The following is a 56,010-nucleotide window of genomic DNA, read 5'->3' as shown; positions in this document are numbered from 1 at the left end:
TACGACACATGGTAGTAAACCGCGGAACCGCCAGATCGCTTCTGCTCCTCGGCTGACGAAAGCTGGCGCAGGTAACCATAGTTGTCGTCGGTCCAGCCCAGCGTAACGTCGTCCGGTATCTTCATTCCGGCGCGATAAAGGTCCAACGATTCCTTATAAAGCCAGAACACCTGCGGAACTCGTTCCACCTGCGGATTCACTTGTGTGGCCAACATACGTCGCTGCGACGAAATCGATTCATCTACCAGGCGCGCTTTGTCCTGGTCCGTTCCTCTTGCCTCCAGACCGCTGTCGTGGAGACCGCGCATCCCGACCGTATAAAAGTTTTCGTACTTGCCGTTCTCAACCAGGCGTTGTCTCCAATAATTATCGATGGCTTGGCGATTCGTTTGGTAGTTCCACGGGCCATCACGCGCTTCATCCCACTCGCCAACGTTGTTGCGCAGCATCGCTTCAGAATGCGATGAGCCCATGACTATTCCCCACTCGTCTGCGAGCCGGGCGTTCTCAGGAATTGCGTTGAAAGGAAGTGTGCCAGGATGCATCGCGGGCCATAGACTATTGGCTCGCAATCGGAGCAGAAGCTCAAAGACGTGTTCATAGGTATGCGGGCCGATGTTACGCAACTCCGGATCCATTTTCTTCGCCGCCCAGGGCCGCAACCCCCAGTCTTCATCGTTGAGAAAAATACCGCGATAGCGGACTGATGGTTCACCCTGCCATGTCGTCCCGAAATTCAGGCACAAGGCCTCGGCGTGATGCACAGGGACATCTGCCCACCACTCCCAGGGCGACACCCCCATCTGTCGAGCAAGAGCAAAAAGTGCGAACGCAGCTCCCCGACGATCGCTGCCCGCGATAACCAGTGCATGATCTAACCGTGTCGTTGGGTGGTCAAGTGAAGCCGTGATCGAACTCTCCCATTTGCCGCGGATCCGAGAAAGGTCCAGCTTGCCGTCCTTCGCCAGCTCAGTGATCTGAGGCGATTTGTCGAATGTTCCAACGATGATGACGTCCCGAACCCCGTCCAAAGAGCTGACGAGCTTAGGGCGGACACCGGTCACTCTTTCGACATCGGCCGCAAACGCGTTAGCGGACAGGCGCAGTAGTTCTGGTTCGTCTGGAGCTACATAGATCGGGAGTGCTTTGCCGTCACTCGCGAGAAGCAGCCGGTGCTCGCTCGCCGTGCAGGTATTACTGATCTGGAGTTCCTGTGCGATCGATGGAGCGCCAAGCATGGTGATGAGCAACAGGACCCTTCCAGTTATTGAACGGACATTCAGAGTCACGGCCAAACCTCGAGCACATCTCTGTTCCGTGGCGCCGAACGAATTTCAAAATGCAGCGCAAGCGGCGCACTCGATGTTACCGCAATGTATGGTCCGCCGCCTGACTGCAAGAGGGTAGCCTTCGAGGAGAGAGAGTCTGCACAAATGTATCAAGCCTCTTGAGGGAGCCGTCGCTCCGGGCCACTATGAGATGCGCTGCGTGTCTTCCTTGCTAGTCGGCCGGCCATGGAGGGCCTTCGCGGTTACAGGTTTGAGACATACCGTTGGGGGCTGTTCTTTCATCGTTGGTTTTCCGTTGCAGACCTTGCGGGGAAGCTTGTGGTGGTGCGGCCAGGGCTTAGGCTGCCGTGGGCAGCTGAGGCCAAGGTCTGTAGTCTTCACCGCTGGACAGCACGGCCCAGCTGATGCGTGCCAGCTTGTTGGCCATGGCCACGATCAGGATGTTGCGATGGGCCCGGTGCTCCAACCTATCCATCCAAGACCCGATCGAAACCCGGTCACGCTTGATGCGCAACACGGCTGCCAGGGCGCCATGCACCAGCACCTTGCGGAGATAGCGGTTGCCGCGCTTGGTGACGCCCAGCAGCGGGGCGATACCGTAATCACCTGGAATGTCGCGGTTTAGCTCCAGGAACGGTCAATCTTAGGTTAGGAGCTGTGCGTCGTCTGGCCTATGAGGCGGCAGATTGTGGCCTTCTCAGTCCAGACGCTGCAGCTGGGGTCCGCTGTGTCAAAGGAGTGAAGAAGCTTGGAGTCCGTCTTGGTAACTGGCTGACGGCGGAGCAGTCTACGCCCGTCTGGAGTGCGCCGACCGGCAACACTCTCAGGGAGAAGCGGGACAGGGCTATGCTCGCCCTCCTGTTGGCCTGCGGCCTTAGGAGGCATGAGGCCGTAATGCTCACGCTCGAGCACTTACAGCAGCGGGAGGAGCACTGGGCGATCGTGGATCTGGTCGGAAAAGGTACCCACGTCCGGACGGTTTCTGTGCGGGACTGGGTCAGGATGCTCATTGAGGAGTGGCTGAGCGCCGCAGGCGTGATCCACGGTAGGATCTTCCGGAAAGTAAACAAGATGGACCGGGCATGGGGTCCGGGACTCACCGAGAAAGCGGTTTGGCACATCGTGAAAAGCGCAGCCAACCTGGCCGGTATCGCTATGCTAGCGCCCCATGACCTACGTCGCACATGATGCGCTCGGCTCTGCCACGCCGCTGGAGGCGAACTGGAACAGACCAGTTCCTCCTGGGCCATTTGTCCGTCTCAAACCACAGAACGGTATCTCGGCTGCAAGCAGCGCATCCGATTGGCTGTGAACGACCGAATCGGGATTGAACTGAGCGCAAGCGCTTGATCAAGGACGGTGAATATGGTGAGCAAAAGCCCCAACGCGATCCACACGTGTCGCATTGTCCGAGTTGCCGATACTCCCGCCCCGAAATGCTCCTCGACGAGTGTCTTGCCCTGTTCTCGCCAACTGAAGTCGGGATTAGTAAACACAAGGGCTATCTCAGGGTCGGTAGAGAGCACGATTGTTTACGCCCGTCACAACTGATAAATATTGTGTTGTTGAATTCGGAGGTCACCTGGTGACGGCTCTCAAAAATCTTTCCATTCACCTATTCGCCACGGTTTGTTTCTCGAGCCTTCTGTGCGCTCAGACAGCCGCACCAACGGTGAGAACCATGCAAGGAGGAGCCACCGGCAAGTGGATTCGCGGCGGGAAAGAAAAGGCCTTTCTTGGACTGCCTTATGCCAGGCCTCCGGTCGGCGATCTGCGCTGGAAGGCCCCGGAGCTTCCGGCAAGATGGGCCGGGGTTCGCGACGCGACAAAGTTCGGCCACCGGTGCGCGCAATGGCACGTCTGGGACGATTACATCTTTACTGACCCAGGCCCCTCTGAAGATTGTCTCTATCTGAACGTCTATGCTCCGGCATCGGCAAAGCAAGGCAACAGCCTGCCTGTCATGGTATGGATCCATGGGGGAGGATTTCTTGCAGGCGCCGGATCTGAACCGCGGTATACCAATCCGGCATTAGTGACAAAAGGAGTGATTGTCGTCACCCTGAACTACCGCTTGAATATCTTTGGCTTCCTCGCCAGTGAAGACCTCGCCAAAGAGCAGGGCGGACACGCCGGGAACTACGGCTTGATGGATCAAGTTGCAGCATTACGTTGGGTGAAATCCAACATTGCTGTTTTTGGCGGCGATCCGAATAACGTCACCATCTTCGGCGAAAGCGCAGGCTCGTTTGCTGTCAGCGCGCTGATGGTAGCTCCCTCTGCGCGAGGTCTCTTCAACAAAGTCATTGGCGAAAGCGGAGCCTTTTTCGGCGGCGCGATCCCGATGACTGCTCGGAACGAACGGGCGAAGCGCGACGAGGCATTCGTGGGCTCCCTGGGCACGCAAAGCCTGAAAGACCTGCGCGCGATGCCTGCCGAAAAGATTCTCGAAGCCCTGCAGAAGCAACGCGGCATTGGATTTTCACCGGTCGTAGACGGTGCATTCCTGCCGGAATCTCTACCTGAGGCATACGCGGCGGGCCTTCAGGCGCATGTGCCTTCCATCATCGGGTGGAACCGCGACGAACGTGCCGGCAGTCTTTCTAAAGACATGACGGCGGAGAAATGGAAGACCTACGCCAAAGAGCACTACGGCGCGAAGGCAGATGAATTCCTCGCCGCGTTTCCGACAGGCACGGACGAGCAGGCGATCCGTTCCGCGGACGACTTCACCACCGACGGATTCATCGCCCTCGGCGCCTGGAGGTGGGCGGAAGCACAGAGTAAGACAGGACAGGATCCTGTCTATCGCTTCCGCTTCGATCGTCCCGGTCCGGCAGAGCACCTGCACCCGACAGGCAAATACGCTTTCCACTCCACGGAGTTGGAGTACGTCTTCGGCACACTCGATGTCCGGCAGGGGGCAACATGGCAACCGGCGGATCGCAAGCTCAGCGACGAGGTCGTCACTTACTGGAGCAACTTCGCTCGCACGGGAGATCCTAACGGAAAGGGACTGCCCAGGTGGCCACGTTACGACAAAGAGAAAGCGGTCATTCACCTTGATGATCCGATTTCAGTAACGCCGGATACCGCTCGGGCGGAATTCGTATTCCTTGCCGATCAGCCACCGGCGACGCCTTAGCCCCATCGGGAAATCGGCGTGCTGCCGTACGATACACCGATTGTTGAAATCGAATAGCGATGCGAGATGGAACACACCGTAGCCGAGCAGAATCACTGGTTGCGAGGTGCGGGTTCTTAGGTGCCGCAGTTAGATTTATGCCGAATCGCCTTTGCACTCTTCGACTCCCAGATACTCAACGCCTTCGTTCGTTCGTATGCGCGGCAGCCGCGGCCTTATCAGTCACCATTGAGCCATCGAATTTCCAGTTCAGCCGGAATGTGAGACGCCAGACGATGAACTCGAACCGCGGCACCGAACAATGAGTGTTCCCCCTTCAGGCAATCGGACCCTTAGCCGTGATGACGGGCGAATTCGAGCGCCGCTCAGGGTCGCGTGCTTCCTGCCTGCATTCAATGCAGGCGAGACGACTCGTGGAATCGAACTGTGCCGCGCTCTGGTTGCTCAAAGCAGTGAACGACAACGCGAGGTCACCGTCAGGTTGGCCTACTCGAGCAGCAGCCATGACTACGCACCGCAGATTATCGCTTCCGGTCTCGAAGCTCATCGCCTCCCACTGCATCTTGATGAAGGGATCGTCTCCGGGATCATGGCTGCAGATCACAAGGCTGCGGAACTCGTCTCTAACCGCGGAACCGCGTGTCGCTTTGTCGGGGCTGTAATGGACGAGATCATCGCCTGGCGTCCCGATCTCGTCGTCTGCGGCTTTGTCCCACCCGTGGGGATAGCCGCCCAGATTCTCCAGGTTCCGTGGGTCGTCTACTTACCCTTTCCGGCATATGAGCCTTGGGTACGCCGGCATTTGCTCAAGGACTTGCCTGACGACTTCGACAACGCGCTCACTACTCGTGCGCCCTCACCAGTTCGAAGGGCGTTCACAAAGCTGTTATCGGCCGCGATGCTCAGCAAGGGGTTTTTCAAGCAGCCGACCTTTGCGGCTGCCGGCCGCGAACACGGTTGGCGTCTCGCTCGCCCTGATTTATTCGACATGCTGGCGGCGCCTTTGCAGTTGGTGACGGATCTACCCGCTTTCTATCGGGGCCAGGACGTCGGTCCGAATACCCGAATTACAGGACCGCTGTTCAGTCGACCGCCGGAAATAGACGTTGACCTGGCAATCCGGGAAATGTTCTCGCCCGGTCCGCACAATCGAATCTTCGTCAGCATGGGGAGCAGCGGCGAAAAGCCTTATCTCCTTGCTGCCGTTGAGGCGCTTGCGATCATGCGAGTCCGAGCGGTCGTCATCGTCGCACCACGAATCTGCTCGCTTTCAGAGGTGCGGCAGCATCTGACGGTTCCCCCGCACATTCTGCTTACAGATGCCTTTATCCCCGCGCATCAGGTAAACGCAATGGCAGATGCTGCCGTCATCCATGGCGGCCAAGGGACTGTGCAGACGGCGGTTGGCGCAGGTACGCCGATCGTCGGGGTAGGCATGCAGGTTGAGCAATGCACCAACTTGGACAATGTGGCCAACAGCGGTGCAGGTATTCGAATTCCAAAGCGCCAGTGGACTCCTGAGAAAATCTGTCAGGCCGTAAGCCGGGTTCTCGAGGTGCCCTCGTACCGGCAAGGCGCAGCCCGTCTCAAATCCGAGCACGATAGCCTCGACGGGCGTCACGAAGCTGCGCGGGCGATTTGGGATTTCGTAGACAGCAACGCGCTCTGACCATCGCGGTTCCAGCCAATGATTAGCAAAGAGTGCGCCGCTTGATTAGAACAACGACAGGTGCCCGCCAGATATTTCGAGTATTCGGGAGCGAGACAATTGACTATAGCCTCCCAATTGCAGTGCCCCTTGCAAGATGAATGTTCATTGCTGTAGAACTTCGCTCTACTAAACGTGCCAGCGCCTTAGCTTGCGAGCTGCGTGGCGCGGCTGAGCGACAAGGGGGACAATCCATGTCCACTCGCAAGACGCGGTATTTTCCTATCATCTATTTCGCCGTAATCCTCGCCTTTGCGTCTACCCTGACCGTCAGCGTACAGGCACAGAGCATCTCCACCGCAGAACTTAGCGGCACCGTGCGCGACCAGACCGGCGCTATGATTCCCAAGGCAGCCGTAACTGCGACGGATGAGTCCAAGGGCTTCTCCCGCTCCACCGTAAGCGACGATCAAGGCAACTACCAGCTTCTCCTTCTGCCCCCCGGCACCTACACCGTCACGACCACCGCTCCGGGCTTCAATATTTTTGTCAGCAAGAACGTCGTTCTCACCACGGGTGAGAAGGCCCAGCTGCCCCTTTCCCTCACAATTGGCAGTGCCCAGACCATCACCGTAACCTCCGGTGCCGACATCATCGAGACGCAACGCAGCTCGCAATCCACCACTGTCGATCAGGTGCGCATCAATAATCTGCCCATCAACGGCCGCAACTACATCAACTTCACGCTCACTAACTCCCAGATCGCTCGTGACGCAGCACCTTCCATCGGGGCCATCCCCACCTCGGGTCTGAACTTCGGAGGTGTCCGCGCCCGGTCAAACTCCGTCAATGTCGATGGGGCGGACGTCGGCGACTACATCTCCGGAGGAACCCGCTCGACCGTCTCGCAGGACGCGGTGCAGGAGTTCCAGATCATCACCAACGGTTTCGTCGCCGAGTACGGACGCGCCGCCGGTGGAGTTGTGAATATCGTCACGAAATCCGGAAGCAACACCACGCACGGCAGCGCGTTCGGCTTTCTCCGCAACAGGTATATCCAGGCCACAAACCCGTTCAGCACGGTCTACCAGCCTGCGTATACCCGCGTGCAAGCCGGTTTTACCCTAGGCGGACCCGTCAAGCGGGACAGGACCTTCTACTTCTTCGGAACCGAGATCACTCGCCGACAGGAGAGCGGCTTCTCCGTCATCGGCAGGAATAACTTCAACCTAACCAGCATCGATGTCAGCAGGTTTTACGGAGATCCCGCGGGCGCGCTGACCGTCCAGGGGACCGCCCAGCAGAAGTCCTTTCTCGCCGCGGCACCGCCCACCACTCCCGGCACCCAGCAATATGTCGCGATGGTTGGCTCCAGTTCTTCGCTCGCTCTTACGGGCCAGAATCCCGCATTCCTGCAGCCCACCATCGGCGCAAACAGATTCGTCACCTCGGGTCAGGTGACGCCGGCGTCCTTCACTCCGCTCAACAGCCTCATCGGCAACTTCCCGATCTCGGAGAAGACGGAGATCTATTCGCTGCGTCTGGACCACAAACTCACCAAGAACCAGCAACTCATGCTGCGCGGTAGTGCCAGCCCGAGCTTTATCAGCGGCATTCAGGAGAGCGCCGCGAACCAGAATCTAGGCGAAAATTCTTTCTCTCGTACGGCGACCCAGACCCTCCACGACTACTCCATCGTCGGTCAGCACACCGTCACTGTTGGCCCGAATAAGATGAATGAACTCCACATCCAGTTCGCCCGCCATCCAGTTCGGTTTGCCAACTCTCCCTCGGGGGGAGGCAGCGGCGTGGCTGTCAATATCCCCGGCTTCGCCTACTTCGGCAAGACCCCTTTCTCCGTGGTCGACCGGATCGAATACCAGACTCAGCTTCAGGACAACTTCACCTACACTCGCGGAGCCCACACCTTCAAGACCGGCATCGACCTCCGCTACATTCCCATCGATTTGAAACAGGGACAGCTCTACGGCGGTGGCGAGTACACCTTCGCCGGGCTCAACGCGACAGACATATCGCCCCAGTTGGCGGGCCTGCCCGGCTTCTCGCCGATCCAGACGTACGGCCTCGGCATCCCGCAGTCCTTCGTGCAGGGCATCGGTATTACCGAGTTCTATTACGACCTGAAGGTTCTCGGCGCCTTCCTGCAGGACAGCTGGCGCATGACTAACAGACTCACCCTGAACGCAGGCATCCGCTACGACATCGAGGCCTTCCCGACCAAGGGCGCGCTCAATGCCAACACCTACGCGGCCGAGCGAGCCTATGGCGTTCGCCAGGGTATTCGCCTGCAGGACACCAACTTTGCCCCGCGCATCGGTCTCGCGTACGGCCCTCGGGGAGACGGCAAGACAGTAATCCGCGCCAACTATGGCCTTTTCTACGATCGCGCCCCGGGAAATCTCGAGGCGCAATCCATGATCTTCAACTCCTATACGGTACCCTTGGTGATCGTAGCCGGCGGAGCGCCCTGCACCGCGGCCAGCACCATCAGTCCCTTGAATCTGAACGCTACCAACGCCTTTCAGGGCTCGCTCTCAAAGGCCAACTGCCTCCCCGTCGCAGGCCTGAATTACCTGCCAGGTCAGCAGCGGTTCGACCCTAACAACACTGCCTCCCTCTTCATCAATCAGAACTTCCTCTCCTCCGGCTTTCCGCTCGCCATCCTGCCGTCCGGCCTGCTTGCGGATCTCAACTACGTCACCCCGTATGTCCAGCAGATATCCTTCGGGATCGAGCAAGACCTCGGCCACGATCTCTCCCTGAACATCGTTTTTAACTCCACCGGAGGCCGCCATCTCAACCGGCCCATCAACGTCAACGCCGTCAATCCGTCGCTGCTCGTCACTAACTGGCGCAACGCCGTCGCCGCCGTCAACGCCGGAACGGCATCTGTCCTGCCCGGAACTCCACAGACCGCCGTAGCCAGCGGTACCTCGAATCCTCTCACCGTCGCCACCGCCAGCGGCACCATTCCCTGCGGAGCCGGTCCCCGCGGCCCCTATGTATCGCCGCCACTGCTCAATTTCTTCCGCAATTCGGGCCTGAACGCCTCGCTCGGGCCATTCCTCAGCAGCCAGGGTGCACGCCAGTGCGTCGCCCTCGCCAGCCAGATCGCTACCGCGGACGGCCTTGGCGTCGGGCTCGCCGTCCCGTTCGGTGACATGGCGCCCAATTTGACCAGCGGAACATCCAGCTACAACGGTCTCAGCGTGAACCTCAGGACGCGTTTCTCCTCCAAATACGAGTTCCTCGTTAGCTACACCTGGTCGCACGCGATCGACGATTCCACCGATGTCGTCTCCAACTCCGACGCTCCGCAGAACAACTTCAACCCCAACGCCGAGCGCAGCAACTCCACTTTCGATCAACGTAACCGCTTCGTCCTCTCCGGCGTCTACAACTCGGGTCATGTCGGGGGTACAGGCTTCGTCTCGACCGCCTTTTCCAGAGTCACGGTCGCCCCGATCTTCGAGATATCCTCCGGCCGCCCTTTCAATGTCCTCACCGGCACGGACACCAACTTCGACTTCGATCCGCTCACCGACCGCCCGAACGCCGTCCTGCCTGACAGCCTTCCCACCAGCTGCGGTACGAGTCCTGTGCTCTCGAAATACTCGCCTACCGGAGCCTTCAATTTACCGTGCTACATCGATGCGCCAGCCAATGCCGCCATTGACAGCAGCTCCTTCAATGGAACGCTCGGCCGCAACATCGCGACTAAGCCTTTTACCGTCTTTACCGATCTCCGCCTAGCTAGGGCTTTCACCTTCTCACACGAGCTATCGCTGCAATTCACGATGGATATCTTCAACATCATCAATAAAAACAATACGCTGGACGTAAATCTGCTCTACACCGCCGCCGGTCAGGAGACCGCCGCCTCTGACATGCGGCAGTTCCAATTCGGTGCAAGGCTATCCTTCTGATCGACGAGAATCGACTTTCACCTGGTTGTCTTGAGAGCAGTCTGGCGATTAGCCGGGCGAACTCGGAAACCAGCGCCGCTAACAGGGCTCCGCAATCTGCTTTGCATGTTCCACCTTTCGCTTAGACCCATGCGACTTGGTGCCAGCCCGGGCATTCTGTAAGAACAACTTCCGTCGCCAATGTCCGCATCGCCTTCAGGCCTAAAATGAACACGAGCACCTCATCTGCTGGACCAAATGACCGGAATTTTTCGTGATTGCAGGATCGAGCCCGAATTTCTCGTTGCCGTTTCACTGGTCAGATGAGTGATGTACGTTCGCTTATACCCTGTCAATCGGCGCTTCTTATCTCGGTTTACACGCTTAGATCGGCGATCCAGTGCCTGAATTCAATAGCGGGGAGTTGCGTGCCGGCCCTGTCCATTGAACCCCAAAACCCCGAAGGCGGACTGGCGTCCGGAGCATAGCTCCGCTCGGGAGGCGTGTCAATTGGTGACAACAGGGCAAAGCACTAATCCAGCCTGTCTCGATGAGTGCATTGGCGATTTCGCACCGATTGAGATACTCGACAGGCGGATCTGGGTGGAATTATCTTGTCCTCAAGCAGAAGTCTCACGTTGCGTTTCTGGCCGCGCGGCGATCTTTGACGCGCGCGATCAAGCCCGCGTTCAAAATCGTAAGTCCAGCCAGAAGATACAAGCCTGCGTGTTGTGAGCCAAAATGCTCGTCGGCCCAGACCTTCAGGTTGGGTGCAAGAAATCCCCCCAGATTGCCCATTCCTATCAAGGCGATACCACCGGCCGCTGCGCGATCAGCAAGGTATCTCGTCGGAAACATCCAGAAAAGCGGTTGCACGGCAATAAAACCAGCGGCCGCTAGCGAAAGCATGGCAAGCCCCATGCGCGGCCCGGTAGTGGGGAACGCCAAACTTGCGCAGCCCGAAATCATCAGAATCAGCGATGCGAGTTGACGATGCCGATGCAACTTATCGGCAACGCGCGGCAGGAAATAGACAGCAACCAGCGTGCAGATCCATGGAATGGCCGAGACCAGGCCGACTTCAATCCCCACGGGTCTATGCAGAAGGGCCGATACCTCGGCAGGGAGATAGAAGACCGCCCCGTAGGTACTGACCTGGATGAGGGCATAGATCAGCAGGAAGTGCATGACTCGAAGATTGCGGAACATGGGGAGAATCTTCGCGGGCCCGGTCGAGCGCCGCTCCTCCTCCTCAAGCGCCAATGCATTTGCCAGCGCTTGTTTCTCCTCGGCCGACAGCCATGAAGCATTCGCCGGCCTATTATCTAGATACCAAAACGCGAACAGCCCGAGAACGACAGCCATCAAGCCTTCCACGAGAAACATCCACTGCCAACTCTGAAGCCCGAACAACGGGCGTATCTCAAGCAGCAGACCTGAGAGCGGGCCTCCCAGGATAAGCGCAAGCGGAACACCCAGGTAGAACAGTCCAAGAACCTGGCCGCGAATGCTGTTGGGAAACCAATAGGTCAGGTAGAGAATCGTACCTGGGAAAAAACCTGCTTCCAACACGCCGAGCAGCAGCCGTAACAGATAAAACGAAGTGGCGCCGCTCACCAACATGTTGGCCATCGACACCATCCCCCATCCCACCATAAGGAAAGCCAGCCACTTTTTCGCACCCACCTTATGAAGGATCAGGTTGCTGGGGAATCCGCATAACGAATAGCTGATGAAAAACAGACCCGCGCCCAAAGCGTAGATACTTTCGGAGATGCCTACCGATGTCTCCAGCGCCTGTTTTGCAAAACCGATATTCGAGCGGTCAAGAAAGGAAACGACATACATGAGCATCAGGAACGGTGTTAAGCGTTTGACAGCTCGTGAGATTGCACGATCTAAGGTCGGATCCGATGTACTGGGGACTTCGGGCAGTAAATTCAATGCTGGCCTCATCCCTTCTTGTGACTGATGATTAGAAATCATAGCGGAAGCAATCTGTGATTCCGCTTCTGGAAGCTCTTTCTGATCACGCTCGATCCGAAGTTACCTCGAATGGTGATTACAGGGCTTAGCACTCATCGAGCTCTTCAGACCGATCTATGTCTCGGGAGGTTGCCGAATGAAGGTGTTGTCGGACAGCCTTCGGCCAAGTCTACGAGATGGCGACTTTCATCGTCTGTGTGGCTTTCTCAATGAGCGCATTGGTGATTTAGGACTCGTTGGAAAATTGTCCCCAGTTTCTGTATTACGTTTTCGCTTCCTTCGGTAACATCACCTGTACAGTCCCAAATCAGCAACGTGTGTTGCCAGAGGCAGGGCGCGATGGCTTTTTAAAGAAGGGTGGTTCATGTCGAATTTGCAAAGCACGACAAAAGTTACGCGGAGAGGCTTTCTCCGCACCCAGGCCGCGTTGGCGGCAGCGGCGGCGGCTCCCATGCCGGCTCTGGCAGCCACAACTCACGAAAAATCCGCAGCAGGCGTGGACTACTACGACAAGCTCGGCGTGCAGACGTTCATCAATGCAGCAGGCACGTACACCGACCTTAGCTCTGCCTGTATGCCGGAGCCTGTGCAGGAAGCTGTTGCGCTTGCCGCCAAGAAGTGGGTGCATATCCGGGAGCTGCAGAAGAAGGGAGGCGCCTATATCGCCAACCGTCTTAAAGCTGAGGGTTGCTGCATTACCGCCGGAGCAGCCTCGGCGATAACGATGGCCGCAGCAGCCTGCATTCAGGCAGCGAACAACTGCCGCCCGATCGACATTCCGCGCCTCATCGGCACGCCCAAATACCCGAAGAACGAGATCATCACGCAGACCCCGTATGGATACGACGAGGGGATGGTCCTATGCGGCGCGAAGATCGTGGTCGTGAACACGCTAGAGGAGTACAAGCGTGCCTTCAACGAGAACACCGTGATGACCAACCACGAAAACGCAGCCGAGGTGGTGAAGATCCCGGTGGAAGATTGGTTGGCCGTGGCGAAAGAACACGGCGTCCCCTGCCATCTCGATGCCGCAGCAGACATGCCGCCGATCTCAAACCTGTGGACGCTTGCTGAGAAGTGGGACCTGGTCTGCTTCTCCGGAGGCAAGGGCATTCGGGGCCCGCAGAGCGCGGGTCTGTTGCTGGGCAAGAAGAAGTACACGGATCTGGCCAACGCCATGCTGCCCCCGGTGGAAGGTGTGGCGCGCGGCATGAAGGTGGCCAAGGAGCAGCTCGTCGGCATGGTGGCAGCAGTGGACTGGATTCTCTCGCAGACCGATGAGAGCCTGTTCAAAGAATCCAACGACCGTCTCGCTGTGATGGCCTCGATCCTGAAGGACGTCCCCACCGTGAAGACGCGCGTGATCGTCCCTGCGGTCGCCAACCACTACCCGCAACTGGTGGTGGAGTTCGACCCCAAGGTGATCGGAGCAACGCCGCGAGAGATCCGGGCTCGCCTCGCCAGCGGAGATCCGGCGATCGAGATTAATCCGCACACGGGCTCCACGAGAGCTTCGCAAGGCGTGGACCCAATGCCGAATGCGCTCGTCGTCACGGCAATGTTGCTCTTCCCAGGCCAGGACAAGATCGTGGGCGAACAGATCCGCAAGACGCTCAAGAATCCCAAGTCCGTGGGTACTTACGATCCGGCGGCAGTACCGATCAGGCTCTAACGTGATGAGCCAGGCCCAGCGGGACGGACACTGATCCGTCGCCACGGAGCCTGGCTCTCATTTCTCGAGCACAAGATGGGTCGCGTATTCCGAAGTCTGGCGTTCAGTTATGGAAAACCCCAGCGCATGAAGGTCCAGACCATCGAACAGCAGTTCTCCCTGACCTAGAAGAACGGGTACCGACGCGATGTGGAGAGAGTCGATCAGGCCAGCTCTTAGATACTGCCGCACTGTGTCCACGCCGCCTCCGATCCTGACGTCTTTGCTGCCGGCAGCCTTCTTCGCAAGGACCAGCGCTTCCTCGATTCCGCCCATCACAAAGTGGAAGGTGGTTCCCCCTTCCATCACCAGAGGTTCACGCTCGTAATGCGTGAGAACGAAGGTCGGTGCGTGGTACGGCGGATCGTCACCCCACCAGCCCTTCCATGAGTCATCTGGCCATGGGCCGCGCACCGGACCGAACATGTTGCGGCCGAGGATGAAGGCACCGAAGTTCTCCATTGAGCGCTGAGCAAACATATCGTCTACATCCCCTGTGGTTCCCCCCTCCTTCCCGTGCATGGAGCAAAAGGTCTTCGTGTGAAAGAACCACTGAAATATCTCTGGTCCCCTCTTCCCCAGCGGATCTTCCAGGCTCTGTTCGATTCCAGCGCCGAAGCCGTCCAACGAAACACCAAATCCCGCTACCCGAACCTTTGACATCCAACCCTCTCCCTCGCCATAGTTGTGCCGGCTCTTCGTATACTTCAGCGTGCGGTGAGCTTGCGCCGTCGCTGCTCGCTCGCCTTCATCATTTCACTCAAGTCGCCGGCCGGACGTATCTCGAAGATCGACCCATACTTTACCGCCGGATGCTGCGACATGAGCTGGATAGCATGATTCATATCGCGTGCCTCAAGCACGAGGATGCCGCCAAGCTGTTCCTTGGTTTCCACATAGGGACCGTCCGTTGTCGCGACCTTGCCGTTCTTCCAATACAGGGTCAACGCGGTCTCAGAAGGCTCAAGGGCTTCTCCACCAGCGAAGTGCCCGTTGGCGCGCAGATGTTCGTCGTACTCAAAGCATTCGTCGAACATTGCGTTTCGCTCGTCCTCGGTCATGCCCGCGTGTTTTGCCGGCTCGTAGTAGCCCAAACAGATGTATTTCATAGATCTCTCCTTATGTTGGTTGCCAGCAGCGCAATCCGCGCACTGGATTGTTCACCCTATAGTCGTCGGGAGGAGGGGAAATCGACAGCAGAGTCTTATTTCTTTTGAAAATTCTGCAGGCATTTTTTATTTCAATTCCTCCAGCCTCCCCGAAAGGAAACGACGCTCCGGCTCATGCCGAGCCCCCTGCTGAATCAGGGCAAGCGCCTTCTCATACGCAGCACGGGCCTCAGGAAGCCGCCTTAACCTGCGACACAGATCCGCACGGGCGGAGTACGCGAGGTGATACCTTGCGAGTTCCTCGCGCGCCAGAAGGTCATCGATGAGACGAAGCCCCTGCTCCGGACCTTCGTACATGGCGATGGCAACTGCACGGTTCAGTTCCACCACCGGAGATGGCTGAATCCGGATCAGTCTGTCGTAGAGCAGCGTGATCTGGCGCCAGTCCGTGGACGCTGCCGAGGTAGCCTCGGCGTGAACTGCCGCGATAGCCGCCTGCAGGGTGTAAGCACCGAAACGGCGCGAGCGAAGAGCGCTCTCGGTGAGCGCGATGCCTTCGGCGATCTGATCTCGATTCCACAGGGAGCGATCCTGCTGGTCCAGCAGGATCAGCTCTCCTTCTGCCGAGCTTCGTGCGGAGCGCCGCGATTCCTGCAACAGCATCAGCCCCAGCAAGCCCATCACCTCGGGCTCCGGGAGAAGGTCCGCACCTGGAACATCAAGGAGCAGTCTGCCCAGACGGATCGCCTCGCGGCTCAACTCAGCTCCTGTTGCTTCCGCTGAATAACCCTCGTTGAAGACCAGGTACACAACCTGAAGTACGGCGCCCAGCCTCGCCGATAACTCCTGCGACACCGGCACCTGGTAAGGAATCGCCTTATCGCGGATGACGGCTTTCGCACGAACGATGCGTTGAGCAAGCGTCGCCGGCGTAACGAGAAATGCCCGGGCAATCTCCTCTGTTGTCAGGCCGCAGACCTCACGCAGTGTGAGCGCAACCTGCCCCTCCGATGGCAATGCAGGATGGCAGCAGGTGAAGATGAGACAAAGACGATCGTCCTCCATCTCCTCTTCCTCAGGAGCTTGCTGAAGGGTTTCATGGACGCGCGCTTCGAGTTCGAGTGTCAGCTCACTCTGTGCGGCGTCGAAGCGCCCGCGCCGGCGCATCACGTCGATGGCCTTGAATCGCCCAGCCGATATGAGCCAGGGGCGCGGCTTGTCGGGAAGTCCGGTCTGCGGCCACCTCTCCAGAGCAGCAGCGAAAGCCTCGTGCATGGCCTCTTCCGCGAGATCGAGATCGCCGACCAGACGCACCAGCGTAGCCAGAATTCTGCCCGACTCCGACCGATAAAGAGTCTCTATGGTACTGCTCAGATCGTCGAGGGCATTCGGCGGCATGCATGCCAAAGTAGCAAATGGACAGGCTCGACACAACTGCAGCTGGCTGTCTCTAGACCCATGTTCCAGTAACAGGCGAATGGCTGATATCCGCGGCTTTGAACCGCAAAATGTATCCTTGCAAACGGGCGCATGGTCCTGCCATCCACTTTGACGAGTTGCCACCATGCCGGACGAGTGACCGCAAATGGAAATGGCGATACAAGGCCAATGCACTCATCAACTGTCTGCGATAGGCGTCTACTCCTGATAAACACCCTTGAGCGTCACGTGAACGGATCGCTTCCTATAAGCCGACTTGTCGTTACCAATCCGGTGCGGTGGTCGAAGGATTCGTAAAGAGTGATGATGGATTAGGCGCAGAATGGGTCTTGCGTGCTTTTCCGGCAACGGTGCACATGGCTTCAAGGGAGGGGTCGATGAGGAGCCCAGTGGCGGTGCCGGAAATGGCGGCGGATCAGAGACGCTTGCGTTTATCGAATGAGCGGTGAACAATCACGTTGTTGCTTAGCCTCATGAAAGGGCCATATGCCCGAGACGTCACGAGATAAATGGACACCTCGAAACCCGCTTGGCGTGATTGCTCTTTTCGTCTTTTTGATCGAAACAATTGCGACAGCATCCTTGAAGATTGTGGCGGATAAGTCTTTCGCACTCATACTGGTGTGGTTCATCGTTCTGTATCCAACCACCATCGCGCTCGCTTTTTTCCTATTTCTGTGGCACAAGAGGGAAGCACTTTTCGGACCGATGGATTTCGCAGATCAAAGTGATTTTTCCAAGCTGCTTCTGCAAAAAGTCGAACGCATCGCTATAAAACAGGATGCAGCGGGTATCGACAGTGCGACCATGCTCAATGACGTCTTTGGAACTATCGACAAGCTAATTGTGTTGAGCGACCCGTGGTCCGCAATTCAGATCGGCCGGGCCTTCTTGAAGGAAAGAGACTTTGACAAAGCATTCAAAGTTTTCCAATACCTTTCAAAGAAAATCAGTCCGTCGGATGAGTCTTACTACAGGGTTCTGTCAAACCTGGCGTACAGCCAAATAGGCCTAGGTCATTACGCAGATGCAATCGGAGTACTAATGGAAGTGAAACTGATCAAGGGAGGACGCCATTTCCGTGCTTGGCACAATCTTGCAATTTCTTACGCGTACTTGAAATCTAACGATCGCCCGAATTCTGAGAAATTCTTTGCTTCGGTGAGCAGCCTGCAGCGTGCGGACTTGGAAAATTTAGATCTTAATTTCTTCGCTAATCTTTACCCGGAAATGGCGGACCGGATATTAGCCCTGAGATAAGCACGGTTATTCATCTGCCACGTACGAAAGGACCTGGCGATAGTAGGTCTCGTAGAGGGTGATGACGGATTGGGCAAAGAAGTGGTCTTACGCGGGTTTGCGGGCCGCGGTGCGCATGGCTTCGAGGCGTTTGGGTTTGAGAGGAGGTAAATCGCACGGCACCCAGTATACGTTTCAGGAATGCCAGGAGAGGGTTCCCCTGCTCAGTCGCGGTGACCGGACGGTTCGAAACCCGGACTCTGTATGGTGTATCTCCTTGAACCCAAGTTGTTCGAGAGCAGTCTGGATCGCTGCAGTTATTGCGACCCCTACAACCTCCAACACACTACAGGGCGGGTCAGCGGAATCTTTTCCGTGGTGCAGATCAACAGTGTCGAGCTGGCCAAGTAGTGAACGTTCCCCTGAGAGACCCTCTACGGAAGTGAATAGCGTGACACCTCTGAGATGATTAGGCTCTGGATACTCTCTCCACACCCTCTCTACCTCAGCCCGATTTGCTGGCGAGTCGACGATCCACACTGGGACACCCCGCGGGATGCCATCCAATCGCTTTCCGAATGCACGGTCCACAACCACCATAACCTTGTAGGGATTAGGGTACATCGCAAAACTATATCGTATTCGCCAGATCAACCTCTGCATCGCTACCGATAAACGCTCTTCTCGCCAGTTGAAGCGATCCTACATACAAGACGACTTCGGCGGACCGATCCAACTTCCGAGTAGTCCAGTCCCACCGTACTCAGTTGAGTTCGTGTGCGAGTCCGATGAGAAGCCGGGTGCCCCAGTCCTGCGGACTCATCGCATGAGTAGGCCATTCAACCGAAGCTCGAACCTGAATATCTGATCTGCCCACGTACCCGCAATCAAAAAGTGTCATCCTGAGCGAAGCCCGGAGGGCGCAGTCGAGGGATCTGCGGTTCGCTCACCTTAACGCAAAGGAAGAGAGTCACAGGTACCCATCAAAGCAGCCTCTACGCAACAATCCCGAGAGCAGGCCAATCGCCATCATTGCACTAGCGTGTCGTATGGAACTGAACCAGGTTGCCATATGGGTGTGGGGCCGCGGGATCGGGCAGCGATGCCACAGGCCATATTATGCCGTCTAGTAGACGCCATAGTCGCTTTTCGATATAGTCGGATTGCGACTAATAGCTGCGGTTGATCTGACGGGGGTGGGCATGATGCTTGAGTTGCAAAACCTCTCGAGAAGTTTCCGAGGTATTCCGGCTATCCAGAATGTGAGTTTCAATCTGGCTCCCGGCGAGATAGTTGGTTTTCTTGGACCGAACGGCGCCGGCAAATCAACTACGGTCAAGATCATCACGGGAATGCTCCGGCCAAATGATGGCAAGGTACTCTTCGAAGGCCAGGATATTCGAAAAGATACGGTCGCTTTCCGTAGTGTCCTCGGGTACGTTCCTGAGGAAGCACATCTCTATACTTACCTGTCAGGACTGGAATATCTGCAACTCGTAGGAAGACTCCGTGGTCTTAGCGAGGCTCTCATTGAAGCTAAGTCGACTCGCCTGCTCAAACTCTTGCATCTCGAGTCCTGGCAATTCTCACCCCTGTCCTCTTATTCAAAAGGGATGCGCCAGCGAGTGCTGATAGCCGCAGCTCTATTACACGATCCCAAGCTACTCATCTTCGACGAACCGCTCTCAGGACTTGATGTCGTCTCTGCACGGCTGTTCAAGGACCTCCTGGAGCTATTAGCCGCTGAAGGAAAGGCTATTCTCTACATCTCACATGTGATGGAGATCGTGGAGCAGGTATGTAACCGCGTCGTTGTAATCGCAAAAGGCAGGATAGTCGCCGACGCTCGACCAGACGATCTTGCGAGTTTGATGAAGCTTCCCAATCTGGAAAAGGTCTTCGCGCAACTGGTCAAGCAGCAGGACACCAGGACCGTCGCGCAGGAGATCGTGGAAGTGATGCGGATCGACCATGCGTAAATCCTTTCAGCGCTTCTTCATGATGTCGGAGCCGGAGGTGCTTCCCCTGAAGGCTCAGGCGGAGCGTGGCCCAGTACAAGAGCCCGAGCGAAGCCAGTTCTCGCATCTGGTCCGCCACTTTCTGTCGCGGTTCTTTAATCACGAAACGGCATCTCCCGATGGCGACGCTAAAACACGGCTGGTTCTGATCGCAGTTGCAACCGGGCTCCCAGGATTGGTCGTGGCGCTGTATCTATGGCCTGTCTATCATCCCTTCATCGCTTCCCTTCAAAGACATGGCCCCGTCCCAGGACCACCGTATTGGTTGCGGGTCAATCACCATTTCTTCTTCGTGGTCTATTCCTTTGTGGCGATGGGGATCGTCACAGTATTTGAGTGGGACATGTTCTTCCCCGACTTCCTGGATCTCTCCGTATTGACGACATTGCCTATCCCGGCTCACAGGCTCTTCCTCGCGAGAATTGCGGCCATCGCCATTCTCATCGCCGGCTTCCTTTTTGATGCCAATGTTTTCGCACCACTGGTTCTTCCCGCAGCCATTGATCCACCCAACCTTCTACGCTTCCTCGCCGGTCATCTTCTGGCCGTGGCAGGCAGTGGATTGTTCGCAGCGGTCCTTCTTCTGGCTCTGCAAGGCGTACTTCTTTCCGTCTTCGGCGAACGCGTATTCCGCAAGTTCTCTCTTGCCTTGCAGGGCCTTTTGATAACTCTCCTGTTGATGCTCCTACTCCTGTTCCCAGTTCTATCCGAAACGGTTCCAGTCCTACTTCGGTCGGGAGGCACCTTCGCGCGATTCTTTCCCCCATTCTGGTTCCTGGGCGTCTACCAACGCCTCATGGAAGGACCCACGGCGTTGCCGATCTACACGCAGCTGGCGCAGACAGGATGCTTGGCGCTGCTTGTGGTTACCGGGCTGGCCGCGCTCGCCTATCCGATTGCCTACCTACGCAGAGTACGCCAACTGGCCATCGGGACTGGCGCGCACGCCGCGCGAAGCTGGATTGCACGGCCGCTGCACGCGGTGATCCATGCAACGCTGGTCCGGCGTGCGGTTCGTCGGGCAGTTTTTCACTTCATCAGCGAAACCCTGCTGCGCGTACAACGCTACCGCATCTATCTTGTTCTCTGTGGAGGGGTAGGCCTTTCGGTCGTTACTGCCACCATTCTTCGTCTGGCGGTTGTACATAATCAGATTCGGGCGGAAGTCTCATCTGACGGGATTCGCGCTGCGGTCGGAATTATGGCTTTCTGGACGATTGCTGGACTGCGGATGGCGTTTGTTTCTCCAGGTAATCAGCAGGGAAATTGGGTGTTTCGCAGCGTTCACGGTACGCCGGCACCGTTCCACACGGCGATGGATCAGTTGCTGGCTGCGAAAACCTGGGCTCTTCTTTGGGGGGTGATCCTTAGTTTTGGGGGCTGCATGGCACTTCGCGTAATTGCTCCTCCGGAACTTCGGAGCTTAAGCGCAACGGCAAGCCAGCTACTCGTCGGCGTGGGGATGTCCGTGTTGCTAACCGACATCTTCTTTTTGAACGTAAAGACCGTTGCCTTCACCGGCGAGCGGACCCGGGAACAATCTAACTTCGCCATCACAGTTCTCAAGTACATCGCATTCGTTCCCGTGGTGGCATGGCTCCCGCTGATCTCTGAACCTTGGATTGAGACCAGCACGGAACACTTCGTTCTTGCTGCGATCGCGATCGCCGTAACACATCTCGCATTTCGCAGCCAACATCGCGCCATCATTCGGGAACACTGCGATAGACCCGGTCTCGAAGACGACGAAGAAGATTTTCCTCTGAAGCTCGGGCTCCGCTATTGAGGCTGTGCAGGCAGGACATTTACTGGGATGGACAACCCCGGATCGGATGTCAATTGACGTCCACAGGGCAAGTCACTCATCTACTCTGGTTTTCACCACAGATAGTAGCCACTCCGCACTCAACGTTCACCGATTCGTATCCTGCTGGCGTCCCTCCATGGACGCGTTGATCAGCAGAGTAGGAGCGGGCGTTGGTACAGCTATACGGTCGAAGACAGAAAAGGTAAGGCCATTTCCGCCACCATCGTTGTGGAGAGGATGTTGTAGTGTGTCGCTCCCGGAACGATACCCAGCCGGGCCATGGAACGGAGAGATCCGTCCAATCCGGCATCGCGTTTCCCTGCACCAAGAGCTTCATAGAAGGCTGCGATATGTCCGGGGCAAATGGAATCGGCGTCGGCAAAGATAAGTTCTGCGGGCGACTTAATCTGCTTGACCTGAGCCGACCAATCAAAAGATTGCGATTCCATCTCGCCAATTTTGCGGAGCAGAGTCTCCCAATTGACCTCGGGATAACGCTGGCCGAGTGGCGATCCTTTGATTTTCTGCGCAATTTGCGCCGCGTGCGAACCCATCTGCTCGAACGCTGCATTTACTTCCGGGTAGGAGCCCTCTTGTGTCATTGCCGCTGAAATCACGATCAGGCGTCTTACAGACGCAGGGTGGCGAATGACGGTCTGCAGGGCAACTCCCCCACCCAATGAGTACCCCATAACATCGGCTTGCCCAAGCTTAAGATGCGCGATCAGTGCAGCAATATCGTCGGCCATGAACTCGAATCGAAGAGGCCGGTCGATATCCTTCGTGCGTCCGTGACCCTGCAGGTGGACAGCAATCACCTGGCGCGATTTGGCGAGCTCAGACAGATTAGGACCAAACACTTCGCTCGCCGTAACCCCACCATGCAAGAGGATGAGCGGCTCTCCCTGGCCATGGACTTCGTAGTACATTTGCAGGCCGTTAACCGGAGCTAAACCTGATTTCGTCTTTGGCACAGTCGACTCCATCACCTCCTGGGGTCGGGCCAACGCAGGAACAATCGCTGCTCCACTTATAGCCACGCCTGCACATGCGAGGAACGCTCGTCTCTGCATCTCATCAGCCCTTGGACTTAGATGATACAAACGGCGTCAATGTTAACAGATCGCTGCACTCATCGAACCTCGATCTAGAAGGCGAGGTCGGCCAGGCTCCAGCGAAACTGATGTACCCGAGATATCAACTGTGCCGACAGGCTATGCATGGGCCTCTTTGAGAGTATGCGATCAAAGCCGCTCGCTAAGAGAGAAGTGAATCGGGCAGAGGGTTTTGCAGCAACTCCATCTCAGAGCTAGACAATGGGACAATGCGACCAAATCAGCATTGGGTCCAAAAAGATGGCGCGACCCGTAAGTCCATCGCACTCAGTTGCTTTCCTTGAAAGGACTTGGCCTCATACCCATTGGCTCAAGGCAGAATGATCAATTCCGGCTTGGTGCCACCGCTCATTCCATAAACTGTCCCCGAAGTGAACGCGCCAACATCGTACTTGTAACAGCCGGGGGTACTTGCCTTCGTTGTCACGTGTTTTTTTCCGCCCCCCATGATCGGGGCATCGGGTTCAAACGGAGAGTCAGTACCGAACGAGACGGTAAAGCCCTGGTTCTTCGAACTCATCCACACTACGGTGGTGCCAGCCTTGATACAGAAAAGTTGATTGTTCTTTGCGCCCGGGATGTCGGGCTTTACATTGGCGGAGTTGTTTGAGCGGGTGATGTTAACTGTGCAAGGAGATGAGGCAGAGCCGCAGGTATTGTCCGCATTGCAGAGTGTCTGGGGCTGTTCCTGGTCACATGAATATTTACTCTTCGCCTGCGCAAGTTCGCCGGTCAACAGAACGACACAGGTCGAGAAAAGCAATGCAGTCCAAGTGCTGGGCCGTCGAGCTTTGATAGTCATAGATATCTCCCAGTCGCGAAGTACAGGAAGTTTGTGTTCGAACAAATCTCACAACACCGCTCCAGCTCCAAAGTTGGTGCCTTTCGCGGCGCCTTGGTTTTTGCGATTTCACTTCCACTCGATGATGTTCGTGAGCTTCCAGGCATTCTGATTGAGTTCGAACTGCAGCTCGCCTTGTTTGTTGACGATCAGCTGCGCCGCGGGAAAAAGCGAGCCTCCACTCTTCTTCTTGTCCTTATCGTTCAGGATGATCTCACCGGCAGTGAGATTGAAGCTCTTGGTTTGAGTGTCCCGATAGCTTTCACCGAAGGCGATCCTGCGGTTCGTGACAAACCGGATCGTTCTTCCAGTAGGCGTTATGATCTCCCGAATGTAGCTGACCTCGTACCCAACTGCGCCGGGGATCGTGATACGGCCCACGGGTTTCATCTTTTCGAGAGCCTTCACCAGTCCGTCGTTCTGCCCTTTCGCAAATGCCTGAACCAGCACTTCTCTGTCCTCAGGAGTCGAGAACTGGAAGATCATCAGTTTTAGGTTGAAGTTTCTTCCCATCTGCGTGCTTGTGCCCATGGCTGTAGCGTCGATGGTTTCAACATTTTGCCGCTGTCCAAAGCAACAGGTGGCTGTGATCACAAGGAGTCCAACCAAGAGAGAGATTCCGTTTGTGAAATGTCGAATTCTCAGGCTAGCTTGCATGATTTCTCCTGCCTTCACTCGATATGTCTGTTTAGAAGCCTCGTCGCAGACCCCGGATTAATGGCTCGATGGTAGGTAGCAGGTCGACTACCAGCAACTAGGAAAACCGCTAGTCGAACAAGTGGGTCGACGGCTTGTCTGATTGCCTTGGAGGCTGTCAGTCATTCACGCTGGTTGTGGCAACAGACTGCAGTCAGTCGCACTCAGCCGCCCTTCAATTCTCGTTGAAGGAGTTCCCTTCTTCTTTTAACTGTTCAGCTTAAGGCTAACGATCTCGGGGACAGCTTCTTCTTCGAAGATGATCTGCTGAGAGTTCTGCGCCTGCAGGCTGCTGAACTTGTGCAAGGCGGCGGCCAATGATGCAAGGCACAGCCCCATGAGGACGAAGCCCGATACGGAGCCTAGTATCTGAGCCTCTGCGTTGGCTGCTCTCTTGAGCCAGCCTATCGATGCGAGCAAGGTGAACCAGAAGGCGAAGTGCAGGTTCGCTTTACCTGGAAGGTAGGAACAGGCGAAGGAGATCTTGCGGAAGCTGAAGAGGCAGAGCTCGACGAGCATCAATCCCAGCAGAGCCATGATGACGAGATGGCCGGCGACGAAGAAGGAATCGGACACGAAGAATCCAACGGCCAGAATGGCAACCACGGGAGCAACGCCGAGCGATAGCAGCGAGGTCCTGACGGCGCGATGGTACAGGCATGCGGGGCGAACTTGGGTGGCCTGAAAGATCCAGTTGGCGCGCAGTGAGATGGGAACGGCGATGACGATGCGCAGTGCAACCACGGCGAGGAAGACGGCGAGGATGGACGAGAGCAAAAAGGTCGTCTGGGAGGGGGAGATGGAGGGAGTGAGCCGAGCAAACTTTGTATGGGTGAATCCAAAGATGACGGTGATACCGATCCCAACATAGAAGCTGAGGATCATGCGGTGTTGACGGCTGCGCAGGATGGTCCGAAGACTGAAGAGAGTGATGACGCTCGAGAGTGAGCTTCCGAAGGAGAAGCTGGAGCGGAGGGTTGGCACGATGTCAGGCTGTTCGACGATGCGGGGCAGCATTCGGAAGTATGAGAGAAACACTGCGGCGAGTGCACCGGCCGCAGAGAGTGCCAGCGCCATCCATGCCCGGTGGGCGAGCGGAACCAGCTCTGGATGCATGGAGCCGTTGAGCTGATTGAACAATCCGACAAACCAGTAGGCTGGCAGCCACTTGAGGATCTGCTGATGCTCCTGCGCATTGAGAGCCGCGGGGGAGTTGAAGGAAGGGCCGAGGAAGTAGGAGCTGAGCAGAAAGCAGAGGGCTATCGCCTGCATGACCGCCGAGAGACGTAGAAAGATCTGCCGCGGCAGAAGGTTCGCGGCAATTCCCTGCACCGCGAGCACCATGAAGATCATGAACGCCGCGGCGGCGGCCACGGTAAGCCAGTATACGGGCAGCGTGCGCAGCAGGCTGAATTTACTGCCGACTCCCACGGCGAATACCAGCGGCCAGCCGAAGCCGGCGAAGAGATTGAAGGCTCCCGCAGCCAGCAGAGGCGCGGCAAAGAGCGCTGCAAGCTTCGATAGAAAAAGTGTGGCCGAGGGCACCGGCAGCGGCCCCAGGACGAGCCGGTCGCGGCGATCAGGGAAGGCGGCGTCCCAGCTGAGCACGCCGATGAGACCGGCGATCGTCATGGTCGTCTCGATAAAAAAATGCTCGAACATATAAGCAACAGGGACGGGTACGGGTTTGCGCGTGATGATGAGGAAAGGCACCGGGAACGTACAGAAGAAGCTGAGACTGCAGAAGACTGAGGCGAACTGTCCCAGCAGGCGGGAGGGATCGCCGTCGGAGGACAGCAGCTCGAGGTCGATCACCCGCAGCAGGAAGACTCGGTAGAGTACGCGGAACTGGAAGAAGAAGTGATGGTCTCGGAGCTTTAGCAGGGATGGTCTAAGCATGGATAAGGTCCGCAATTTCGCATGAGATCGCCACAAAATCCTGCTCGATGGCGAGCTGCGCAAAGATGCCTTCAAGGCTGGGAAGCTGCATGAAGACGCGCAGGTTCGCAACCGTGTCGTCGGCTACTACCTTTCCCTTATGCAGGATGACCACGTGGGACGAGATACGTTCTACTGTCTCGAGCTCGTGCGAGCTGAAGAGGACGACCTTCCCCCGCCGGGCAAGCTCTTCAATCAGGCTGCGAAGGATGAGTGAGGTACCGACGTCGAGGCCGGAGAAGGGCTCGTCAAGCAGTACGAGAGACGGGTTGTGCATGAGAGCAGCCGAGAGCAGAACCTTCTGCCGCATGCCTTTGGAGTACGAAGACATGGGGACGTCGCGGTCACCATAGATGCCGAAGAGCTGCAGCAGGCCGCGGATGCGCTCCTTGCTCCGGGCGGGGTCCATGTCTCGGAGCTGGGCGACCATCTGGAGATATTCGATGCCGCTGAGGTGGGTGTACAGATAAGGCTCTTCGGGAACGTACCCCATACTGCGACGGAAGCCCATCGGGTCATCCTGGATGGGGCGTCCCTCGAAGAGCACCTGGCCGGAGCTGGGTTCGATCAGGCCGGTGATGATCTTCATGGTGGTCGATTTGCCGCTTCCGTTGGGACCCAGATAACCGGTGATCTCGCCGGGCCGGGCGACGAAGCTGACATCGGTGACAACAGAGATGCTGGAATAACGTTTGCAGATCTGGCGCAGCTCAAGCATGATGCGAACCTCGATCATCGACCTTAATAGTCGAAAACCGACTATATCGGAATACGACTATAGAGGCAATATCTCTCTGCGGATTTCACTTTCACAAGGAAGCGATGCGTTCCTCTGGAGCTGTCTTTACCGGGTGGTAGCTTGACACGCGGGGGCCCCAGATCAGGGGTGAAGCCCCGACCGGAAGCCGGGCTCTTCCCCTTCCGTGACATACCGCTGGATGGTGGTCCGGGGTCATGCCTCCTGTTTTGAATACTTTGCATCCATTAGTATGGTGGGGAGGTAGCCATGCGGGAGAAAGAAACTGTGCCATCCGCGAACCTAGAGTTCGACCTTACAGGTATCCAGAGTGCTCTTCGCGACCACCAAATCGACGGATGGCTCTTCTACGACCACCACTATCGCGACCCGCTGGCCTACCGGATCCTCAGGCTCGGCGAAGGGCTGCATGTCACGCGCCGGTGGTTTTACTTCATCCCTGCGGAGGGCGAGCCGAGCAAGCTGGTGCATCGGATCGAGTCGGGAAGACTGGACACTCTGCCCGGCAAAAAGGCAGTGTACTCATCGTGGCAGGAGTTGGAGGCGCGGGTCGCCGAACTGACCTCTGGAGCCACAAAGATCGCCATGCAGTACTCCCCTCGCAACGCGATCATGTACGTCTCAATGGTGGACGCGGGGACGGTGGAGATGGTGCGCGGCCTGGGCAAGGAAGTGGTCAGCTCCGCTGACCTGGTAAGCCGGTTTGAGGCTGTGTTGAACGACGACCAGATCGCAACCCACTTCGTGGCACAGGAGAAGATCGACGCCGTGCTGGAGGCGGCCTGGAAAGAGATTGGGCGCCGGGTACGAGCTGGCGGGACGCATGAGTTTGCGATGGTTGAATTTCTTGCCGAGGCGATGGGGCGCGAGGGATTGATCTGGGAACACGGGCCGAATGTGAGCGTGGGTGAGAACTCGGCCGACTCGCACTACGAGCCGACCGTGGCGAGCTCAAAGCCGATCCGGCAGGGCGACTTTGTCCTGATTGATATATGGGGAAGGCTCAACCGTCCGGACGCGTGCTACTACGACATTACCTGGACCGGGGTCGTGGACCGCGAGCCGACCGCACGGGAACAGATGGTCTTTGAGACAGTGCGGAACGCGCGCGATGCGGCAATCGAGCTGGTACAGCAGGCTTTCGCCGCCGGACGGCCGATTGCCGGATGGGAAGCCGACGATGCTGCCCGGGAGGTGATTGGCGCAGCAGGGCTTAAAGAGTGGTTCACACATAGAACCGGCCACAATATCGGCGTGGAGCTGCATGGAAACGGAGCGAACCTGGATAATTTTGAGACTCACGACGAGAGGCTGATTCTGCCGAAGACGTGCTTTTCTGTCGAGCCGGGAGTTTACTTTCCGGGTGAGTTCGGGATTCGCAGCGAGGTCGATATGATTGCATTGCCGGGAAACGCAAAGGTTACGGGGCGAGTCCAGACGGAACTGGTTCGCATTGGAGCTTGAGGAATTGCCTGCTGGTATGATGAGGTGAGATGACGACGAATGTTCAGGCGCAGGCAAGGGTCGGGCAGAAGGTAACTTCTCTACCGCCTACCCTGATTCTCATCGCGGGTTGGCTAATTCCGGGCGCAGGCCACTTCCTTCTAAAAAAATGGATTCGGGGACTGCTGCTCTTCGTCTCGATCGTCGCGATGTTCTGCATCGGCCTGGGGCTGAAGGGCAAAGTCTACGGGCCAAATACGGCTGAATTGCTGGATATGCTGAACTTCGCTGGCGACCTGGGAGCGGGCCTGCTGTACGCGCTCGCCCGTGTGTTTGACCTGGGACAGGCGGCGGTGCAAATCGCAATTGCCGACTATGGAACGAAGTTCATCGTTGTGGCAGGGCTTCTGAACGTGATAGCTGCTGTCGATGCGCACTCGCTGGCGACGGGGAGGAAGGCATCGTGACCATCTCGCACTTTGGAGCGGTGTTACTGTTCTCGCTGTTTACCTCGGTTGTCTTCGGGATTACGCAGCGATCTGAGCCAAGGATGATGATCCGGTTCGGAGCCTTCTGCTTTGCTTTGTTTGTGGGTGGGACGATCGTGGCAAGCTGGCTAATGTGGCTGATCAAGCACTAAGAGTTCTGAAGCCCAAGCACTAAGCGTTTTGAAGCCTTAGATACCGGAAATCCTCTGAATATAAGCCGCCAGCACCTCCCGGCAGAGAGTGTAGCTAACGAACTTCCCTTCACGCTTCGATTCGACCAGGCCGGCGTTTTCGAGCTCCTTCATATGATGAGAGAGCGTTGCGGGACTGACAGGGATGCAGTCGCGAATATCTCCACATGCGCAACGACTGGTCTCCGACTGGCCGAGCTTCTCCAGAATCAGATAACGATGCGGATCTGCCATGGCCCGGGTAATCAGGTGAAACTGGCGATCGGAGAGCGAGATGGATTTGGTTGTCACGAGGCCTAGTGTTTGGGATGCTTGCTGAGTAGAAAACGAGTTTGGACTGGAAAGAAAGAGGCGCATCCACTGCGGATGCGCCTCTTGTACTTTCGGCTGGAGAGTCTTACGACTCCTGGCCTTCTTCACCAGCGGGAGGATTCTGCTCCTCAAGCTGCTTCTGGAGCTCTTCGCGCTTCTTGGCCCGGGCATCAGCACGCTTCTGAGCCTTCTCATTGAGTTCCTGCTCGGCTCCGAGGAGCTCGATGAAGGCCATCTCAGCGGCATCGCCTTTGCGGGCGCCGGTGCGAGTGACGCGGGTATATCCGCCGTTGCGGGCTCCATAGCGAGGAGCAACTACTGCGAAGAGGCGATCCACCGATTCCGGGGTCATGAGGTAGGCTGCTGCCTGACGACGGGCATGAACGTCGCCGCGCTTCCCAAGGGTGATCATGCGCTCGACGAGTGGCTTGGAGGCCTTAGCCTTGGTGATGGTGGTCTCGATACGATCCATCAGAATGATGGAGGTAACGAGATTGCGCAGCGTGGCGCGGCGGTGGCTGGTATTACGTCCAAGTTTGAATCCTGCATTGCGATGACGCATGATTGATCTCCTTCGGTTTGAGCTTGTGCCCTGAACCGGATCTTTGGTTGAGATGGGAGCAGGGTCCGTTCCCTGCTCCCATCGAGTTACGGTTTAGAAGGTGTCAGTGTCGGCGGGAATCTGGAGGTCGTCCTCATCCTCTTCGTCGTCCTCGTCATCGAAGTGACCAAAGCTGGCCGCGAGGGTAGCAGCGGGCAGAACGGAGGTGGGTCCGGGCTGCGGGTTGCCGTTCTCGTCGATCTTCATGCCGAGCGAAAGTCCCATCTGAGCAAGAATTTCCTTGATCTCGTTGAGAGACTTGCGACCGAAGTTCTTCGTTTTGAGCATCTCAGCCTCGGTCTTCTGGATCAGTTCACCGATGGTTGCGATGTTGGCGTTCTTGAGGCAGTTGTAGCTGCGAACCGACAGCTCAAGCTCTTCAACCGAGCGATTGAGGTTCTCGTTGCGAATCGCAGGACCGTCGTGCAGGCCATCGTGGCTGGTCTCCATCTCCTCTTCGAAGTTGATGAAGATGGTCATATGATCCTTGAGCAGCTTGGCCGACAGACCGAGCGAGTCCGCAGGAGAGACAGTTCCGTTGGTCCAAATCTCGACCGTCAGCTTGTCGTAATCGGTGATCTGACCGAGACGCGCTGCTTCGACGAGGTAGTTGACCTTGCGGACTGGCGAGTGAACGCTGTCGACAGGAATGAAGCCAAGGCCGAGGTCGGCATCGAAGTTCTTATCAGCGGAGACGTAGCCACGGCCGCGCTTGAGACGCATCTCCATGTCGATCTTGCCGCCTTCGGAGACGGTGCAGATGTAGACGTCCTTATCAAGGATCTCGACATCGCCGTCAGCCTCGATGGAGCCGGAGGTGACGACACCAGCTGCATCGGAACGCAGGTAGAGAGCCTTGGGGCCTTCGCCGTTGAGCTTGAACGGGATCTGCTTGAGGTTAAGAATGATGTCGGTTGCGTCTTCAACGACGCCGGCGATGGACTGGAACTCATGCAGCACGCCTCGATGCGGACCGCGGTAACAGCGGCTCCTTCGATGGATGAGAGCAGGGTGCGGCGCAGTGCATTGCCGATGGTAGTACCGAAACCTCGCTCAAAGGGCTGAGCGCTGAACTTGCCGTACTTCTCGGTGAGTGACTCGCTTTCGACTGCGAGACGCTTGGGCTTCTGGAATCCTCTCCAAAGCATGTGTTTCTCCTTTGCCGTCCCAGCCGCGAAGCACTTTGCGGTCTGGCGGGTGATGCGGTTGGCGTATTCGGTTGTGGTGTTCGTTGTGATTCGACAGGTCACAACGTTGCCGCGGATCTACCCTGAGGGGCAGACCCGCGGCTAAGCTTGATTACTTGCTGTAAAGTTCGACGATCAGCTGCTCGTTGACCGGGAGGTTGACATCTTCGCGCTTGGGCAGCGAGAGAATCTTGCCGGACAGATTGTCACGGTTGATGTCGATCCAGGTAACGGAACGCTGTCCGCTGGCGAAGTTCTTCGCCTCCTCAAGGAGGGTGATGGACTTCGATGCCTCACGGATGGCGATCTCATCGCCGACCTTGCACTGAAAGGACGGGATGTTTACCTTGCGGCCGTTGACCTGAATGTGGCCGTGACGGACGAGCTGACGAGCCTGGCGGCGGCTCTGCGCAAAGCCAAGGCGGTAAGCTACGTTGTCAAGGCGAGTCTCAAGCTGCTGCAGAAGCAGTTCGCCGGTAACGCCGGTCTTGTTCGAAGCCTTCTCGTAGTAGGCGCGGAACTGGCCCTCGAGCGTGAAGTAGATACGCTTGGCCTTCTGCTTCTCACGGAGCTGCAGACCGTAGCCGACGACCTTCTTCTGCTTCTTGGACTGGCCGTGCTGGCCCGGGGGAAAGTTACGCTTTTCAACGGGGCATTTGTCGGTGAAGCACTTCGCGCCCTTGAGGAAGAGTTTGGTACCGTCGCGGCGGCAGAGGCGGCAGACGGGTCCTGTATAACGTGCCATGAGTTTCTTGTCTCCTGACTTCGGGTGTCGATCGCTTTACGCGCTGGCAGCGCTTCGTCACGATCCAGATTGATGATTCCGCGGGAGCGGTGAGACTCCCGCGGATGAGGTTGAAATAACTTACACGCGGCGACGCTTGGGAGGACGGCAGCCGTTGTGCGGAATCGGCGTGACGTCACGGATCGAGCGAACCTCGATGCCTGCCGAAGCGAGCGCGCGGATTGCCGACTCACGACCCGAACCAGGTCCCGAGACGCGTACATCGACCGAACGGAGACCATGCTCACGGGCGGCGTTGGCAGCGCCAACAGCAGCCTGCTGCGCGGCGAACGGGGTTCCCTTACGCGAACCACGGAAGCCGAGCGAGCCGGAGCTCTTCCAGCTGAGCGTATTGCCCGTCTGGTCGGTGATGGTGACGATGGTGTTGTTGAAAGAAGCCTGAATAAAGACCAGACCGAACGGAACGTTCTTCCGTTCGCGCTTCTTGAACTTCTTATTCTTGCCGGCCTTTCCGGCGGTCTTCTGCTGTGTCTTGGCCATGGCTTATTTCGTCGCTTTCTTCTTACCGGCGACGGTGCCCTTACGCGGGCCCTTGCGGGTACGAGCGTTGGTGTGGGTACGCTGGCCGCGAACTGGAAGCGAGCGGCGATGACGAAGACCACGGTAGGACTGAATTTCGATCAGGCGCTTGATGTTGAGGCCAACCTCTTTGCGCAGGTCGCCTTCAATCTGGCCTTCCTGCTCGATGACGTGACGGATGCGGTTCAGCTGGTCCTCGTCGAGCGTAGCAATCTTGACGAAGGGATCAACATCTGCCTTTGCCAGGATCTTCGCAGCGCGCGAGTTGCCGATGCCGTAGATGTAGGTGAGTCCGATGCGTACCTGCTTGTTGTTCGGTACGTCGACTCCAGAGATACGTGCCATTGGCGTCCTTGTCGTTGGGCTCCGGAAGCTTCGCCACGGAGCGGGTGGATGGTTTCGGCTTACTACTGTCCGCGGGGTTCAACGCACGCCTTGAATTCGGCGAACTAGCCCTGCGGGGCCACTAAAGGAGGCAGAATCGCCTCCGGTGTTTATCCCTGACGCTGCTTGTGCTTGGCGTTTTCGCAGATGACGCGAACGACACCGCGACGGTGGATCACCTTGCACTTGTCACAGATCTTCTTTACTGACGCACGAACCTTCATTACTTCTCCTAAACAGCCGTTAGCGATCAGCTCCCTGACTTTCGTCGGAAGCTACCGCCGCAAGCATGAGTACCTGAGTCAATTGTTCTTCCCAGCTAAAGACAAGCGTCAAAAGCCGGAATTGCCCGTCTACTTGTAGCGGTAGACGATGCGGCCACGGTTGAGATCGTATGGGCTGAGCTCAATCGCAACCCGGTCGCCGGGGAGGATGCGGATGAAGTTCTTACGCATACGTCCGGAGACGTGTGCCAGAGCCTGATGCTTGTTTTCAAGCTCGACTCGGAACATCGCGTTCGGCAGGGTCTCGACGACCGTAGCCATTACCTCAATTGCATCTTCCTTCGACAAACGATCTCCTTCGGGAGAGCCTGTTCGCTCCCCGCAAAAATTGTTGTGAGTGCTGGAGCCCACGAGATGATTCCCTGCAAGAGGGGACCATGAAGGTGCGACGTACTGCACGCAGCATCTCTTATGATACCCCAATCCGGGCCTTTTTCCCACCCGCAGCTCGGATTTCCACTTTACGTCCACCGCGGAATGGCGATAGGACCCCGGAGATCCCGCTAGCGGGTCAGAACCAGCGGACCATCCTTGGTGATGGCCACCGTATGCTCGAAGTGAGCGCTGTAGCTCTTGTCCACGGTAACCGCCGTCCAGCCGTCCGCCAGCACCTTTACTTCAGGAGCTCCTGCGTTGATCATGGGCTCAATTGCTAAAACCATCCCCGCCTTGAGCCGCAGGCCTTTGCCGCGGGGGCCGAAGTTCGGGACCTGGGGATCTTCATGCATGCTGCGGCCAATCCCGTGACCAACAAACTCACGAACGACTCCGAAGCCCTCGGCTTCGCACATCTCCTGCACGGCGGCCGAGATGTCGAAGAGGCGTCCCCCGACCTGGCATTGTTCGATGGCCGCTTCAAGGGAGGCCTTGGTGACATCGAGGAGCTTTTGAATCTTGGGCTCAGGCTTACCGATGGCGTAGGTCACAGCGGCATCGGAGTAGAAGCCATCGATCACGACGCCGCAGTCGATCGAGAGGACATCGCCGTCCTTCAGAATGCGCTTTTTATTGGGCATGCCGTGGACCACCTCGTCGTTGATCGAGGTACAGAGGGCGAAGGGGTAGCCATGATAGCCCTTGAAGGCAGCCGTCCCTCCCAGCTGTGCGATTTTTGCCACAGCGATCTCCTCGAGGTCCATCGTTGAGGCCCCGGCGACCACATTCGGAGCCAACGTGTCGTGAACCTTACGAAGAGCGATGCCGGAGATGCGCATCTTCTCGATCTCTTCCTGGGCCTTTAGAATGATCGCCATAACCTACCTACTCACCTGCTCCACGAAGTTGCTCCAGTGCTTCCTCGATGGAAGACGTCACTTCTTCAACAGCGCGAGATCCATCAATCTGCCGGAATCTTCCCTTTTGACTATAGTGCTCGATCACCGGTGCGGTCAGGGAGTTATATGCTTTCATCCGCTCCTGAAAGGCGGCCTCCGTGTCGTCGGAGCGGTGTTGCAGAGGGACATTGTCGTTATCGCAGACCCCATCAACTTTCGGGGGCTTGGAATGGATGTTGTAGATGGTCTTGCATATGGGGCAGATACGGCGGCCGGTGATGCGACGGAGCAGCTCCTGCTCATCGACGCTGATGCTGATGGCCACCAGCGGCAGCGAAGCAGCCCCGGCGAGTTCCTCCAGCGAGACAAGATGTGAGTCCAGCCACTCTGCCTGACCGAGCGTACGAGGGTACCCGTCGAGAATGTACCCACGCTGAACGTCGGGCTGAGTTAGACGGGCCCCAACCATGTCGTTAACCATCTGATCGGGAACCAGCTGTCCCTGATCCATCAGGTCCTTGGCAGCCTTACCGAGCTCCGTCCCACGTGCAATGTTGTCGCGGAGAATGTCCCCCGTAGAGATCTGGGGGATTCCGAAGTCGGCCATGAGCCGCTGCGCCTGGGTTCCCTTCCCTACGCCGGGGGCTCCCAGAAGGAGTACCGGCCCGGGCAGGAATCTTACGTCTGCCGGGGCCGGAGGATGTGCTGCAGATTCAGAGGTCAACGTTTCCAATTCCTACCAGCTCTTGCGGCCACGGATTCGGCCGCTCTTGGGAGTAAAGCCGTCGTAGTGGCGCATGATGAGTTGCGATTCGATCTGCTGAACCGTATCCATGGCAACACCGACAACGATCAGAAGGCTGGTGCCACCAAAATAGAAGGTCACACCGAGACCATTCGTCATCCATGACGGAAGCTTGTCGAAGACCGGTCCGATCAACCAGAGATGATTGAAGTGGATTCCGCTGATGATCATCTGGGGAATCATGACGATGATGATCAGGTAGATGGCGCCGACCAGCGTAATGCGGGTGAGGACATCGTTGACGAAGTCAGCGGTACGCTTTCCAGGGCGAATTCCCGGGATGAAGCCACCGTACTTGCGCATGTTGTCCGCGATATCGTCCGGCCGGAACACGATGGAGATGTAGAAGTAGGCGAAGAAGACGATCGCCACCATAAAGATGAGTTCGTAGAAGGGCTCGCCGGGCGAGATGTACTGGAACAGAGGTCCCAGCAGCTTGGTATCGCGCAGCGGAGCACTTCCGAAGAAGCTCATACCGGCAAAGAGCAGCGGAGCCGACAGAATGGAGCTGGCGAAGATCACCGGCATGACGCCGCCGGAGTTTACCTTCAGAGGAAGATGCGTCGACTGCCCGCCCATCATACGACGGCCCACGATACGCTTCGCATACTGGACAGGGATTCGGCGCTCAGCCTTCTCCACGTAGACGATGAAGGCGACGACCGCGATCATGCCGGCGATCAGGATAGCGACTGCGATCGGAGTGAATGCTCCCCAGGCGTTGGTCTGGACCTTGTCGTAGAGTTCCGCGATTCCCTTGGGAACTCCTACCACGATTCCGGCGAAGATCAGCAGGGACATACCATTACCAATGCCGCGCTCGGTGATCTGCTCTCCCAGCCACATGATGAAGGCGGTTCCGGCCGTTAGGGTAAGCACGCAGAGGGGAATGAACGCGCCTCGGGGAATCGTCACCATGGAGGATCCGGTCGAGGTATTCGTCAGAGTCAGGGCGATGGTAAAAGACTGCACGATTCCGAGCAGCACGGTGACATACCGGGTCCACTGGGTAATCTTGCGGCGGCCGAGCTCGCCTTCCTTCTGGAGCTTCGCCAGCGGCTCATAGATGACAGTGAGCAACTGGAAGATGATCGACGCCGTGATGTAAGGCATGATGCCGAGAGCGAAGATCGTCAGTTTGCGAAGGTTGCCGCCCGAGAAGAGGTCGACGAGACCAAGGGCCGAACCGGAGTTCTGATTGAAGAACTCCGCCAGCATCTGTCCATTGATACCGGGAGTTGGGATGTGGGATCCAAGGCGATAGACCGCCAGAAGACCGAGCGTAAACAGAACACGTTTACGAAGATCTGGAATGCGGAAGATGTTTGCGAACTTGTCGAACATCGGAGAGCGGTACCTCGAAGGGGGTGAGACGGATGACCGGGATGAGACGGCGACGCGAGGGATCCAATCCCTCGCCGCTTTCATTCTACATTTTCGTCGCGAAGACTATCAGGCGATTACGATTGCCTTGCCGCCCGCCTTCTCGATCGCTTCCTGAGCGGTCTTCGAGAACTTGTGCGCGTGCACGGTAATGGCGGCCTTTATCTCCCCATTATTGAGCACCTTGATCAGTCCGTTCCGCTTGCGCAGGAGGCCGAGCGCGATAATCTTCTCGAGGGTGAACTCCGTTTCAGACGAGGCCTCGTTGATCTCGGCGATACGATCCAGCCCAAGTACCGTGTACTCCGTGCGAAAGATATTGGTGAAGCCGCGCTTCGGAAGACGACGATGTAGCGGCATCTGGCCGCCCTCAAATCCGCGCATCAACGATGAACCAGAGCGCGAACCCTGACCTTTATGACCACGAGTTGAGGTCTTACCCATGCCAGAGCCCATACCGCGGCCCACACGCTTCTTATTCTTGTTAGCCTTTGCAGGAGCCTTCAGATTAGAGAGATTACGGATTGCCATACTTTCCTCGCTATAACGCCAGAAACATAGTTCCCGACTCGCATTTTGAACTGGCCGGGAGGCCAGGTTATAAGATTCTGTGATTCGCTGCGCTTCCCTACTCGACGATACGGACGAGGTGAGGGATCTTCGCTACCATGCCCCGGATGGAGGGGCTATCCTCGCGCTCGACGATCTGGTTGAGCCTGGTGAAGCCGAGGCCCTTGACAACGAGCTTGTGCTTCTCCGGCGTCGCGATCTTCGAACGGAAGTACTGCAGTTTGATGGTGGCTTTGGTCTCTGCCATGACTAGGGACTCCTCTTACAGTTCTTCTTCAGCTTTGCCGCGCAGCGCCGCAACTTCGGACCTGCTCCGAAGCTGAGTAAGCGCATCGAAGGTGGCCTTGATAACGTTGTGCGGATTCTTGGTTCCGATCGACTTGGTCAGAACATTCTGTACACCAGCCGAGGTCATTACAGCGCGGACCGTTCCGCCAGCGATCACGCCAGTACCTTCGGGAGCCGGCTTCAGCATGACCTGACCAGCACCATAGTGACCCAGAACCTGGTGAGGGATCGAGGTATCTGTCAGGTTCACCTTGAAGAGATTCTTCTTGGCAGCCTCAATCCCCTTACGGATGGCCTGCGGAACCTCTTTGGCTTTACCTGAACCGTAGCCCACAACGCCTTCAGCCGGATCGCCGATCACAACCAGCGCGGCAAAGGACATGTTCTTACCGCCCTTAACGACCTTCGTGACGCGGTTGATGCTTACAACCTGATCTTTCAGATTGAGGCGGTTCGCGTCGATCTTTTTCTTTGTTGCCATAATGTCTTATCCAGCTTTCTGGTCGCCCGCCTGCGAGCGCCGTTCGAGAAACTTGAAAACCTAGAACTCCAGCCCCGCCTCGCGGGCAGCATCAGCCAAAGCCTTCACGCGGCCATGATAGAGATAGCCACCACGATCGAAGACCACCTTCTTGACGCCCTTCTCCTGCGCTCTCTCCGCGATAAGCTTTCCAACCTCAACCGCGGCAGCGACGTTACCACCTGACTTCCTGCCCTCACCCTTTTTGGTGACCGTAGAGGCTGAAGCGATGGTGGCGCCGGTCGAGTCGTCAATGACCTGCGTGTAAATGTGATTCAACGAGCGATAGACATTCAGACGCGGACGCTCTGCGGTCCCGGACATCTTCTCGCGGATGCGCGTGTGAACACGCTTGCGAATTACATCGCGTTTACGGGGTGTGATCATCTTCGTTTCCTTCCTAACAGCGTCGTCAGAGTGCCAACGACGTTCGGTTTAGCCTTGCAACAGGGGAACAGGGACCAGGAGATGGAGGCCGAATCCTCCGTTTCGAGATGGAATTGGCTCCATCCCTGGTTCCTAACTCTTTGGCCGCCTCAGGAAGTTTTCCACGAGAACGGCAGACGCGACTCACAGCGATAGCGTCGCAGCGCTTGCCGTTACTTAGCGCCTGTCTTACCAACCTTCTTCTTCAGCTTCTCGCCGGTGTATCGGACTCCCTTGTTCTTGTAGGGATCCGGCTTACGGAGCGCACGCATATCTGCAGCAACCTGGCCGACCTTCTGACGGTCGATGCCGGAGATCGTGAGGTGCGTCTGCTTGGGATCGATCGCCACAGTAATTCCAGTGGGCAGCGGGAACTCGATCGGGTGAGAGTAGCCAAGCGTGAAGACGACGGTATCTTTACCCTTCATCTCAACGCGGTATCCGATACCGACGATGTCGAGCTCTTTCGTCCATCCAGTAGTGACGCCTTGCACAGCGTTGAACACCAAAGCGCGCGCCAGGCCATGAAAGGCAGCCTGCTTGTCGCTCTCGCGCTCTGCAATGATTTCGCCATCCTTCTGAACCAGAGAGATCCCGGCCGGGAGAAGGGTTGTGACCTTTCCCTTGGGCCCCTCCACCAGAACAGTGTTTCCACTGACGGTGTATTTGACGCCAGCTGGCATCGGAATCGGCTTCTTGCCAATACGAGACATAATCAATTCCTTCTAAAGTGGCTTGCGAGTCCCGAAGCGATAATCCTCTTCGTTCCACTGCAGCCGGGCAGCTAAGCTGCCAATAAGCAAGTCTCTAAAACTTCGTAAACAGATGCCGCTTTACCAGACTTCACACAGGATCTCGCCGCCTACGCCTTCGCGACGTGCCTGACGGCCAGTCATAACACCCCGGGGAGTAGTCATGATGGAGATACCGAGACCACCCTGAACGCGGCGAATCTCATCGCGGCCGACATAGACACGGCATCCGGGACGAGAGACGCGCTGCAGGTCGCGGATAGCAGCTTCGTTGTTGGTGCCATACTTCAGGTAAACGCGGATAATCCTCTGACCGTTCTCCTCAGTCGCCTTGTAGTTGGCGATGTAGCCCTCATCCTTAAGGATGCGCGCAATCTCGGCCTTAAGCTTGGATGCCGGGACATCCAGCTTCTGGTGACGTGCACGGATGGAGTTGCGGATGCGGGTCAGGAAATCTGCTACTGGATCGGTGAGATTCATTCATTCTCCTTCATTCTTCGTTCGCTCGCGGACAAACCCCTGCGAGAACCAGCAAGAATGTCTTATTGCCTGATGTTTCCGTTCCAGACTTCTGCATCCTGAACTTTAGCTCGAATGAGGTCTCTGGAGCGTGCGTGCGCACGGCGAATACCCGTGTGCTGTGGACGAAGCTAATTATATCAGGCGCGGACGCCCGATTACCGGGATGTCTACCAACTAGACTTTACGACGCCCGGGATCTCTCCCTTGAGAGCGAGCGAACGAAAGCAGAGACGGCAGACGCCGAACTTGCGAAGGTACGCGCGAGGACGACCGCAGAGCTGGCAGCGATTGTGCTGACGGGACTTGAACTTCGGCTTTTTTGCGTCTTTGACGCGCTTTGCTGTAGTTGACATAAACTTGACTCTCTATCTTTCAAAAAGCTTTGGGTCGCAAGGACCAACCGGAGTTAGGCTCCCTGACGGAAGGGCATACCGAAGGCCCTCAGAAGTGCACGGGCGCCGTTATCGTCCTTGGCTGTGGTCACGATCGTGACGTTCATACCCTTGATCTTGTCGACCTTTGCATAATCGATTTCGGCGAAGATGAGCTGATCGCGAAGACCGAGTGTATAGTTTCCGCGCCCATCGAAACTCTTCGAAGAGACACCGCGGAAGTCGCGGACACGGGGAAGAGCGATGGAGATGAGGCGGTCAAGAAACTCGTACATCGCGTCCCCGCGAAGGGTAACCATCGCTCCAATGGGCATTCCCTCACGAACCTTGAAGGCTGCGATCGATTTCTTCGCCTTCGTGGTTACCGGCTTTTGGCCGGTGATGGAGGCTAGGTCGGCGACCAAAGGGTCCATGATCTTGACGTTCTGTGTCGCTTCGCCGAGTCCCATGTTGACGACGATCTTCTCAAGCTTTGGAACCGCCATCACGTTATCTACGTTCAGTTCCTTCGCAAGGGCGGGTTTAATCTCTTTGTCGTACTTCTCTTTGAACCTTGACGTTGCCATCTCTCTCTTCGCTTTCTCCACGGTTCCGGGTTGGCTGATGCCGTCTACCGTTTCGTGGGGTGAACCTTAATTTCCACTTCTACTTCAAATGCTTTTACTTCTTCTTCTCAGGAATCGGATTTCCGCTGGCCTTGGAGTAACGAACCCTCTTGTCACCGTCCAGGCGCGAACCAACGCGGGTCTTGTTTCCCTCTCCGTCAACCAGCATGACGTTGGAGATATGGATGGGAGACTCCTGCTCAGCGATGCCGCCCTTGATGTTGCGCTGCGGGTTCGGCTTGAGGTGCTTCTTGACCATGCCGACGCCCTCGACGAGGACGCGCTGTCGGTCAGCGATTACACGAAGAACTCGGTGCGGTTTCTCGCCCTTATCTTTGCCGGCGATAACGACAACCATGTCGTTACGCTTGATCTTGATCTTGCTCTTCGTAGTGGGCTTGAACTTCGTTGGCATCTGATATCCCCTGTTACCTCGGCTGTCTGTCGGAGCCGGAATCCGCTTATTTGTTCATACTGTACAGCGTGAACTAGATAACCTCGGGTGCGAGTGAGGCGATCTTGAGGAACTTCTTCTCGCGCAGCTCTCGGGCGACGGGTCCGAAGACACGGGTTCCAACTGGCTCCAGAGAGTCGTTGATGACGACCGCTGCATTCTGGTCGAAACGGATGTAGGTACCATCCTTACGACGGCTCTCCTTGCGCGTCCGAACGATTACGGCCTTAACAACCTTGCCCTTCTTGACCGTGCCATCGGGAGCGGCTTCTTTAACGGCTGCGGTAACAATGTCACCCAGGCCGGCTTTCTTGCCGAGCCCGCCGCCGAGGGGCAGAATCACCTGCAACTTGCGTGCGCCGGAGTTGTCGGCCACGTCAAGGATTGTTCTCATCTGTACTGCCATCGTTCTTCTCCTGGTGCGGCCGGGGGATCAAAGTGCCCCCTCGCGATAAATATAAAATCTTTCGGATCAATGGCTGGAATCGCTCCCAGGGTCCGGGACCCTATCCCTTAAGCCTCGGTCGCGGAGCTCTTGTCGTCTGCCAGCTGCGCGAGTGAGCTGCGGCGAACGATCTCTTCAAGAGACCAGCGCTTGAGTTTGGAGAGAGGCCGAGCCTCACGAATGCGAACGACGTCGCCCACCCGAGCAGAGTTCTGCTCATCATGTGCGTAGAACTTCTTGTTCGACTTCATGACACGTTTGTACTTGGGGTGCGCCTTGCGCATCTCGATCTCGACGACGATGGTCTTCTGCATCTTGGTCGAAACGACCAGGCCGACTTTCTCGTTACGGCGGCTGGAAGTCTGCTCGACGGCTTCAGTCTTGTTTGGGGTCTCTGCCATGGCTTAGTCCTTCTTTGCTTTCTTGCGAGTGCTCTTGGCCGGGACTGCGGGAGCGGATCCGGTCGCGGTTTGGCCAGCCAGCTCACGCTCGCGGGCGACGGTCTTGATGCGGGCGATATCCAGCTTCAGCGTACGCATCTTCTTGACGCCCTCGGTGTTGCCGAGGCTCTTCTGAAAGCGGATACGAAAAAGCTGCTCGGCAGCTTTATTCTGCTCGCCCTTGAGCTCTTCGTTACTGAGGTTGCGAATCTTATCGAGTTCCATGTGTCTCTTCCTTCAAACCAGGTCTTTACTTGGCCGCAACCGTGTTTACCACGTCGTGGCGCTGCACAAAGGAGGTCTTGAGCGGAAGCTTGTGAGCGGCCAGACGCATCGCTTCCTTGGCCATCTCCGGATTGACGCCTTCCATCTCAAACAGGATCCTGCCGGGGCGAACGACGCAGACCCAGTGATCAGGAGCTCCCTTACCCTTACCCATACGAGTTTCTGCCGGCTTCTTGGTGATTGGCTTGTCGGGGAAGAGACGTAGCCAAACTTTACCGCCGCGCTTAATGAAACGAGTCATCGCGATACGGCTGGCCTCGATCTGGCGGTCAGTGATGTAACCGCACTCCATGACCTTCAAGCCGTAGTCGCCGAACGAAAGATCGGAGCCGCGCCACGCCTTACCGGTCATCCGGCCGCGCTGCTGCTTGCGATACTTCACCTTCTTAGGCATCAACATAACGAAACCCCTAGCTATTTAGCTGCCAGGCTCCGGCACTGGTCCAGACCTGGCTCTATCGAAATTCTGTCACCGGCAGCGCAGACCGCCAGCGATCCTCTTACGAGGTAAAGACTCCAGCAGACGTACCCTGTTCGCGGCGCTTCTTCTGCTCGTAGATATCTCCACGGTAGACCCAGGTCTTTACGCCGATAATGCCGTACGTGGTCTTTGCCTCAGCAAATCCGTAGTCGATATCTGCGCGGAGCGTGTGCAGCGGCAGGCGACCCTGCAGGTACCATTCGGAACGAGCGATCTCGTTGCCGTTCAGGCGACCCGAGACGCGTACCTTGATACCCTTGCAGCCGAAACGCAGCGCCGAGTCAACCGATTTACGCATGGCGCGACGGAAGCTGACACGCTTTTCGAGCTGGAGCGCGATATTCTCTGCCACCAGCTGAGCATCGAGCTCAGGCTTGTTGACTTCAAGAATGTCGACAAAGACCTCGCGGTTGGTGCGCTTCTGAATATCAGCCTTGAGCTTGTCGATCTCGGCACCCTTGCGGCCGATGATGATTCCCGGACGCGCAGTGCGAATGATCAGGCGCAGCTTGTTACCGGGACGCTCCACCTCGACCGAGCTGACACCAGCAGCCTTGAGCTTTTCCCGAAGCTCGGCCTTGAGCTTTACGTCCTCGACCAGCAGCTTGTCATAGCCGCGCTCTACGAACCAGCGCGACTTCCACGGCTTGTTTACGCCGAGGCGAAACCCATACGGATGGACTTTCTGTCCCATAGCTTCCCTTTACTCTGCGCTCCTAACCGGTTGAGCCGGCGGGCGGTAGTTCGAAACCTCTATTTTAACTCAAACGAAGCCTGAAAGGCCCTCTTACTTGGCTGCTTTCTTCGTCGCTGTCTTCTTGACTGCGGCTTTTTTTGCTGGAGCTTTCTTCGCGGCAGTCTTCCTGGTTGACTTCTTTGTTGTTGTAGCCTGGAGAGAATCGTCAGTCCCAGCCGCAACGGGCTTATTCTTCTCAGCGACAGTCACGATGATGTGAGCGAGACGGCGCTGATAGCGGAAGGCCCGACCCATAGGTGCGGGGCGGATTCGCTTCATACGCGGTCCTTCGTTGGCTACAGCAGACTTGACGTAGAGGTTATCAACGTCGACATCCAGCCCCTGCTCCTGCGAAAGGTAGTTGGCATTCTGGATCGCCGAACGGAGGACCTTCTCGACGATCGGAGCGATGCGCTTGCTGTTGAAGTGGACCGTGTTGATCGCCTGCTCCACTCGCAGACCCTTGATCAGGTCCAGAACGAGCTTTGCCTTCTGCGGGCTGGTGCGCTGGAACCGTGCCTCCGCGCGAAACTCTCTTGTATTTTCTGCTGCCTTAGCCATGACTTCTTCCTTGAACGCTAAAAACCGAAATTCTGCTTCCTGAGTTACTTGGCCTTGGTCGCCGTTTCAGTCTTGGCGGAGTGGCCTTTGAAGGTGCGCGTCGCAGCAAACTCACCCAGTTTGTGCCCAACCATGTTTTCGGTCACATAAACAGGAATGAATTTGCGGCCGTTGTGCACGGCGATCGTGTGACCGACGAAGTCGGGGTGGATCGTCGAACGGCGCGACCAGGTGCGAAGGACCTTCTTGTCGTTCGTCTGGTTCATGACGTTAATCTTCGTCATGAGGTGGTCATCAATAAACGGACCTTTTTTGGTAGAACGTGCCATCTGTTAGCTCCGAGATTCTTTACTTGCTGCGGCGGTTCACGATGAACACATCGTTCCGCTCCGACGCAAAGCGTCTTATTTAGATCTGCGGTTGACGATGAAGACATCAGTCCGCTTATTGTTGCGTGTCTTGTATCCGCGTGTGGGCTGGCCCCAAGGAGTTACGGGGTGACGTCCACCAGAGGTCTTACCCTCACCACCTCCATGCGGATGGTCAACCGGGTTCATCGAGACACCTCGGTTGGTGGGACGGATTCCCTTCCAGCGATTGCGGCCGGCCTTACCGACCGTCACGTTCTCGTGGTCAGTGTTTCCTACCTGGCCAACCGTCGCCATGCACTCCACCAGGACCCTGCGCGTCTCGCCAGAAGGTAGCTTGAGCAGAGCGTAGTCGCCTTCCTTGGCAACCAGCTGCGCCGATGCGCCGGCTGAGCGAGCCATCTGAGCACCCTTGCCCGGACGAAGTTCAATGTTGTGAACCGTCGTACCCGCGGGGATGTTCTTCAGGGGAAGCGCATTGCCAACCAGAATATCGGCCTCGGGGCCACTCATGATCGACTGTCCAACCTTCAGCCCAATGGGCTGGAGAATGTAACGCTTCTCACCATCCGCATAACTAACAAGAGCAATACGGGAGCTGCGATTCGGATCGTACTCGATCGTCGAAACGGTTGCAGGGATTCCAAACTTGTCGCGCTTGAAATCAATGAGGCGAAGCTTCTTCTTGTGACCGCCGCCGTGATGGCGAATGGTCATGGCACCCGTTGAATTACGACCGCCAGTACGCTGCTTCACTGCCAGCAGTGGCTTGTGTGGCTTGTCCGTCGTAATGTCATCATTCCGCAGCGTCGTGGTGAAACGCAGCGAGGGTGTAATGGGTCGAAAGGATTTGATCGGCATCTTCTTCTCAGCTCCTAGCTTTTGGCTTCCGGCGAACCGGTTTTTCAGCTAGTATTCGAAACTTCGTCTTCTGTTCCAGCCGTCCTCATCCATCAATCCGGGACGACTATTGGCTCATTCTTAGAGACTGTCCAGATACTCCGGCATCTTTTCGCCTGCCTTCAGACGAACATAAGCCTTCTTCCAGTCGGGGCGATAGCCGGCGAATCTTCCCCGGCGGCGCTCCTTGCCTTCAACGATCGCGGTGCGAACGGCAGAGACCTTGACCTTGAAGAGAGCTTCGACGGCCTGCTTGACCTCGATCTTCGTAGCTTTCTCCGCAACCTCAAACACGAGCGTGTTCTGGGTCTCTTTGACGCCCATGCCCTTTTCTGTAATCAGGGGGCGGCGAATGACGGTGTAAAGGGTCGGCATTATGCGACCTCCTTCTGGCCCGCAGCGGCCTTACGTTTGGATACGTACTTCTTTAGTGTCTCCTGCAGGGCCTCGATAGCGTCCCTCGAGAACACGGCATGCTCGTAGCGGAGGAGATCGTAAGGGTGAACCTCAGAGCTAAGCACCAGCTCAACACCGGCCAGATTGCGAGAGCCGAGGTAGAGCTTCTCGTCCAACTTCTTGCTGGTCTCAACCAGCAGCGTGGTCTTGCCGGCCTCGAGCTTGTTGAGGGCCTGGCGATAGAGCTTCGTCTTCCCTTCGGGGACCACGAAGGAATCAACGACCGTAAACTTGCCTTCGCTGATCTTCGCCGTAATCGCTGAGCGGAGAGCACCCATCAGCTTCTTCTGGGGGAAGGCATACTCATAGCTTCGGGGCTGAGGTCCATGGACCGTACCGCCGCCACGCCAAAGTGGAGTGCGGATGGATCCGACGCGAGCGCGGCCGGTTCCCTTCTGCTTCCAAAGCTTCTTGCCAGCGCCTGAAACGAGCTTGCGGTTCTTGGTCGCCGCTGTTCCCTGCCGCAGAGCGGCACGATAGTGCTTGACCGACTCCCACAGGAGAGCATCGTTGATCTCGTCCGCGAAGACGGAATCAGCGAGCTCGAACTCACCAATCTTTGCCCCACTGAGATTGACTACGTTGATATTTGCCATGTTGCTAAACTTCTCTTTCTGTGCGGCCATCGATGCGGCTCGCCCTGACGTTGTTTCTCTGCATTGATCGGTTTGTTCCCCGGGCAGAGGTTTCTACGCTACAGCTCGAAAGGCTATGTTTCGCCTAATCGTGCTTACTTCTTCTTCGGTGAAGCCTTTTTGGAAGCCTTCAACGGATCGAGGGTTCCGGCTCCGGCGAATCCACGACGCTCACGCGGGGGCGCCTTGGCCTTGGAGATCAGAACGTAACCGTCACGGGGTCCTGGAACAGCTCCTTCAACCATCAAAAGATTGTCGTCAAGATCGATACCACGGATGCGGAGGTTGCGGACCGTAACCTGCTCATGTCCCATGTGGCCAGGCATACGCTGGCCCGGGAAGACGCGCGAGGGAAATGAAGAAGCGCCGATCGAACCCTGCACCTGGAACATATGGCCGTGCGACTTGGGGCCACCACCGAATCCATGGCGGCGAATGACTCCGGCAAAACCACGTCCCTTTGAGGTTCCGATAACGTCGACGAACTTTTCATCGGAGAAGATATCAACAAGAACCCGGTCGCCCGCCTTCACGCCATTCGACTGCTCGCCGTCCTGCCCTGCGGACGCTGCTTCTACTGCAACTTCTTTCACCACGCGAACGGGCGGAACGTTTGATTTGGCGAAGTGGCCGGTCATAGCCTTATTTACCTTTGAAGCCTTGATGAAATCAACGTAGCCGATCTGAGCTGCGTTGTACCCATCCTTCGCCATCGTCTTGAGCTGCGTGATAACGCAGGGGCCAGCCTTCAGAACGGTGACCGGGTGAACGTCACCCTTCTCATCGAACATCTGGGTCATGCCAATCTTCTTGCCGAGAATTCCTGTTACTGACATCTTCTTTTCCTTTCCTCATCATGCCTGGAGGGCACTGTAGGGAGCTACTGGATCTGTCTACTTCTGGACCGTTTTGATCTCGACGTCTACGCCGGCAGGAAGATCGAGCTTCATCAAAGCGTCGACGGTCTGCTGCGTGGGCTCGAGAATGTCGATCAGCCGCTTGTGCGTACGGATCTCGAAAGCTTCGCGAGACTTCTTGTCCACGTGAGGCGAACGAAGCACGCAATACTTGTTCTTCATGGTAGGCAGCGGAATCGGCCCTGCAACCTGCGCTCCCGTTCGCTTCGCGGTCTCAACAATTTCGCCCGTGGAAGTATCGAGTACACGGTAGTCATAAGCCTTCAAGCGGATCCTGATTCTCTGTCCTGCCATCGTTATCTCTCTTTTCTTTACGCAAAGAACTTGTTGAGTCGCCGCCCACCGGAGCAGGCGGCGCTAAATTTACTTGATGATCTCGGAGATGGTACCGGCGCCTACGGTTCGTCCGCCCTCGCGGATCGCGAAGCGCAGGCCCTTCTCCATGGCCACCGGGGTGTGCAGCGTGATCTCCAGCTGGATGTTGTCGCCCGGCATCACCATCTCGGTGCCCTCGGGAAGCTTGGCCGATCCCGTCACGTCCGTCGTGCGGAAGTAGAACTGGGGACGATAGCCGTTGAAGAACGGGGTGTGACGTCCGCCTTCTTCCTTGCTCAACACGTAAACCTCGCCCTTGAACACCGTGTGCGGCGTGATCGATCCCGGCTTCGCCAGAACCATGCCGCGCTCCACGTCTTCCTTCGCCGTGCCGCGCAGAAGAAGGCCGGCATTGTCGCCTGCAAGACCCTCGTCCAGCTGCTTCTTGAACATCTCCACGCCCGTGACCGTCGTCGCCTGCGTGTCGCGGAAGCCGACGATCTGCGCTGCATCGCCAACCTTGATCTTGCCGCGCTCGATACGGCCCGTCACCACGGTGCCACGGCCGGAGATCGAGAAGATGTCTTCGATCGGCATCAGGAACGGAAGGTCGACCATGCGGTCCGGCTGCGGTACGTTCTTGTCCACCGCCTCCATCAGCTCGTCGATCTTGTCCTCCCACTGTTTCTCGCCGTTCAGGGCGCCCAGTGCCGATCCGCGGACCACAGGAACGTCATCGCCCGGGAAGTCGTACTTCGACAGAAGCTCGCGAACTTCCATCTCCACCAGGTCAACCAGCTCCTCGTCTTCTACCGCATCGCACTTGTTCAGGAACACCACGATGTACGGTACGCCGACCTGGCGAGCCAGCAGAACGTGCTCCTTGGTCTGCGGCATCGGGCCGTCGGTCGCTGCCACCACCAGGATCGCGCCGTCCATCTGCGCCGCTCCCGTGATCATGTTCTTGATGTAGTCGGCGTGGCCAGGGCAGTCCACGTGAGCATAGTGACGGTTCGCCGTCTCGTACTCCACGTGCGACGTCGCAATCGTGATACCGCGCTCGCGCTCCTCAGGAGCGTTGTCAATCGTGTCAAACGATCGAAACGAGTTCTTCGGGTTGTGCTTCGACAGCACCTTCGTGATCGCCGCCGTCAACGTCGTCTTGCCGTGATCAATGTGACCAATCGTCCCTATGTTCACATGCGGCTTCGACCGGTCAAATTTTTCCTTCGCCATTACTCTCTCCGTCTTTCCTGACCCTTTTCAGGTCTGTCAACTCTGTTACTGACTCACGGGCTAAGCCCGCGGACTAAACTTTGGCTTCCTTGCCCTGGACCTTAGCAATGATCTCTTCCGAGACCGATTTTGGAGCCTCTTCATACTGCTTGAACTGCATCGAGTAGTTCGCGCGACCCTGCGTCGAGGAGCGCATGTGCGTCGCATAACCGAACATCGTGCTCAACGGTACAGTAGCCTTGATCGCCTGGGTTCCACCGACCATCTCCATGCCTTCGATACGTCCGCGGCGGGAGTTGAGGTCACCGATGATCGTTCCCATGAACTCCTCAGGAACCGTAACTTCAACATCCATGACCGGCTCGAGGAGGACGGGCTTTGCCTTGCGAGCGGCCTCCTTGAAGGCCATCGATCCAGCGATCTTGAACGCCATTTCGTTGGAGTCAACATCGTGATAGCTTCCGTCATACAGCGAGACTTTGATATCGACCATCTCGTAGCCGGCAAGCACACCGCGAGTCATCGCGTCCTGAATGCCCTGATCGATCGGCTTGATGTACTCCTTCGGAATCACGCCACCCTTGATGTCGTTCGAGAACTCGTATCCCTTGCCCGGCTCATTGGGAGAGATCCGAATCTTAGCGTGACCATAGTTGCCGGAGCCGCCGGTCTGACGAATGTATTTACCTTCGGCATCGGCGTTTCCGCGGATGGTCTCGCGGTAGGCTACCTGCGGCTTACCAACATTGGCTTCAACCTTGTACTCGCGCATCATGCGGTCGACGATGATCTCAAGGTGGAGCTCACCCATACCGGCGATGATAGTCTGGCCCGAATCCGGATCCGTGTGGACACGGAAAGTGGGATCTTCCTGAGCGAGCTTCGCCAGAGCCATACCCATCTTTTCCTGGTCAGCCTTGGTCTTGGGCTCAACGGCGAGCTCGATAACCGGCGCCGGAAAGTCGATCGACTCGAGCACGACCGGAGACTTCTCGGTGCAGATCGTGTCGCCTGTCACGAGGTTCTTCAGACCTACAGCAGCGCAGATATCTCCCGCGAGAATCTCGGTGATCTCTTCGCGCTTGTTGGCGTGCATCTTGAGAAGGCGGCCGATCCGCTCGGTCTTGCCGGTGCGCGGATTCAGAACCGAGTCCCCAGTCTTCAGCGCTCCCGAGTAGACCCGAATGAAGATCAGCTGGCCGACGAATGGGTCGGTCATGATCTTGAATCCGAGGGCAGCAAAAGGCTCGTTATCGTCGGTCTTGCGAACGATCTTCTCCTCCATGTTGTCGGGATTCGAACCCACGATCGGAGGAATGTCCAGCGGGCTGGGCAGATACTCGACGACAGCGTCGAGCAGAGTCTGCACGCCCTTATTCTTGAACGATGACCCGCAGAGGACCGGGAAGATGTGCATCGCGATCGTCGCCTTCCGGATGCCAGCCTTGAGCTGCTCCACCGTAGGCTCCTGACCTTCGAGATACAGGTTCATCAGCTCATCATCATGCTCGGAGACTGCTTCGATCAGGAAGTGACGGGCCTCGACAGCTTTATCCATCAGATCGGCAGGAATCTCTTCCACCGAGTACTGGGCACCCATCGTCTCGTCGTGCCACAGGATGGCCTTCATGATGACGAGGTCAACGACTCCGGCAAACTTGGCCTCTGCCCCGATCTGAATATTGATCGGCACAGCACGCGCGCCCAGGCGATCGACGATCGTCGAGGTCGCATAAACGGCATCGGCACCAGCCTTGTCCATCTTATTGATGAAGCAGATACGAGGAACCTTGTACTTGGTAGCCTGACGCCACACCGTCTCCGACTGGGGCTGCACACCAGCAACCGCATCGAAGCAGGCAACAGCACCGTCGAGCACGCGAAGGGAACGCTCCACTTCGGCGGTGAAGTCCACGTGGCCGGGTGTGTCGATGATGTTGATGCGGTGATTCTTCCAGGTGCAGGTGGTAGCAGCAGAGGTGATCGTGATACCACGCTCCTGCTCCTGCTCCATCCAGTCCATGGTCGCAGTGCCCTCGTGCACCTCACCAATACGGTGCGTGATGCCCGTATAGAAGAGGATGCGCTCGGTCGTCGTCGTCTTGCCGGCGTCGATGTGCGCCATGATTCCGATGTTCCGGCAACGATTCAGAGGTGTAGTGCGTGCCACGATAGATCTCTCATCTGCGGTGTCACCCGCGGTAAAACTGCGTTAATCCTGAAAGCCAAACTTCAACGCCCAAAGGGAAGCAAGCTACCAGCGATAGTGAGCGAAGGCCTTATTCGCCTCAGCCATGCGGTGAACATCTTCCTTCTTCTTCATCGCTGCGCCACGGCCGTTCGCCGCATCCAGCAACTCGGCGGTCAACTTCTCCACCATGCCCTTCTCTCCGCGAGCGCGACCGTAGGTCACAAGCCAGCGAATCGCAAGCGAAGTGCGACGCTCGGGGTTGACCTCGATCGGCACCTGGTAGTTAGCACCACCGACGCGGCGGCTCTTTACTTCCAGCAGAGGCTTCACGTTCTCGACGGCCTTCTTGAAGAGCTTAAGGGCCTCATCTCCGCCCTTCTGCTCAAGATTCGTCATCGAGGTATAGAAGATGCTCTGTGCGGTCGACTTCTTACCGCCCCACATCATCGAGTTGACAAACTTCGTGACCAGTGTGGAGTTATAAACCGGGTCCGGAGCAACTTCACGCTTTGCGATATAACCTTTTCTCGGCATCTCTTCTTCTCTCTTCTTCCCCCAGCGCGGTCAACCTCTCACGTTCTGGGCCTGACAGCTAAAACTTCGTTTATTTGGCAGCAGCTTTTGGACGCTTCGCGCCGTACTTCGAGCGGCTCTGCTTACGGTTGGCCACGCCGACCGAGTCGAGCGTGCCGCGAACAACGTGGTAGCGAACACCCGGAAGGTCCTTCACACGGCCACCGCGAATGAGCACGATCGAGTGCTCCTGCAGGTTGTGACCGATACCAGGAATGTAGGTGGTCACCTCAATACCGTTGGTCAGACGAACACGCGCCACCTTACGAAGAGCCGAGTTCGGCTTCTTAGGCGTCTGGGTGTACACACGGGTGCAGACGCCACGGCGCTGGGGCGAACCCTGCAACGCGGGGCTGGCAGTCTTATAGCGAGTGGGCGTGCGGCCCTGCTTGACGAGTTGATGGAACGTAGGCACTCGAACTCCTTGGTGTAGCAAACCTAACTTTGTCGGACACGCACAGGCGATTTCGCTGTCAATGCGCTACGCGCAAAGACGAAGATGCATACCGCACCTCCAGGCGAAGAAACCCTGCTTCGCGTCTGTAAATCCTTAACAACCAGACGAAAACAGTCGACGGTGATCGAGTCTTTTCTTCAACCGAAAAACTTCCGATCGAATCTGCCCAACTCCGTTTCGCTGTTCCGGCCCACATAGCCCATCCAAGGTGGAGGGTGTCGCAGGCTCGTTATCGATGGGCCGCAGGCTATCCGCTTCCTGAAATCTTCAGGTCGCCCCACGGTTCTCTTTCTAGTATCCAAGTATAGCGCAATTCTGCGATTCCGCAGCTTGCGAAGCGTGAATCGATGATTGCAGGGCTTTTCTCTACCCTCGCTCCGAGGCCAGGCAACGGAGCGTCCCGGATACTCTCGGAACCTTATGAGAATAGCAAGTCCTGATCCCGGGGTCAACAACTTCTGTTGCCCTTGGATTTGCAGCTGATTCCTACAGTCTGTCCTCAACGAGAGCTCGGTCCTCCGCCAGACCTCCCACTCAGCTGTCCCTGCGATACGTCGATCTGCAAAGGCTTTTTCGGAAAGAATGCTAGCCTAAGCGCCATGACGTTTGCCCGGATCTGCCGATTTACCCCGCTACTTTCGCTCTCTATTCTCTGTTTTGCACAAAGTTCACAAAAAACAGCTGCCACATCCGATGCCCGCATCGGAAACCTGTTGAAAACTCTCTCCCAGACGCAAACGCCATCGGAGGCCGATATCGCTCCGGACGGCAAGACAGTAGCCTGGTCGGTGCGCGCCGGGGACGACTATGAAGTTCACCTGAGCGACGTATCTGATCCTTCGCCCATGAAAGAGATCACGATTCTACCTTCTGCAGAATCAAGCAGCTGCAATAGTGATGCACCACGCTGGTCGCCTGACGGTCAATCTCTCGCTTACGTTTCAACCTGCACGGCCGAACAGAGCGCGCAGCCTCAGGTCTTTATCTGGTCGAAGAAGACCGGCAAGTCTCAGCAGATCACGCATGTGACGGGAACCATCGACGATATGACGTGGTCGCCCGATGGAAGATCGGTCGCCTTCCTCTTCGTGGCAAATGCGACGCGCACCGCTGGTGCTCTTGCAGCCATGAAGCCCTGGGCTGGCGTCGTCGGAGAGGACGGTGTCGAGGTACAGCGCGTGGCGGCGGTGAATCTTTCGGACAAGTCTTTTATTCAGATCACCCCGGCAAGTCTTCACGTCTACGAGTTCAGCTGGGCGCCGGATTCAAAGCAACTCACGTACGTGGCCGCCGCGCCTCCCGGGGAGAACAACTGGTGGGTCGCCAAGTTGTACACGCAGAAGATCGGGGGCGGAGAGCCAGAATCTATCCTGGACACAACCACAATAGCCGGCTCCCTGCACAATCTGCAGATCGCGGTTCCGCGCTGGTCTCCAGATGGGAAGCAGATCGCCTTTATAGGCGGCCTGATGAGCGACCAAGGATCGACCGGAGGGGACGTCTATCTCATTCCCGCTACCGGCGGAGAACCCAAGGACATCACACCGAACCGTGCCGCATCGGTGGCTTTTGTGCACTGGTTATCTCTCAGTGAACTCGGCTTGAGCGAGCACGTGGGCGGCTCAAGCCACATCACTGCAATCGATGTGAACACCGGCACCGATGATCCGAAGATGAACATGAGCTTCGATGAATCTATCGGTTCTGGAATGTCGGTAATGAGCCTCTCTGTCTCCCACAACGGCAAAGACATCGCCCTCATTCGCAGCTCATATGAGCACCCGCCCGAGGTATGGGCAGGCCCGCTTACGCACCTTAAGCAAATTACCCATCTCAACGACTCGATCAAGCCCCTCTGGGGTAAGACCGAGAATGTGGAATGGACCAACGAAGGATTCCATGTCCAGGGCTGGCTGCTTTATCCAGTGAACTACGATCCGTCCAAACGATACCCCTTGATTGTGAGCGTTCACGGCGGCCCGTCTTCCGCAGTTACTCCTCGATGGCCGGGCCTTGGTTATGGCGGAGTTCCGTTCTCCGCGCTGGGCTATTTCGTCTTCATGCCAAACCCGAGAGGCAGTTTTGGGCAGGGAGAGAAGTTCACCCAAGCCAATGTCAAGGACTTTGGATATGGCGATCTTCGCGACATTGAGGCCGGGATGGATAGCATCGAAGCCCGCCTGCCCATCGACAAGGAACGCGAGGGCCTGACTGGTTGGAGCTATGGTGGTTTTATGACCATGTTCGCGGTTACGCAAACGACGCGTTTCCACGCCGCTGTAGCGGGTGCCGGCATCAGCGACTGGAAGAGCTACTACGGAGAAAACTCTATCGACCAGTGGATGATTCCCTTCTTTGGCGCCAGCGTTTACGACGATCCGGCCATATACGCCAAGAGCTCCGCAATCGACTTCATCAAAAAAGTCAAAACACCCACCTTGGTCGTCGTTGGAGATCGTGATGGCGAATGTCCGGCCCCACAAAGTTTTGAGTTCTGGCATGCGCTGCGAGCGGAGGGTGTGAAGACCCAGCTGGTTGTGTATCCAAATGAAGGGCATGCCTTCCGATCTCCGGAACATCGCCGGGATGTTCTGGAACGCGCCCTTAACTGGTTCGAAACCCAGATGCCAAGCCACTAATAGAGAAAGTCAACCCACAATTGCGACCTGGAACACTCTGGTACGTCCAAAAATCCAGGTCGCCTATTTGCTCTCTGAGACTTCGCCTTTATACACTGAAGCCTCGGGAATTCAGCATATGCGGTGAAACCGTTCAGCTTGCGTTCCGGGTTGAACGGGGAGGTTCAATGCGTCGGTTTGTCACTCTAGCAGTTCTGTTTCTCTTTACGATTCCATTCGGCATCTCGATTTCTGGTTGCTCGAAGGGGTCTTCCGTGGTCTTTTGTAACGGCGGTGATACCGGCCCCATCATAGGACAGGTGAGCACCATAACCCTGACTCCAAAGATTTATGGAGTCTCCCTGAATCAGGGGCAGATTGGCCAGGTTGCTACTCCACAGGCTACTGACTGTAAGGGCACGGCGGTCTCCGTCTCGTCCTACACCTACGGCGTCTTCGATGCCAACGGTCAGCAGAACAATACCATCCTCCAGATCGCAGACGTTGTTCCCTCCGGAACGAACGCCGGCAAGCTGTGCGCCGGCAATTGGAATCGTAATACCGGCGGCGGAATTCCTGATTACACGACCTGCAATGTGACAGGAAAGGCCGGCGAAGTCTACGTAGTCGCGACGGGTGGAGGCGCGACCAGCAACCCTCTGCCGATCTTCATCCACCCGAAGGTGACCAGCGTGGTCCTTGGCAATCCAACGACCGCCTGCGCTGCCACCGATAGCGCCGTCGAAGGGGCAGACCAGTCTTCCAACTGCTGTCAGCTCTCGAAGCAGGCCACCGTCACGGCTCCCGCCTATGACGGGACGACATGCATCTCTCAAGGACAGAGCCGACAGCTCGTGGGGCGTGCCTACGACGCTACCGGGGCGAATATCACCTGCCAGGTCGGCCATCTGAATTTCGCTGCACAGGCGACTTCGGTTGCCACCATCGACGAGAATGGTGTCGCGACGGCACAACAACCCGGCTCCACCGTAATCAGCGCCGACCTGACCCAGGCAGGATCCAGCGCGGGCTTCTTTTCAACCTGCCCTCCTGTCTCCATCAGTCTCACCGTTCCCAGCTCCAGCGGTGGAGTGACCAGCGCGGTCGTCAATCAGAACACTCCGCAGCCGCTTTCCGCAGTCGCTGTCGACAAGAATGGAACGACGCTCACCGGCCTCACGCTGAACTACGTTTCGACTACTCCGATCACCATTCCCGCATCTAGTTCTGGTTCCATAACGCCTGCTTTCCCAGGGGCCGCCGGCATTAGCGCGATCTGCCAGCCTCCGACCTGCAATCCTTCCCCGAACAACCAGATTGGCCTCTTCGGAAACGGAAAACCGGTCACGTCGAATCCAGTCGGCATCACAACCCCGGGTGCCAACAGTACCCAGCTTTTGATCGGCAGCACGCAGTCCCGTTATATTCTTCCGGTCGACTTCACGAATCCGGCCCTAGGAACATCGGTGCGGCTTCCCTACGCTCCAAACTCGATGGTGATGTCGAATGACGGTAGCTCGATTTAT

59 protein-coding genes and 1 pseudogene are annotated in these 56,010 nt (G+C 57.0%); 14 read left to right on the top strand and 46 right to left on the bottom strand.

What is annotated here, in order from left to right; translation table 11 throughout:
• Positions 1 to 1,250 (bottom strand): glycosyl hydrolase 115 family protein (locus tag JAO29_RS20210; protein WP_334270078.1); only part of this gene is annotated, 1,250 nt, incomplete at its 3' end.
• 487 nt (positions 1,251 to 1,737) lie between these two features.
• Between JAO29_RS20210 and JAO29_RS20205 the strand changes: the two genes are divergently transcribed.
• The 5 genes from JAO29_RS20205 (at position 1,738) to JAO29_RS20185 (ending at position 10,029) form a co-directional block, all read left to right on the top strand.
• The gene (locus JAO29_RS20205; protein WP_334270077.1) at positions 1,738 to 1,914 is read left to right on the top strand and encodes a hypothetical protein; all 177 of its coding nucleotides are present in this window, start codon (positions 1,738 to 1,740) and stop codon (positions 1,912 to 1,914) included.
• A 113-nt stretch (positions 1,915 to 2,027) separates the two neighbouring features.
• The gene (locus JAO29_RS20200; protein ID WP_334270076.1) at positions 2,028 to 2,477 is read left to right on the top strand and encodes a tyrosine-type recombinase/integrase; all 450 of its coding nucleotides are present in this window, start codon (positions 2,028 to 2,030) and stop codon (positions 2,475 to 2,477) included.
• 397 nt (positions 2,478 to 2,874) lie between these two features.
• Positions 2,875 to 4,434, top strand: coding sequence for a carboxylesterase/lipase family protein (locus tag JAO29_RS20195; RefSeq protein WP_334270075.1), 1,560 nt, complete (start codon positions 2,875 to 2,877; stop codon positions 4,432 to 4,434).
• A 301-nt stretch (positions 4,435 to 4,735) separates the two neighbouring features.
• Positions 4,736 to 6,103: a glycosyltransferase gene (locus JAO29_RS20190; protein WP_334270074.1), complete on the top strand. Its 1,368-nt coding sequence runs from the start codon at positions 4,736 to 4,738 to the stop codon at positions 6,101 to 6,103.
• Positions 6,104 to 6,336: 233 nt separating this feature from the next.
• Positions 6,337 to 10,029, top strand: coding sequence for a TonB-dependent receptor (locus JAO29_RS20185; protein WP_334270073.1), 3,693 nt, complete (start codon positions 6,337 to 6,339; stop codon positions 10,027 to 10,029).
• A 612-nt stretch (positions 10,030 to 10,641) separates the two neighbouring features.
• Here the strand turns inward: JAO29_RS20185 and JAO29_RS20180 are convergent.
• Positions 10,642 to 11,952 (bottom strand): MFS transporter, encoded by a 1,311-nt coding sequence (locus tag JAO29_RS20180; RefSeq protein ID WP_334270072.1) that lies wholly within the window; start codon positions 11,950 to 11,952, stop codon positions 10,642 to 10,644.
• Positions 11,953 to 12,358: 406 nt separating this feature from the next.
• Between JAO29_RS20180 and JAO29_RS20175 the strand changes: the two genes are divergently transcribed.
• On the top strand, positions 12,359 to 13,666 hold the full coding sequence (locus tag JAO29_RS20175) for a selenocysteine synthase (protein ID WP_334270071.1): 1,308 nt from the start codon (positions 12,359 to 12,361) through the stop codon (positions 13,664 to 13,666).
• A 57-nt stretch (positions 13,667 to 13,723) separates the two neighbouring features.
• Here JAO29_RS20175 and JAO29_RS20170 read toward each other — a convergent pair whose 3' ends face one another.
• The 3 genes from JAO29_RS20170 to JAO29_RS20160 all read right to left on the bottom strand — a co-directional run bounded on the left by JAO29_RS20170 (position 13,724) and on the right by JAO29_RS20160 (position 16,212).
• Positions 13,724 to 14,368, bottom strand: a complete 645-nt coding sequence (locus JAO29_RS20170) for a dihydrofolate reductase family protein (RefSeq protein WP_334270070.1) — start codon at positions 14,366 to 14,368, stop codon at positions 13,724 to 13,726.
• Positions 14,369 to 14,412: 44 nt separating this feature from the next.
• Positions 14,413 to 14,814, bottom strand: a complete 402-nt coding sequence (locus JAO29_RS20165) for a YciI family protein (protein WP_334270069.1) — start codon at positions 14,812 to 14,814, stop codon at positions 14,413 to 14,415.
• Positions 14,815 to 14,940: 126 nt separating this feature from the next.
• On the bottom strand, positions 14,941 to 16,212 hold the full coding sequence (locus JAO29_RS20160) for an RNA polymerase sigma factor (RefSeq protein WP_334270068.1): 1,272 nt from the start codon (positions 16,210 to 16,212) through the stop codon (positions 14,941 to 14,943).
• Positions 16,213 to 16,740: 528 nt separating this feature from the next.
• Between JAO29_RS20160 and JAO29_RS20155 the strand changes: the two genes are divergently transcribed.
• The 3 genes from JAO29_RS20155 to JAO29_RS20145 all read left to right on the top strand — a co-directional run bounded on the left by JAO29_RS20155 (position 16,741) and on the right by JAO29_RS20145 (position 21,297).
• Entirely contained in the window at positions 16,741 to 17,514 is a 774-nt protein-coding gene (locus JAO29_RS20155; protein ID WP_334270067.1) for a tetratricopeptide repeat protein, read from the top strand.
• Between the two features lie 1,142 nt (positions 17,515 to 18,656).
• A complete protein-coding gene (locus JAO29_RS20150) occupies positions 18,657 to 19,472 on the top strand; it encodes an ABC transporter ATP-binding protein (RefSeq protein ID WP_334270066.1) in 816 nt (271 codons plus the stop codon).
• Positions 19,465 to 21,297: a hypothetical protein gene (locus tag JAO29_RS20145; RefSeq protein ID WP_334270065.1), complete on the top strand. Its 1,833-nt coding sequence runs from the start codon at positions 19,465 to 19,467 to the stop codon at positions 21,295 to 21,297. Before JAO29_RS20150 ends, JAO29_RS20145 begins: the two co-directional genes overlap by 8 nt.
• 200 nt (positions 21,298 to 21,497) lie before the next feature.
• On the opposite strand, the gene JAO29_RS20140 is transcribed toward JAO29_RS20145, so the two are convergent.
• The 5 genes from JAO29_RS20140 to JAO29_RS20120 form a co-directional block, all read right to left on the bottom strand.
• Positions 21,498 to 22,391: an alpha/beta fold hydrolase gene (locus tag JAO29_RS20140; RefSeq protein ID WP_334270064.1), complete on the bottom strand. Its 894-nt coding sequence runs from the start codon at positions 22,389 to 22,391 to the stop codon at positions 21,498 to 21,500.
• Positions 22,392 to 22,743: 352 nt separating this feature from the next.
• Positions 22,744 to 23,235, bottom strand: coding sequence for a cupredoxin domain-containing protein (locus JAO29_RS20135; RefSeq protein ID WP_334270063.1), 492 nt, complete (start codon positions 23,233 to 23,235; stop codon positions 22,744 to 22,746).
• Positions 23,236 to 23,343: 108 nt separating this feature from the next.
• Entirely contained in the window at positions 23,344 to 23,931 is a 588-nt protein-coding gene (locus JAO29_RS20130) for a hypothetical protein (protein WP_334270062.1), read from the bottom strand.
• A 246-nt stretch (positions 23,932 to 24,177) separates the two neighbouring features.
• On the bottom strand, positions 24,178 to 25,869 hold the full coding sequence (locus JAO29_RS20125) for a hypothetical protein (RefSeq protein ID WP_334270061.1): 1,692 nt from the start codon (positions 25,867 to 25,869) through the stop codon (positions 24,178 to 24,180).
• Positions 25,862 to 26,644 carry an ABC transporter ATP-binding protein gene (locus JAO29_RS20120; protein WP_334270060.1) on the bottom strand — a complete coding sequence of 261 codons (783 nt, stop codon included), beginning with the start codon at positions 26,642 to 26,644 and terminating at the stop codon, positions 25,862 to 25,864. The genes JAO29_RS20125 and JAO29_RS20120 overlap by 8 nt, the downstream gene beginning before the upstream one ends.
• A gap of 270 nt (positions 26,645 to 26,914) precedes the next feature.
• Between JAO29_RS20120 and JAO29_RS20115 the strand changes: the two genes are divergently transcribed.
• The 3 genes from JAO29_RS20115 to JAO29_RS20105 are packed head-to-tail and all read left to right on the top strand — an operon-like array spanning position 26,915 to position 28,748.
• The gene (locus JAO29_RS20115; protein ID WP_334270059.1) at positions 26,915 to 28,129 is read left to right on the top strand and encodes a M24 family metallopeptidase; all 1,215 of its coding nucleotides are present in this window, start codon (positions 26,915 to 26,917) and stop codon (positions 28,127 to 28,129) included.
• Between the two features lie 29 nt (positions 28,130 to 28,158).
• Positions 28,159 to 28,575, top strand: coding sequence for a DUF6677 family protein (locus JAO29_RS20110; protein WP_334270058.1), 417 nt, complete (start codon positions 28,159 to 28,161; stop codon positions 28,573 to 28,575).
• Complete coding sequence (locus JAO29_RS20105) at positions 28,572 to 28,748, top strand: hypothetical protein (RefSeq protein WP_334270057.1); 177 nt, start codon at positions 28,572 to 28,574, stop codon at positions 28,746 to 28,748. The genes JAO29_RS20110 and JAO29_RS20105 overlap by 4 nt, the downstream gene beginning before the upstream one ends.
• Positions 28,749 to 28,784: 36 nt before the next feature.
• On the opposite strand, the gene JAO29_RS20100 is transcribed toward JAO29_RS20105, so the two are convergent.
• The 36 genes and pseudogenes from JAO29_RS20100 to rpsL form a co-directional block, all read right to left on the bottom strand.
• Positions 28,785 to 29,078 carry an ArsR/SmtB family transcription factor gene (locus tag JAO29_RS20100; RefSeq protein WP_334270055.1) on the bottom strand — a complete coding sequence of 98 codons (294 nt, stop codon included), beginning with the start codon at positions 29,076 to 29,078 and terminating at the stop codon, positions 28,785 to 28,787.
• 106 nt (positions 29,079 to 29,184) lie between these two features.
• On the bottom strand, positions 29,185 to 29,661 hold the full coding sequence (rplQ, locus tag JAO29_RS20095) for a 50S ribosomal protein L17 (RefSeq protein ID WP_334270054.1): 477 nt from the start codon (positions 29,659 to 29,661) through the stop codon (positions 29,185 to 29,187).
• Between the two features lie 93 nt (positions 29,662 to 29,754).
• Positions 29,755 to 30,848, bottom strand: a pseudogene (locus JAO29_RS20090) (DNA-directed RNA polymerase subunit alpha).
• A 151-nt stretch (positions 30,849 to 30,999) separates the two neighbouring features.
• Positions 31,000 to 31,632, bottom strand: a complete 633-nt coding sequence (gene rpsD, locus JAO29_RS20085) for a 30S ribosomal protein S4 (RefSeq protein ID WP_334270053.1) — start codon at positions 31,630 to 31,632, stop codon at positions 31,000 to 31,002.
• A 120-nt stretch (positions 31,633 to 31,752) separates the two neighbouring features.
• A complete protein-coding gene (gene rpsK, locus JAO29_RS20080; RefSeq protein ID WP_334270052.1) occupies positions 31,753 to 32,172 on the bottom strand; it encodes a 30S ribosomal protein S11 in 420 nt (139 codons plus the stop codon).
• Between the two features lie 3 nt (positions 32,173 to 32,175).
• Positions 32,176 to 32,556, bottom strand: coding sequence for a 30S ribosomal protein S13 (gene rpsM / locus JAO29_RS20075; RefSeq protein ID WP_334270051.1), 381 nt, complete (start codon positions 32,554 to 32,556; stop codon positions 32,176 to 32,178).
• Positions 32,557 to 32,705: 149 nt separating this feature from the next.
• The gene (rpmJ, locus tag JAO29_RS20070; protein ID WP_013581269.1) at positions 32,706 to 32,819 is read right to left on the bottom strand and encodes a 50S ribosomal protein L36; all 114 of its coding nucleotides are present in this window, start codon (positions 32,817 to 32,819) and stop codon (positions 32,706 to 32,708) included.
• Between the two features lie 129 nt (positions 32,820 to 32,948).
• Complete coding sequence (infA, locus tag JAO29_RS20065; RefSeq protein WP_022841827.1) at positions 32,949 to 33,167, bottom strand: translation initiation factor IF-1; 219 nt, start codon at positions 33,165 to 33,167, stop codon at positions 32,949 to 32,951.
• A gap of 215 nt (positions 33,168 to 33,382) precedes the next feature.
• Entirely contained in the window at positions 33,383 to 34,132 is a 750-nt protein-coding gene (gene map / locus JAO29_RS20060) for a type I methionyl aminopeptidase (protein WP_334270050.1), read from the bottom strand.
• A gap of 7 nt (positions 34,133 to 34,139) precedes the next feature.
• Positions 34,140 to 34,877, bottom strand: a complete 738-nt coding sequence (locus JAO29_RS20055) for an adenylate kinase (RefSeq protein WP_334270049.1) — start codon at positions 34,875 to 34,877, stop codon at positions 34,140 to 34,142.
• A gap of 12 nt (positions 34,878 to 34,889) precedes the next feature.
• Positions 34,890 to 36,302 (bottom strand): preprotein translocase subunit SecY, encoded by a 1,413-nt coding sequence (gene secY / locus JAO29_RS20050; protein WP_334270048.1) that lies wholly within the window; start codon positions 36,300 to 36,302, stop codon positions 34,890 to 34,892.
• A 108-nt stretch (positions 36,303 to 36,410) separates the two neighbouring features.
• The gene (gene rplO, locus JAO29_RS20045; RefSeq protein WP_334270047.1) at positions 36,411 to 36,872 is read right to left on the bottom strand and encodes a 50S ribosomal protein L15; all 462 of its coding nucleotides are present in this window, start codon (positions 36,870 to 36,872) and stop codon (positions 36,411 to 36,413) included.
• Positions 36,873 to 36,969: 97 nt separating this feature from the next.
• On the bottom strand, positions 36,970 to 37,158 hold the full coding sequence (gene rpmD, locus JAO29_RS20040; protein ID WP_334270046.1) for a 50S ribosomal protein L30: 189 nt from the start codon (positions 37,156 to 37,158) through the stop codon (positions 36,970 to 36,972).
• 15 nt (positions 37,159 to 37,173) lie between these two features.
• Entirely contained in the window at positions 37,174 to 37,680 is a 507-nt protein-coding gene (gene rpsE, locus JAO29_RS20035) for a 30S ribosomal protein S5 (RefSeq protein ID WP_334270045.1), read from the bottom strand.
• A gap of 60 nt (positions 37,681 to 37,740) precedes the next feature.
• Positions 37,741 to 38,106 carry a 50S ribosomal protein L18 gene (gene rplR, locus JAO29_RS20030; RefSeq protein WP_334270044.1) on the bottom strand — a complete coding sequence of 122 codons (366 nt, stop codon included), beginning with the start codon at positions 38,104 to 38,106 and terminating at the stop codon, positions 37,741 to 37,743.
• 212 nt (positions 38,107 to 38,318) lie between these two features.
• Complete coding sequence (gene rplF / locus JAO29_RS20025) at positions 38,319 to 38,858, bottom strand: 50S ribosomal protein L6 (RefSeq protein ID WP_334270042.1); 540 nt, start codon at positions 38,856 to 38,858, stop codon at positions 38,319 to 38,321.
• A gap of 120 nt (positions 38,859 to 38,978) precedes the next feature.
• On the bottom strand, positions 38,979 to 39,377 hold the full coding sequence (rpsH, locus tag JAO29_RS20020; protein ID WP_334270041.1) for a 30S ribosomal protein S8: 399 nt from the start codon (positions 39,375 to 39,377) through the stop codon (positions 38,979 to 38,981).
• Between the two features lie 209 nt (positions 39,378 to 39,586).
• Entirely contained in the window at positions 39,587 to 39,772 is a 186-nt protein-coding gene (locus JAO29_RS20015; RefSeq protein WP_334270040.1) for a type Z 30S ribosomal protein S14, read from the bottom strand.
• Between the two features lie 53 nt (positions 39,773 to 39,825).
• Complete coding sequence (gene rplE, locus JAO29_RS20010; RefSeq protein ID WP_334270039.1) at positions 39,826 to 40,377, bottom strand: 50S ribosomal protein L5; 552 nt, start codon at positions 40,375 to 40,377, stop codon at positions 39,826 to 39,828.
• A gap of 94 nt (positions 40,378 to 40,471) precedes the next feature.
• A complete protein-coding gene (gene rplX, locus JAO29_RS20005) occupies positions 40,472 to 40,831 on the bottom strand; it encodes a 50S ribosomal protein L24 (RefSeq protein WP_442886449.1) in 360 nt (119 codons plus the stop codon).
• A 73-nt stretch (positions 40,832 to 40,904) separates the two neighbouring features.
• Positions 40,905 to 41,276 carry a 50S ribosomal protein L14 gene (gene rplN, locus JAO29_RS20000; RefSeq protein WP_334270038.1) on the bottom strand — a complete coding sequence of 124 codons (372 nt, stop codon included), beginning with the start codon at positions 41,274 to 41,276 and terminating at the stop codon, positions 40,905 to 40,907.
• A gap of 107 nt (positions 41,277 to 41,383) precedes the next feature.
• A complete protein-coding gene (gene rpsQ, locus JAO29_RS19995) occupies positions 41,384 to 41,716 on the bottom strand; it encodes a 30S ribosomal protein S17 (RefSeq protein ID WP_334270037.1) in 333 nt (110 codons plus the stop codon).
• 3 nt (positions 41,717 to 41,719) lie between these two features.
• A complete protein-coding gene (rpmC, locus tag JAO29_RS19990; RefSeq protein ID WP_334270036.1) occupies positions 41,720 to 41,980 on the bottom strand; it encodes a 50S ribosomal protein L29 in 261 nt (86 codons plus the stop codon).
• A gap of 25 nt (positions 41,981 to 42,005) precedes the next feature.
• Positions 42,006 to 42,440: a 50S ribosomal protein L16 gene (rplP, locus tag JAO29_RS19985; protein ID WP_334270035.1), complete on the bottom strand. Its 435-nt coding sequence runs from the start codon at positions 42,438 to 42,440 to the stop codon at positions 42,006 to 42,008.
• Positions 42,441 to 42,540: 100 nt separating this feature from the next.
• Positions 42,541 to 43,215, bottom strand: a complete 675-nt coding sequence (rpsC, locus tag JAO29_RS19980) for a 30S ribosomal protein S3 (protein ID WP_334270034.1) — start codon at positions 43,213 to 43,215, stop codon at positions 42,541 to 42,543.
• A gap of 93 nt (positions 43,216 to 43,308) precedes the next feature.
• On the bottom strand, positions 43,309 to 43,818 hold the full coding sequence (rplV, locus tag JAO29_RS19975) for a 50S ribosomal protein L22 (RefSeq protein ID WP_334270033.1): 510 nt from the start codon (positions 43,816 to 43,818) through the stop codon (positions 43,309 to 43,311).
• A 44-nt stretch (positions 43,819 to 43,862) separates the two neighbouring features.
• Positions 43,863 to 44,147, bottom strand: coding sequence for a 30S ribosomal protein S19 (gene rpsS / locus JAO29_RS19970; protein ID WP_035352320.1), 285 nt, complete (start codon positions 44,145 to 44,147; stop codon positions 43,863 to 43,865).
• Positions 44,148 to 44,222: 75 nt separating this feature from the next.
• A complete protein-coding gene (gene rplB / locus JAO29_RS19965) occupies positions 44,223 to 45,047 on the bottom strand; it encodes a 50S ribosomal protein L2 (protein ID WP_334270032.1) in 825 nt (274 codons plus the stop codon).
• Between the two features lie 120 nt (positions 45,048 to 45,167).
• Positions 45,168 to 45,461: a 50S ribosomal protein L23 gene (locus tag JAO29_RS19960; protein ID WP_334270031.1), complete on the bottom strand. Its 294-nt coding sequence runs from the start codon at positions 45,459 to 45,461 to the stop codon at positions 45,168 to 45,170.
• A complete protein-coding gene (rplD, locus tag JAO29_RS19955) occupies positions 45,461 to 46,138 on the bottom strand; it encodes a 50S ribosomal protein L4 (protein WP_334270030.1) in 678 nt (225 codons plus the stop codon). Before rplD ends, JAO29_RS19960 begins: the two co-directional genes overlap by 1 nt.
• Before the next feature lie 134 nt (positions 46,139 to 46,272).
• Positions 46,273 to 47,013, bottom strand: a complete 741-nt coding sequence (gene rplC, locus JAO29_RS19950) for a 50S ribosomal protein L3 (RefSeq protein ID WP_334270029.1) — start codon at positions 47,011 to 47,013, stop codon at positions 46,273 to 46,275.
• A gap of 57 nt (positions 47,014 to 47,070) precedes the next feature.
• Complete coding sequence (rpsJ, locus tag JAO29_RS19945) at positions 47,071 to 47,388, bottom strand: 30S ribosomal protein S10 (RefSeq protein WP_013581294.1); 318 nt, start codon at positions 47,386 to 47,388, stop codon at positions 47,071 to 47,073.
• Positions 47,389 to 47,457: 69 nt separating this feature from the next.
• The gene (gene tuf / locus JAO29_RS19940; RefSeq protein WP_334268486.1) at positions 47,458 to 48,645 is read right to left on the bottom strand and encodes an elongation factor Tu; all 1,188 of its coding nucleotides are present in this window, start codon (positions 48,643 to 48,645) and stop codon (positions 47,458 to 47,460) included.
• 73 nt (positions 48,646 to 48,718) lie between these two features.
• Complete coding sequence (gene fusA, locus JAO29_RS19935; protein WP_334270028.1) at positions 48,719 to 50,815, bottom strand: elongation factor G; 2,097 nt, start codon at positions 50,813 to 50,815, stop codon at positions 48,719 to 48,721.
• An 84-nt stretch (positions 50,816 to 50,899) separates the two neighbouring features.
• A complete protein-coding gene (rpsG, locus tag JAO29_RS19930) occupies positions 50,900 to 51,370 on the bottom strand; it encodes a 30S ribosomal protein S7 (protein WP_334270027.1) in 471 nt (156 codons plus the stop codon).
• A gap of 70 nt (positions 51,371 to 51,440) precedes the next feature.
• Entirely contained in the window at positions 51,441 to 51,824 is a 384-nt protein-coding gene (rpsL, locus tag JAO29_RS19925; RefSeq protein WP_014263802.1) for a 30S ribosomal protein S12, read from the bottom strand.
• Positions 51,825 to 52,579: 755 nt separating this feature from the next.
• On the opposite strand from rpsL, the gene JAO29_RS19920 reads away from it, so the two are divergent.
• Both JAO29_RS19920 and JAO29_RS19915 read left to right on the top strand, forming a co-directional pair.
• Positions 52,580 to 54,505, top strand: a complete 1,926-nt coding sequence (locus tag JAO29_RS19920) for a S9 family peptidase (protein WP_334270026.1) — start codon at positions 52,580 to 52,582, stop codon at positions 54,503 to 54,505.
• A 299-nt stretch (positions 54,506 to 54,804) separates the two neighbouring features.
• The coding region (locus tag JAO29_RS19915; protein ID WP_334270025.1) for a hypothetical protein at positions 54,805 to 56,010 on the top strand (1,206 nt) is incomplete at its 3' end.

The sequence above is a fragment of the Edaphobacter sp. HDX4 genome, from assembly GCF_036877565.1.
Classification (GTDB): Bacteria; Acidobacteriota; Terriglobia; order Terriglobales; family Acidobacteriaceae; genus Edaphobacter.
The sequence above is the reverse complement of the archived record's forward strand: the minus strand, read 5'-3'. Positions and strand labels throughout refer to the sequence as shown.

Bases quoted from the DNA above. Each gene is read 5' to 3' on its own strand.
- JAO29_RS20205 (WP_334270077.1), top strand. From the start codon at position 1,738: ATGGGCCCGGTGCTCCAACCTATCCATCCAAGACCCGATCGAAACCCG.
- JAO29_RS20190 (WP_334270074.1), top strand. From the start codon at position 4,736: ATGAGTGTTCCCCCTTCAGGCAATCGGACCCTTAGCCGTGATGACGGG.
- JAO29_RS20185 (WP_334270073.1), top strand. From the start codon at position 6,337: ATGTCCACTCGCAAGACGCGGTATTTTCCTATCATCTATTTCGCCGTA.
- JAO29_RS20175 (WP_334270071.1), top strand. From the start codon at position 12,359: ATGTCGAATTTGCAAAGCACGACAAAAGTTACGCGGAGAGGCTTTCTC.
- JAO29_RS20170 (WP_334270070.1), bottom strand. From the start codon at position 14,368: ATGTCAAAGGTTCGGGTAGCGGGATTTGGTGTTTCGTTGGACGGCTTC.
- JAO29_RS20165 (WP_334270069.1), bottom strand. From the start codon at position 14,814: ATGAAATACATCTGTTTGGGCTACTACGAGCCGGCAAAACACGCGGGC.
- JAO29_RS20160 (WP_334270068.1), bottom strand. From the start codon at position 16,212: ATGCCGCCGAATGCCCTCGACGATCTGAGCAGTACCATAGAGACTCTT.
- JAO29_RS20155 (WP_334270067.1), top strand. From the start codon at position 16,741: ATGCCCGAGACGTCACGAGATAAATGGACACCTCGAAACCCGCTTGGC.
- JAO29_RS20145 (WP_334270065.1), top strand. From the start codon at position 19,465: ATGCGTAAATCCTTTCAGCGCTTCTTCATGATGTCGGAGCCGGAGGTG.
- JAO29_RS20140 (WP_334270064.1), bottom strand. From the start codon at position 22,391: ATGCAGAGACGAGCGTTCCTCGCATGTGCAGGCGTGGCTATAAGTGGA.
- JAO29_RS20135 (WP_334270063.1), bottom strand. From the start codon at position 23,235: ATGACTATCAAAGCTCGACGGCCCAGCACTTGGACTGCATTGCTTTTC.
- JAO29_RS20130 (WP_334270062.1), bottom strand. From the start codon at position 23,931: ATGCAAGCTAGCCTGAGAATTCGACATTTCACAAACGGAATCTCTCTC.
- JAO29_RS20125 (WP_334270061.1), bottom strand. From the start codon at position 25,869: ATGCTTAGACCATCCCTGCTAAAGCTCCGAGACCATCACTTCTTCTTC.
- JAO29_RS20120 (WP_334270060.1), bottom strand. From the start codon at position 26,644: ATGATCGAGGTTCGCATCATGCTTGAGCTGCGCCAGATCTGCAAACGT.
- JAO29_RS20115 (WP_334270059.1), top strand. From the start codon at position 26,915: ATGCGGGAGAAAGAAACTGTGCCATCCGCGAACCTAGAGTTCGACCTT.
- JAO29_RS20110 (WP_334270058.1), top strand. From the start codon at position 28,159: ATGACGACGAATGTTCAGGCGCAGGCAAGGGTCGGGCAGAAGGTAACT.
- rplQ (WP_334270054.1), bottom strand. From the start codon at position 29,661: ATGCGTCATCGCAATGCAGGATTCAAACTTGGACGTAATACCAGCCAC.
- rpsD (WP_334270053.1), bottom strand. From the start codon at position 31,632: ATGGCACGTTATACAGGACCCGTCTGCCGCCTCTGCCGCCGCGACGGT.
- rpsK (WP_334270052.1), bottom strand. From the start codon at position 32,172: ATGGCCAAGACACAGCAGAAGACCGCCGGAAAGGCCGGCAAGAATAAG.
- rpsM (WP_334270051.1), bottom strand. From the start codon at position 32,556: ATGGCACGTATCTCTGGAGTCGACGTACCGAACAACAAGCAGGTACGC.
- rpmJ (WP_013581269.1), bottom strand. From the start codon at position 32,819: ATGAAGGTTCGTGCGTCAGTAAAGAAGATCTGTGACAAGTGCAAGGTG.
- map (WP_334270050.1), bottom strand. From the start codon at position 34,132: ATGGCGATCATTCTAAAGGCCCAGGAAGAGATCGAGAAGATGCGCATC.
- secY (WP_334270048.1), bottom strand. From the start codon at position 36,302: ATGTTCGACAAGTTCGCAAACATCTTCCGCATTCCAGATCTTCGTAAA.
- rplO (WP_334270047.1), bottom strand. From the start codon at position 36,872: ATGGCAATCCGTAATCTCTCTAATCTGAAGGCTCCTGCAAAGGCTAAC.
- rpmD (WP_334270046.1), bottom strand. From the start codon at position 37,158: ATGGCAGAGACCAAAGCCACCATCAAACTGCAGTACTTCCGTTCGAAG.
- rpsE (WP_334270045.1), bottom strand. From the start codon at position 37,680: ATGGCAACAAAGAAAAAGATCGACGCGAACCGCCTCAATCTGAAAGAT.
- rplR (WP_334270044.1), bottom strand. From the start codon at position 38,106: ATGATCACACCCCGTAAACGCGATGTAATTCGCAAGCGTGTTCACACG.
- rplF (WP_334270042.1), bottom strand. From the start codon at position 38,858: ATGTCTCGTATTGGCAAGAAGCCGATTCCGATGCCAGCTGGCGTCAAA.
- rpsH (WP_334270041.1), bottom strand. From the start codon at position 39,377: ATGAATCTCACCGATCCAGTAGCAGATTTCCTGACCCGCATCCGCAAC.
- JAO29_RS20015 (WP_334270040.1), bottom strand. From the start codon at position 39,772: ATGTCAACTACAGCAAAGCGCGTCAAAGACGCAAAAAAGCCGAAGTTC.
- rplE (WP_334270039.1), bottom strand. From the start codon at position 40,377: ATGGCAACGTCAAGGTTCAAAGAGAAGTACGACAAAGAGATTAAACCC.
- rplX (WP_442886449.1), bottom strand. From the start codon at position 40,831: ATGCCAACGAAGTTCAAGCCCACTACGAAGAGCAAGATCAAGATCAAG.
- rplN (WP_334270038.1), bottom strand. From the start codon at position 41,276: ATGGCAGTACAGATGAGAACAATCCTTGACGTGGCCGACAACTCCGGC.
- rpsQ (WP_334270037.1), bottom strand. From the start codon at position 41,716: ATGGCAGAGACCCCAAACAAGACTGAAGCCGTCGAGCAGACTTCCAGC.
- rpmC (WP_334270036.1), bottom strand. From the start codon at position 41,980: ATGGAACTCGATAAGATTCGCAACCTCAGTAACGAAGAGCTCAAGGGC.
- rplP (WP_334270035.1), bottom strand. From the start codon at position 42,440: ATGTTGATGCCTAAGAAGGTGAAGTATCGCAAGCAGCAGCGCGGCCGG.
- rpsC (WP_334270034.1), bottom strand. From the start codon at position 43,215: ATGGGACAGAAAGTCCATCCGTATGGGTTTCGCCTCGGCGTAAACAAG.
- rplV (WP_334270033.1), bottom strand. From the start codon at position 43,818: ATGGCTAAGGCAGCAGAAAATACAAGAGAGTTTCGCGCGGAGGCACGG.
- rpsS (WP_035352320.1), bottom strand. From the start codon at position 44,147: ATGGCACGTTCTACCAAAAAAGGTCCGTTTATTGATGACCACCTCATG.
- rplB (WP_334270032.1), bottom strand. From the start codon at position 45,047: ATGCCGATCAAATCCTTTCGACCCATTACACCCTCGCTGCGTTTCACC.
- JAO29_RS19960 (WP_334270031.1), bottom strand. From the start codon at position 45,461: ATGCCGACCCTTTACACCGTCATTCGCCGCCCCCTGATTACAGAAAAG.
- rplD (WP_334270030.1), bottom strand. From the start codon at position 46,138: ATGGCAAATATCAACGTAGTCAATCTCAGTGGGGCAAAGATTGGTGAG.
- rplC (WP_334270029.1), bottom strand. From the start codon at position 47,013: ATGTCAGTAACAGGAATTCTCGGCAAGAAGATTGGCATGACCCAGATG.
- rpsJ (WP_013581294.1), bottom strand. From the start codon at position 47,388: ATGGCAGGACAGAGAATCAGGATCCGCTTGAAGGCTTATGACTACCGT.
- tuf (WP_334268486.1), bottom strand. From the start codon at position 48,645: ATGGCGAAGGAAAAATTTGACCGGTCGAAGCCGCATGTGAACATAGGG.
- rpsG (WP_334270027.1), bottom strand. From the start codon at position 51,370: ATGCCGAGAAAAGGTTATATCGCAAAGCGTGAAGTTGCTCCGGACCCG.